Raw genomic sequence first — 57671 nt, forward strand, 5'->3', positions numbered from 1 at the left:
GGTTCGATGCTCAGCGTCACCCGGCTGGAGGCAGAAGCGATGAGCGCCCGGGTCGAGCTGCACGAGAATCTCCGACGTCCCGTCAGGAAAATGGATCCAGGGCTGGCCCTCGGGGATCACGGTGCCCGGAGGGAGGCAGCCGGTGTCAACACCGAGTTGGTAATGTCCGGCTCCCTCGTGGCCTGGACTGGTATCCAGGACGGTCTAGATAATAACGGCCAGCCGATTCTCGATTCGTTTCGACGTCTGCTCAACAAAGCGTGCCGAGTTTGAATCCCCGTTCTCGTAGGGCTGGAACGAAGAGCGCTGTGGCTTCCACAGCATAGCGGCGGTCGGCACGCGGATTCTTGTGATGGCCGTCATGTATCACAATGATGTCACCCGCAGAGGCACGTTGGGCTAACCGGTGAGCGAGTCCTTCAGCCTGGCGTGGCCGATACCAGTTCCAGTCCCATAGTCCCCAGCCCCAGCCGACCAGCACGAAATCGATACTTGCCAGCCCTTCATACATTTGACCGCTTCGCCAGCCGGCGTGCGGCCGAAACACACGGCAGGGCCGCGTACCGGCCAGTGTTTCAATCCGGTCTGCGGCGGCTGCCACAGTATCGGCTAGCGCCTGTGGCGACTGCCACATGAGTCGGCGGGTGTGTGAATGCACGCCCACGGCATGTCCCTCCGCGAACATCCGCCTGACGACCGGTGCGGTCTGCTCGGTTAGATGCTGGTCGATTAAGAAAAATGTCGCAGGTGCGTTTACGTCCGCGAGGACATCGAGGAGGTCTGGTGTGGCATCGAGATTAGGACCGTCGTCGAACGTCAGATAAACCGTGGGCGGGCCCGCGGTGTGGGGAATGTGCCAGACGGCCTCTCCTGGAGCCACCGAGTCCAGAATAAAAGGAAACGGCGCCGTGTGAGCCAAGAACACCAACGCCGTCCCGACTGCTGCAAATAGAAACACCATCCGCGCTGAATCTCCTCCCGAAGGGAGTGCCGAAACGCCGTCGTGGCGGCTCGCTCAATCCTGTGGAGGGCGGTTCGTGGGAACCGAACCCCAAGGATGTTGTGCACTCATGATAAACCCCAAAGCTGAGGTCGCGTCGCCTTGAACCCCTTTCCTGCCAGCAGTAGAATTTTGGTATGTACAAGCTTCGTCGTGGTTGTTGAAAGAACACTATGGTTGGTTCCCGCAAATATCTTGTCGCTGTGTCAGGCATTATTTTCGTGGTGCTGGTAACAGCTTCCTGTGCACGTCAAGACGAGATTTCCGAAGCCTTACCGGTGCAACACACTTCACCGTTGCGGCAGGACTCGGAGGCAGCAGAACTCGTTGAGACCGGTCAAGGCACTGCTGACTTACGTGCACTTGCCGAGCAAGGCGATGCCGAAGCACAGCTTAGGCTTGGGGGGATGTATTTTGCGGGTCAGGCGGTTGCGGAAGATGCGGCCGAGGGGGTCCGGTGGTGGCGCCTTGCGGCCGAGCAAGGGCTTCTGCCGGCGCAGACTGGACTTGGCGGCAGGTACTTTAATGGGCGGGGTGTAGAGCGGGATGAGGCCGAGGCGTTCCGGTGGTATCGGATGGCGGCGGAGCAAGGCGATGAAGAGGTGCTGGCATTTATGCGCCTCAACGCGGAGCAGGGCTCAATGACGGCGCAAGTGAGTCTTGCGGAGATGTATGCCGAAGGTCGAGATGTTATACGAAATGAGATGGAAGCCATCCGATGGTGGTGGCAAGCGGTGCCGCAAAGTCCTGTGGAAGTGGTGGTGTTGATCCGACGAGCGGCTGAGAAGGGTTCGGTCGCAGCGAAGATTGCTCTCGGGCGTATCTATGCTACTGGCCGGGGGGTTTCCCGGGATGAGGCCGAAGCGTTCCGGTGGTATCGGCTGGCGGCGGAACAAGGCTCGGCTGAGGCACAGGTTACCCTAGGGGACATATATGTGGATGGGCGTGGAGTTACACAGGATACGAATGAAGCGATGCGCTGGTATCGGCGGGCAGCGGAGCAAGGCTGGACTGAGGCACAGGTCATTCTTGGGAGTATGTATGGCGAAGGTCGAGGAGTAGTACAAGACGAAGAACAAGCGATGCGTTGGTATCGGCGGGCGGCTGAGCAAGGCTGGTCAGATGCGCAGTTTACTCTCGGCGGTTTGTATTTCGCCGGCCGTGACATTCCTCGGAACGAAATCGAGGCGGTGAAATGGTACCACCGGGCAGCCGCACAAGGTCATACGGGGGCGTTGGCGTGGGTCCGCCGGGCTGCCGAGGAAGGCGATGTTCTCGCTGAAGTCACTTTGGGGGATATGTATTGGAACGGGCGTGGTGTTGCGACGGACGCGGGCGAGGCCGCACGCTGGTATCGCATGGCCGTGGAACGGGGTGATGTGGAAGCGCTGAGGTGGATGCGCCTGACGGCGGAAGAAGGTTCACTAGCTGCACAAGCACATCTTGCGGACATGTACACCACGGGCCGTGGTGTGGCACAAGATGAGGCTGAAGCGGCACGGTGGTCTCAGCAGGCGGCTGAGCGGAGAGAAGCCGAGACTGAGAAGGTGCCATGGTTTTACCAAACAGCCGAGGAAGGCAATGCCGAAGCACAGCATGTTTTAGGCGTCCTGTATTCCTCAGGTCGGATTGTTGCCCGTGACGGCGTGGCTGCGGTGGAGTGGTATCGCCACGCGGCGGAACAAGGCCACGTTGTTGCACAGTTCACCCTTGGACTCAGGTATGACGCGGGTGAAGGTGTGATCCGGGACGAGGCGGAGGCAGTACGTTGGTACCGGATGGCGGCGGACCAGGGACATGCCGTGGCGCAACTCGCTCTTGGAGTCATGCACTCTGACGGCCGTGGCGTCACGGCGGATACGACGGAAGCGGCACGGTGGTTTCATCGAGCAGCGGTGCAAGATGTTGCTCGAACGCAGCACGATTCCAGGGTTGTTTACGCTAACAGTCGTGAGGTTGCGCAGGACGATGTAACCATTTATCTATGGTTTGATCTCGCGGTCGCACGATCGACTGATGACACACGGGATTCGGTAGTGCAGTCGCGCGAAACCGTAGCACAACGAATGACTCGCAATCAGGTCGCTGAAGCTCGGCGCCGCGCGCGTGCGTGGGACGTAGTACATCTGCGCGTGCCGTAAATCTGCACGTTGAACTGCCTTCTTCCCAATAGTAGGATCGGCTTCTACACTGCGAACTCTAGGAAGAACTTCATGCCATACCTTGCCCGCATCGTTGTCACCACAACTGTTCTCGCCCTGCTTCCGTTGGCGTTTCCCTTCTCGGCTCCTAGCCGAACCAATCGGCGCGCCACACGATCCAATGCAGGAGTAAAGCGAGAGGCGCCATTTCAAATAAGAACCCCACAAAGACTGTGGCAAAGTCGTTAACATCGGGTGTAGTCGTGGTTCCAGTCGCGCCTTGCTCCGCAGGGGGTGGACTCACCGGCGTAGCGGTGGCTTTGAACTACTTATCGAGAGTCTATTTTCATGACCCGTCTGACGAGTTGCCACTCGACGTAAAATAAGGCTCACGCGAGATGCCACGATTCTTATATGTAGAGCCAGGGGTGACTATGTTCATGAAGACGAGGCCGACGACGATGACACACGAGTGGCTGATCCGATTTTCGTTTGTTTGTCTTGTGGTGGTGGGGACAGCCTGCGGTGGTGGCGAACCGGTGACACCTGCTGACACTGCGTTAGTTACGGAAACGCCGATCGCGATTCCTTCTTTTCGCATCCTGTTTCAGAGCGACCGGGATGGAGGCTTCGAGGTCTACATGATGGATGCGAACGGTGCCAACCAGACGAACCTGACCAACAACGCCGTCAACCGTTACAACGACCGACACCCAACTGGTTCACCCGACGGGTCTGCAATTGCTTTTCGTTCTGACCGGGACGGGAGTCCGGATGTGTGGGTGATGCAGGTTGACGGGATGAATCAGCGGAACTTGACGAATCATCCAGCGACCGATTTGGATGCTGCGTGGTCTCCTGATGGGTCGCAGATTGTCTTTGACAGCGATCGGGACGGAAACATGGAACTTTACGTTATGAATGCGGATGGGTCTGAGCCGAGGCGGCTGACGATGAATGACGCGTTGGACAGTCACCCATACTGGTCGCCCGATGGGAACCGGATCGCTTTCCATTCTGACCGTAGTGGACAGATGGACATTTACGTCGTCGATGCTGATGGAGATGGGTCTGACGCGACTCGCCTTACTGACAACCCGGGTAACGACCAGTTTCCCTCCTGGTCGCCCGATGGGACAAAAATTGCTTTCGACTCAGACCGTGATGGTTTGAGTAGTGTTTACGTGATGAGTGCGGACGGCACCAATCAGGTTGCCTTGACCGACCCTGGACAGGTGGATGGCGTCCCCTCTTGGTCCCCTGATGGTTCTCAGCTTGTATTCCGTTCACAACGGGATGGTAACGAAGAGATTTATGTCATGAACGCTGACGGCTCTGGCGAAATCCGGTTGACTGACAATGAGGCTGCTGATGGGAATCCCCGGTGGTCACCGAGTATCGCCCGCTAAACGACCAAGACCGGTCTGAAGCACACACTTGCGAAGGAGAGGAGGAGACACACCCATGTTGACTTCGGTAGTCGCGATACAACCACGTTCTTTAACTTGTCTCAGCGTACTCACATTCGCTGTTGGTATAGCCCTTTCAACTCCGACAGCAGTATCGGCCGAGCAATCGACGACCGCCGCCGTTCGTGCTGGGATGCTGATTGATCCCGAGGCGGGCACAGCGACCCCGAACCAGGTCATCTTGGTCGAAGGTGGTCAGATTACCGCAGTCGGTGACGACATTACCGTGCCAGCTGGCGCGGAGGTGATCGACTTGTCCGACCTGACAGTTCTACCTGGCCTAGTGGATGCACACAACCACTTAGGACTGACTTACAAGGTTGACCCTGAACGGAACATTTACTACCTCACTTATATCCTCGATTCGACCCCGATCCGCGCCATCCAGGCGGTGTCAAATGGCATCCAAATGCTTTCGTCCGGTTTTACGATCGTCCGCGATATGGGTAACAACGGCAATTATGTTGATACCGCCTTACGTGTTGCGATCGAGCAGGGTTGGGTGCCCGGTCCCACAATTATCAACTCGGGCATCATCATTGGGGGCATGGGCGGACAGTTTTGGCCAACGCCTGAGATGGCACGCGAGCACAACATCGTCTATCCAGAATATCTTGATGCCGATACGACCGACGAGATGATTAAAGCGGTAAGGCAGAATGTACTTTTCGGGGCCAAGGTGATCAAGATTTGTGTTGATTGCAAGCCCTACGCTTACACCGCTGACGAGATGAGGTTGTTTATAGCTGAGGCCGCGAAGGCTGGCATGAAGGTGGAGGGTCACATTCAGACAAGGGAAGGTGCCCGTGCCGCCATCGAAGCCGGCTTGTGGTCACTTGCTCATGATGGTCCGCTCGATGATGAGCTTCATAAATTGATGGCTGAAAAAGGGATTTGGCGTGCAGGTACCGAGACGCCGTTTACACCATACCGTGGCAGTGAGGGCGCTTTCGAGCGCACGGTGGCTGGTTTGCGGAACGCCTACGCGAACGGGGTAAATCTAACGTTTTCGACTGATGCCGATTATTACATTCCAGGCATGACCCGCGGCGAGGTGGTGATTAACTTCTTGCTGACCTGGCAAGCGGCTGACATTCCTGACGCGGAAATTTTGAAAGTCATGACGATCAATGGCTATAAAGTCTCCGAGACCTACGATGAGCGTGGACCGATCGCGCCAGGTCTGGCAGCCGATATGATCGCGGTGGTTGGGAACCCGTTGGAGGACATTGACACACTACGGGACGTTCGGTTTGTAATGAAGGATGGTTTGGTTTTCAAACGTGACGGTGTTGTGGTGCCAGAGGTCTTCTTCAACCCCGGACCGGTGAACGGATGGCAGATCGGTTTTGATGAGCGTGTCCGGTAACCTTCAGCTGTGTTCAGTCGCGTGAGGCGACTCAGCTGCGTCCTATAGTCTGCTGCCGCTACCTAAGGCGCGGGCCACTCGAAGATGACGTCGTCGCTGTAGGCGTAACCTTCAGAGAAAAAGATGGCCACGTTAAACCTGTAGCTGGCGCCTTCGAGGAACGGGACGTCTTGGAGTACCCCCGAGGTGGCGTCCCAGTCGAACACCAGTGAGATGGGCTCGTCAGGGGGGTTCACGAGTGGCCACGCGATCACCTTGTACCACATTCCTTGCGAGGCTTCCGGAGGTGGGATCCAATTGACAACGAGGTCCTGTCCGGAACGGGTCCATTCGAGGCCAGTCGGGTAGGAGATTATTCCCGAGCTGTAGGGGAACGACTGTTCGTAGACCAGTTCACTGTCGCGCCAGTAACTGAACGTGTAATCCCCCGGTTCCGGTAGGTTTCCACTCTTCGGTCCGTAACGAACCCATCGGCGGGTCACTTCGCCGGAGTAGTTGTTGATGTTGAAGTCCTTTTCGAGTTCTATCTGCTCTCCGGCCGGAGTCGTGACCACCACGGAAGTTAGGTCGGATAGAAAACACTCCATCCCGGTTCCTGAATCTTTGTGGCAGTTGACTTTATACTCCCAGCTTTGCACGCTTGGTCCGTGCTGTGACCAGACCTCAGGCCAGATCTGATGGGTGCGGTTGCCGTGTTGACGATCCGGAAGGCTAGGCGCTGGAGGAGTGTAACTGGAGGGTGCAAAGGTAGAAGAGCCGCCGCCGCTGCCTCCACAAGTCACCCACAGAAAAGCCAGAGCGACCATATACCAGCGTGCGTGTCTGAGTGCCATATTACACTCCGCGTCACTAGTTTAGAGTAACCGCTAGTGATTTTCTTGTCGGTAAAGACAAGCCCACACTCGGCTAACCAGCAAGTCTAACTTCGCCCTCTCAAAACCTTTACATTCCACCAAGATATAACTGGAGTTATTAATGCAGTTGGGAGCACCCAGTGAGGATCACGACCCGCGCGCGTTTCATAAATTCGATTGGATCACGCTTGGCCACGAATCTTAGAATCAGCGAATAGCCCACGATGAAGAAGATCGCGATGCTGCCAACGACGGTCATTATGTATTTCAATAAATTAAAAAGAATTTCGAAGCCGAAGCGCGCGGTGCCACTTTCATTACCAAGCCGATAATGGCGATCGTGACCTGGCCGAGGCTTTCAAGAAGATTCAGTAGCGGCAGCCATTTATCTTAGATATTCCAACATTTTTTCAGGTGATGATTGACCATATGGATCATCATCATTGCTCTCATCATTTTTTCCAGGTTCAATAAACATTTTAGTTACTTCGCCGTTATCTACGACTGCAGAATACCTCCACGATCTCATACCAAATCCTTGCCCGGGTTTGTTTACAAGCATGCCCATGCCTTCCGTGAATTTGCCTTCACCGTCAGCAATAGGTTTTACCTTGGTTATATTTTGATCTCTAAACCATGCATTCATTACAAATGAATCATTTACAGATATGCAATAAACTTCGTCAATGCCCTGTGCTTTGAATACGTCATATCTTTCTTCATAACCAGGGACTTGCTGCGACGAACAGGTTGGTGTGTACGCTCCAGGCAATGAAAATATGACTACTTTCTTGCCCTCAAATAAATCGTCAGTAGAAACATCTTTCCAGTCACCACCAATCGCACAACCTCCACCTAATGATTCGTTGTCACCTACTCTGGTTCTAAATATTACTTTTGGTATTTTCATATCTCTGTGAGCTCCTCTACCTGTTCCAAGTGGAATTTCCACCCCTCAGACTCTTGAAGCGTCGTTCCGACGAACGTCCCGAACGCTTCCCTGTCGTCTAGAGGCAGGGTTTCGAACACACGCTCCGTGATTGCCTGTAGGAATTCTTCTCGCAACCGACCAATCTCACTAAGCGGTAGCTGGCCTGAAAAGACCGCGTCAACACACACGGTAGCAAACGCCAGAACAACACTCTGAATGTACTCAGCACCCACTTGTGTGGGGTCTTCCTTAGGGACACCAGAGCAAGTAGCGCAACCCAGAGTCTCTTTCAGCGTCTCTTCGGCTTCGTACACCGCAACTTCGACAAGGGATCGACGCTCTACAGGGAAACCCTTCGGATACGGGATTCGTCTGCCCTTCATCGGCCTATTTTATGCCAACCCGAACGTTCAGGCCCCATGGAAGGCTCGACCTATGAAGGATCGGCTCTAAGCATCTAGGAGAGAGTGGTTTATGGGAAATGTTCAGGTAGAACGCAGCTTCTGGACAGCCTGCAATCTCGGTAGTGATTGATAAAAAAGACGTTGGTCGCGTTCGAGATGCGTTTGCAGGTGTTCTCGCAATGCAAGGCAAAGCGACTTAATATCGTCCGATTCAGGGTTGGTGTCCAAAAGCGTTTCTAAGAATTCTAGATCGTCAGCCAGTTGACTATGTTCTTCAGCCAATTTTGACAGAACGCTACCGTCCAGAATGGATTCATTTACCATCCCCCAGTATGTTTCCAGTGCGCCGTGAAATATTACTGCCGCTCCAATATCTAGGACTGCTGCCGGCGATAAATCCTTACCGTCTTGGATGCGACGAAGCAGCGCCCTATGGGTGAGGCCGAGTCGGTTGTGAATATGCGTAGGTTTTCCGGCCACTTCCATGCGATGAGCATAGGAGTTATAGGGGGGGGAAACGTATGACCTTCATCATGTAGCTGCGATCACTGAGCAAGACGGTATTAATCGAGCGAGACCTGCTCCAATGTCTTCCGATCAAGCAGGACAAAACCGTCTTTTTCCGTGCGAACAATGCCTTCCTTCGACCATCGACTCATGAGGCGGATGCAGGTCTCGATGGTGGTACCGGTCATATCCGCAAGCTCCTGGCGCGATAGCGCCAACGGCACCACCTGTCCCTCTGGCCCTGATTTTCCGACCTCATCAGCCAACTTTAGAAACAAACGAGCGAATCTTGGCTCAAGGCGCCCACCGGTTAAACTGGCGATTCGGTTCGTTAATTGAACTAATCGTTGTGTCAGACTGAGCAGTAAGCCACGCACGAGGCTTGGATGTTGTTCCAGCAGCATAAAGAATTTCTTCTGTGGCACTTGAAGTAAGGTTGCATCCTCAAGCGCTGCCGCTGACGCCGGATACGGTATCCCTCGATATGCTGCTATGGCGCCGAAGAGGTCTCCGGCCGAAAAGAGTTCCAAAATAATATCCCGTCCGGCCGGTGTGATTTTGAAGATCTTCACTCGACCAGTCACAATCAAGTAAGAGAACTCCGGGGGCGAGCCCTCTCTGAAAATCTCCTCGCCGCGTGAGAATTGTTTAACACTGGTAATCTCTCCTAAACGCTGCCGATCGACGTCTTCCAACTCTCTAAATAACGGCGCGTCGAAGATAAGGTCTTTAGCGGTTGTTGACATCTCAGCATTATAGTTCGACGCGTGAAAACGCCCAGTCGGTGAGGGTCGTGTGCAACCGTGCTCCGCTCGAAACTACATCAAAATAAGGGGTTTTTTGTCCGGAGCCAGTTCCTCATGACCATGGTCATATCGTCAGGTTGAATCTTAAGATACCTTCGGCTGTACGAAATGGCTGGAGCAGCCCACATGAGTCGCAGGCATTCGCACGCTTCATGGTGCCCTCCTGGGAACTTGCCTCAAGGGATTGAAGGACGGGCCATCCCCCTTAAGGGACCATCCTACTCGGAAGAGTTGTTTGCCGCACGAGGTTACTCGTCGCGGTGACTGCTACGCTCGGGAGGGCATCATAAAGCGTGCGAATGTTGTGAGTCGGGCCGCTTCGGTTGTTGAAGATTCGGGTTAGCGATTTTTTCTTTTACAAGATGAATAATTAGATCGTCCATAAGCGATTTGTGATGACACCCCTTGTGAAAATTAGCACAAGTTCTAAGATCGGATCTCAGTTAGGAATTCCACCCAGGAGTTCTTTTGAGCTCTTGTATGATAATACTCCCAATTTGAAAGGCAGGGTCGGCGTATGAAACATGAAATGCGAATCTTCCTCGTCCTCATGTTTACGAGTTCAATACTGCCCTCAGTTGCCGCGGCTCAAGACGCTGCAGCTGGAAATGCTGTCTACGATTCGCGATGCGTCATTTGCCATGGTGACCAAGGTGACGGCCTAGGTCTCATCGGCATCGTGCATCGAGCACAGCAATCCGGGGTGGTCGTGACCATCTATCCAAGAGATTTCACCGCGGGGGTTTTCAAATTTCGAAGCACGCCGACCGGCACTTTACCCACCGACGATGATCTTTTTCGAACAATCACCGAGGGTATCAGCCGCTCCGGCATGCCGTCGCACACCGACTTATCTGAAACGGACCGCCTAGACGTCATCGCTTACATCAAAACGTTTTCTCCGCGATGGGAACAAGATGAACCTGGCGAGCCATTCACGATCGACGCCGCGCCGTCGTACGTCGGGTCAGCGGACTCCACCGAACAAGGTGTGACGGTTTACCAGACCATGCGTTGTGCAACCTGTCACGGTGAAACGGGGCTCGGCGACGGCCCCTCGTCTGCGGAATTGGAAGACAGTTGGGGTGACCGCATTCTCCCGTTTGATTTCACCTCGGGCCCCCTCAAGGGTGGCTCTACACCGGAAATGATCTACCGCACTTTCATGACGGGTCTGGACGGGACGCCAATGCCATCGTATGAGCCAGCCATGCCCATCGAAGAAGAACGATGGCATCTCGTTTCCTACATCCTTCGTTTGATGACAGGCGAGACAGACGCACAAGATAATTAACCCGAGACCTGTATTGGAATTTAGTAGGTTTATCCCTAAAGCAAGGAGTCAGCTCATGATTTCATCCCATCCACTGACCACATGGATTGCCTTCGTCGCAGCGGGCCTCTCACTGAATTGTGGTGCGCCGCCGCCAATGAACACTTCTGAGGGTGAATCACCTTACGCTGCTCATGAAGTCGCGCCGGGTGAACTTGACGAATATTACGGTTTCCAAAGCGGAGGCCAATCAGGTGAAGTGCGTGTCATTGGTATTCCCTCAATGCGCATTTTCAAGCGCATTCCAGTGTGGAATCTTGATTCCGCCAGTGGCTGGGGCATCACGAACGAGAGCAAATCAATGATGGGAGGCAAGGTGGTCGGCGATACTCACCATGTCCATGGTTCGTATGTCGACGGCACCTATGACGGTAAGTGGCTTTTCGTCAACGACAAGGCAAATAACCGCCTTGCGCGAATTCGAATTGACCAGATGAAAGTTGATGCCACATTGGAGATTCCCCATACGCAAGGCACGCATGGGACTTTCCCTCAACGGGCACCGAAGACCGAATGGGTGATTCTAAATAGTGAATTCCGGACACCGCTCGTCAATGACGGACGCGGGGCTCTTCTTGACGAATCGACATATGGCGGCGTCCACACGATTGTCAACGCCGAGACCATGAAAGTCGTGGCTCAAGTTCAGACCAGGGTAAACCTTGACCTCGCCGCGACCGATTACAACGGCAAATTCTCCTTCGCTACCTCATACAACAGTGAGGGTGGAGCGACAATTTCCGAGATGCTCGCCAGCGACCTGGACTACCTCGTCGTTTTCAACTGGGATCGTATCAAAGAAGCCCTGGCGGGCAACGCTTACCAGACGGTTGACGGCATCCCGATTCTCGACGGAAGTGAGGGTTCGAGTCTTACCGCCTACATCCCGGTCCCGAAGAATCCGCACGGCGTCAACGTGTCTCCGGACGGAAATTACGCGGTAGTGTCCGGAAAGGTCTCGCCGACCGCTTCAGTGATCGACATCTCAAAACTTGACGATGTCTTTGCCGGAAATCTCGAACCGCGCGAGGCGGTCGTGGCGGAACCAGAAATAGGACTCGGCCCACTCCATACTACGTACGATGGCCGTGGCAACGCCTACACCTCACTTTTCATCGATAGCCAAGAGGTGAAATGGAATCTTCAGAGAGCAATTGAACTCCAGGCCAATCCCCAAGAGGGTCAAACCGCAGTGGTCGACCGTCTCGATGTTCACTACCAAGTTGGCCACACCATGGCGTCGATGGCCGAAACGAATGAAGCTGACGGGCGGTATCTGATCTCGCTCAATAAGATCTCGAAAGACCGCTTTCTCAACGTCGGCCCCCTCAAGCCGGAAAACGACCAGCTGATTGACATCTCAGGGGACAGCATGGTTCTGCTCAAGGACGAGTCGGCCTACGTCGAACCACACGACATCATTATTGTTCGACGCGACATCATCGAAGATAAAGTGCTCCATCGTGTCCGGCTCGAAGACCATCCAGAGGCGGTTACGGAGAGTTCTGTCGTGCGTGACGGAAACAAGGTAACGGTGCGTGTAACAGCGACAGCCCCGATGTACGGCTTGCAAGAGGTTGTCGTCAATGAGGGTGACGAAGTCACTTATATTGTAACAAACACCGATGAAATTCCGGATCTCTCTCACGGGTTCGCAATCTCGAACTACAACATTCAATTGATTGTTAGCCCGTTCGAGACGAAGTCGGTAACCTTCATTGCGGACAAACCAGGCGTCTATTGGATCTACTGCACGACCTTCTGTCACGCTTTACACCTTGAAATGCGCATGCGATTCGTCGTGCGTGCTCAAGGGACGTGAAATGAGTCGATTCGGGAGAGAACTACGTGAAAATTGGACGATCTGGCTCGTTATGGCTTTCGGCCTACTGGGCCAGCATCAACCTTTAGAAGCGCAGATTTCTTTCGGTCAGCAGCGGTACGAGTATGAACTCTCGAACGTGCTGCCCGGCGCATCGGTGTTCGAGCGTGTTGACCACCACTGGAAAGGTTACGCATCCGAAAGCCGGAGCCAGCTGCTTGGTTACGTCTTTCTCACCGACGACTTGGTTGACATTCCTGGGTATTCCGGCGAGACGATAAATACCCTCGTCGGAATGGACTCCCAAGGAACGATCACCGGTATCCAGATCGTTGGTCATTCTGAACCGATCGTTCTCATTGGTGTTAGTGAAGCGTCTGTGCACGAATTCACGGCCCAGTATCCAGGGATGCAGATTGCCGATCGCATTCTCATTAATAACCAACCAAAACCTGACTACGTCAGTATTGACGGTATCAGTGGAGCCACAGTAACCGCTGTTGCGGCAAATCTAACTATTCTCGAAGCGAGTCGTCTCGTCGGTCGGGCCGAGGGTGTTCTATCGGCGGCGGCCGTGCGAAAGGAACGACCCTCCTCAGAATTCGAGACGCTCAGCTGGAAGCAGCTCGTCTCTCTGGATGCCATCGGCGCTCTCACGGTAGGGCCTGACGAGTTCGTCGATAACGACCGAATCCAATCTGTGGACGTGAGGTTCGCAGTTCTGGACCCGCCGACCGTCGGCCAGAATCTTTTAGGAAAACGCTTCTTCGAGCTCGTCCAGCAGAGACAGGAACAAAACGGCGGAAGTGCGGTTTACATTGGCGGTGTGGGTGACTTGTCATTCAAAGGGGCTGGTTTCGCACGTGGAGGAATCTTCGATCGTTTCGTACTTGAACAAGCCGGCAATCTTTTCGTTTTTAGAGACCTCGACTATATCGCCTTTCCGGTGCTGACAGCCTTAGGTGCTCCAAGATTTCGCGAAGGCGGCATCTTCTTTACGGACGAAACCTTCGACCCGACTCAACCGTTCTCGTTTCGCCTAACGGTCCCCTATCGCGTGCAAGACGAGAGGCACTACGAAACATTCGTCGCTGAGCACCAGCTTCCCAGTCGATTCGTTGAATCCAATGTTCCATTCTGGGTCACTCGATGGCAAGTCTCTTGGATAGCGGTGCTCTTCACCCTGCTAATGCTTGGATTCTTGATTTTTATTTTCGCGGCACGGGGACGTCTGATTTTGCACCGTAGCATTCTGCATCGATCGGCCGCAATATTGGTCGCCGTTATATTTGGCTTGATGCTCAAAGCCCAACTGAGCACGACTCAAATCCTAACGTTGGTTAACTCGGTTCGGCGATTTGAATTTCCGACCACCACATTTCTCTCTGAGCCGCTCATCTTCATGATGTGGATCGTGACTGTGGTCACGCTCCTGATTTGGGGGCGAGGGTTTTTCTGCGGTTGGGTGTGTCCCTATGGAGCCTTGCTCGAATCGTTGCGAATCGCCTGGGAAAAGGTGGCACCAAACGAACTACGAATGAAAATCGATGGTTGGCGACCACCAGAATATTTTTCCCGTGTAAAAATTGCAATTTTTGCCATCATCTTGCTGGTGTCACTGGTGAATCTCCCAGTCGCGGAGGCACTCAACGAAATCGAACCCTTCAAGACATTCCTTCTTGGACTCACGCGACCCTGGGCGTTCGTTCTATACTTCGCGATTATCACGCTCGCGTCCGTGGTGAGCTATCGTTTTTTCTGCCGATTCCTTTGCCCGTTAGGTGGTGCACTTGCGATTACCTCAACGAGGGCGCCATTATTACCGCTGGTCCGTTACGAAACGTGTACGAGTTGCCAAATTTGCGCGAAAACGTGTGAGCCCAACGCCATTTCCTTCGAGACGGGCCGAATCAATTATCAAGAATGTCTGCAGTGCTGGAAGTGTCAGGAAACCGGCCTCAATGAGAATGTCTGTCCGGAACTCATTAAGAGAAAGATAGAGAATCGGCCGTTGCGTTTAATGGTCGCCAGCGGCCTCTTGGCCCTATTTGTTTGGCCGACTGTCATTCATGCGGAGACGCGACGAGTAAGTCCGGGAACACTCTCTGAAGCGCTGAACTCGGCTGACGCCGGTGACCTTCTCCTTCTGGAATCCGGTATTCATGAAGGGCCGCTCCACATTACTAAATCGATCACACTCCGCGGTGAGGCTGGTTCAATCATCGATGGCCTTGGGATCGGGCACATCGTTATTGTTGACGCACCCGGTGCAGCGATCGAAAACTTGACGTTGCGTAATTGCCGAGTCAGCGAAACGGTTGCCGACGCGGGAGTCTGGGTTGAAAAAACAGCCACCAAGGCGCGTGTCGCCGGCAACACCATTACAGGCTGCCGTTTTGGTGTTTGGCTTCACGGCGCCAGCCAAACCGAAGTCGCAGATAACCGTGTAATCGGACTTGAGAAACTTAGTCAGACTGAGCGCGGCGACTGTATCCATTTATGGGATGCCGACGGTGCAAGCGTGACCAATAATGAGCTTTCATATTGTCGCGATGGTGTCTACATGGAGCTCACGAGTGACGGAGACGTTGCAGGCAATCACATCACCCAGTCGAGATATGGCGTCCATTCGATGTGGTGTGATAACAGTCGATACTCCGGAAACTACACCCACGGCAATCTCGTGGGTCTTGCCCTTATGTTTGCTACACGCATCGAGGCGAAAGGCAACATCCTGCACAACAATCGCGCCCATGGCCTGCTCTGGGTGCAGGTAACACGGGGAAGCGCCGACAGCAACATCATCATCGGAAATACCAAGGGGATGTTCGTTTATAATTCCTTATACAACACCATCCGCGGGAATCTGGTAGCACGCAACAACCTTGGCAGCCATTACTGGGGTGGCTCTGAGGAAAATGTCATGCGAGATAACGCTTTCATCGAGAATGAAATTCAGGTGAAATTCGTCGCCGCTAAGGACCAAGTGTGGGACAGCAATTTCTGGAGCGACTACGGAGGTTGGGATATGGACGATGACGGCCGAGGTGAAGTTCCGTATCGTTCTAACACTTTAGTGGATGCGCTGCTCTGGAACTACCCTCTCTCAAAGCTGTTACTGGCAAGCCCAGCGTTTCAGGTTTTGGCAGTTGCCGAGCGTGAGTTCCCCGTCATCACTGTGCCAAAAGTTACAGATCTGTCACCACAAATGTCTCCGTCGATGACGAATTGGAAAGCTCTACTGGATCACTATCCAGCTCAGCCGTCGCAATACTACTTGGAGATGGAAAAACTTCCCCATGTCCCTGGGAGCCACCACTGATGTATTGCCTAGAAGGAATTTCAAAGCGATTCGACGAGATTGAAGCTCTCACGGCCCTCGATCTCGAAATCAATGATGGAGAGTGGCTCGGCATCGTTGGGCGAAACGGCTCCGGCAAGACGACTCTGCTACGCATGCTCGTTGGCCTCTCTTGGCCGACCACTGGAAGAGTGCTCTTCAATGGAACAGAGCCGTCTGCTGAAGACTGGCGCGCAATACGCCATTCGCTCGGTTTCATGCCAGAACGCATTGCGTTCTTCGAGAACCTGACAGGAGATCGGATGCTTCGCTATTTCGCTCGCCTCAAGGGTGTAGCCGAAGCCGAAGTTGGCCCCCTGCTGGAACGAGTAGGGCTTGGCAATGCAGCGAAACGAAAGCTTGGCGGTTATTCCAAGGGAATGCTTCAGCGCCTCAATTTTGCTCAAGCGCTTCTAGGGAACCCGCGATTACTTATTGTGGATGAGCCAATTGAAGGTCTGGATGTCCAGGGTGTTCGAGAGTTTTTCGAAATATTGAAGAGCGATCAAGACCGTACCGTTGTCATCTCCTCACATCGCCTGTCATTGTTCTCACGATATATGGACCGCGTCTGTGTTTTAAGTAATGGAAGCGTCAAGGCGATCGGCACCGAAGACGACCTCCACAAGAAACTTCAGCTTCCAGTACGCGTTGTACTCCATCCTGCAGTCGCTTCCAACGGAGAGGTGGTCAAGGCGCTACAAGCACTCGGTTCCGCATCGATCGTCAGTCAGAATGGAAGAGTGATCGTGAAAGTGTCTCAACAGCAAAAAGTCCAGTTTCTCGCCGATTTGGCGAGCCTTGATGCCATAGTCCAAGACGTTCGCATCGAGGAACCTTCACTTGAGGAGGTGCTGCTTGAAACGAGTTGACGCTGTTTGGACAATCGCTCGAGAAGAACTCGCAGGTCGTGTCCGCAATCGCTGGATCTGGACGGTGAGTGTCCTCGTGCTGATTACGTCCCTTACTGTTGCTTTTCTGGGTTCGGTATCGGTCGGGGTCATTGGTGCACGCGGGTCAGAAGTCGTCATGGCGAGCCTTCTAAATCTAGCTGTCTACTTGGTCCCACTCCTTGCTCTCGTCATGGGTGCTGGCGTTATCATTGACGAGAAACAGCGCGGGATCTTAGATGTGTTTCTCGTCTGTCCCGTGTCATCAGCCGAGTACTTTCTCGGAAAGTTTGTCGGGTATGTGTGGGCCTTGTCGATTGCCCTCTTGGCAAGTTTCGTGCCCACAGGCATTCTTCTAGTAGTGACGACTGCAATTAATCCCACAGAATATCTGCTGTTGCTCCTACTTGTCCTTTCGTTAGGAGTCGTCTTTCTCGCGATCTCTTTTTTCATCTCGATTCTTTCCCGCGATCACGCTCGAGGTGTCGGCTTGTCCATCCTCGTGTGGGTTCTGTCTGTCTTTGTGTACGACTTGGCACTCGTTGGAGGCCTAGTGCTCTACCAAGGCGAGATCTCCCCTACAGTCTTTGGGGCGATCTTATTGCTGAATCCAATAGACATCTTTCGCTTGCTTGCACTCTCTTGGGTAGGTAGCGCTGCCTCGCCTCTTGGCTTAGGCACGGTGGCGCAGCCTTTTCCAGTTGAGATACTCGCAGGCTTCTTAGTCCTATGGGGCATCGTGCCGCTGTGGCTGAGCCACCGTCTATTTCAGACCCGTCTAGTTAAGGATAGATTGTTATGACTCCAAACATGCTCAAAGCTCTTCGCACGTTGTTCTTCTTTCTCATTTTTCTCGCCACAGGTCTGGGAACAAGCCTTGGCGGAGACCTTAAAGGCCGCATCTCACTCCCTCGCGGTTCAGGACCTACTATCGTATTCGTACAGGGTGTCAGAAGTGAGGCGCTTCCCAAACAAGACACCGTCATTACCCACCTCGTTGGCGGAGAATTCACCCCATCTGTCGCGATCGCCTATGTTGGAAATCAGTTCATTTTCAAAAATGAGGATGACGCATTACATACGACGCATCTTTATCTCCATTTGGCCTACCAAAAAGAAGTGTCGGGGCGACCCATCAAGAACGGTGCAACGCTCTACAACATCGCTCTACCGAAACCTGGAATGGAAGTGAGCCGGCCAGTTAAGCCTTATTTTCGATTCAGTGCTGACACTGGAGTCATCGATGTCCGCTGTAATTCTCATCCAACAGAATCCGCGACGGTCCTTGTGTTCGATCACCCTTTTGTAACGGTTGCTGATTCAGATGGTGCTTTTAATATTTCAGGAGTGCCGGCAGGAACGCATGAGGTCTGGATTTGGCAAGATGGAGGTGCCTCAATATGGAAATCGATCGAGGTGTCAGACTCATGATGACCCGCCTTGCAATCACCCTCGCGTTGATCGTTACGGTGCAAGCCGAGGGATTGCCACGCTTCACGTTTACGAATTATGACGGTCAAGTTGTCTCTAATCATACTCTTGTTGGCAAAGTCACAGTCGTTGTGCCTACCTACGCGAAATGCGTGTTTGCATGCCCCATGATCACTTCACGGTTGATCGAACTGGATGGAAAACTGCAGAACCCGGAAACCATTCAGTATCTTCATGTCTCCATTCAACCCGAAGAAGACACCACGGAAGAAATATTGAGTCACTTCAGCGACCATGCGATCGAAGCAAATCAAGATTCACGATGGTTGTTTGCAAATGGCCCCAAGAAACAGATCGAGAACTTTCTTGCAGAGATCGGAATTGAAATTACTCGCACCACAGTCGACCAGGGAGTCCTAATCGAACACACAACTCGAGTTTATGTGGTGGATCAAGACGGTGCGATAGCTGCCGTTTTTGGAACCTATTACTGGGATGATGAGGAGATGGAAAGTGTCCTTCAACGCCTATCTGTCAAGACCTGAGCGTCGCGAGTTTCTTCGCGTGACTGCCCTAAGCAGTGCATCACTCGTCACTTCAAGTTATTGTCCACTGCTTGAAGGCGCAAGCACTCCGAATATAGCCGGCTGCCGCCTTATGGAATTCGATGTGAGTTACACCACCGAAATCAGCAGTCTTCCCCGTGATGCCAAAGTATTCAGTGTCTGGATGCCGTTACCTTCCACTGATCATGCACAAGACATCTCCAACGTGCAGATTGAAAGCAGCTTGTCATACGACGTGACCCAAACTGAAGCTTTTTTCTCTGACACATTGCACGTTCATGCCAAAGCTTCACAAGCTCCTTGTAAGATCGAAGCGCGTTATCATATCGCTCGCTCACGAGTTGGAGTTCACGCGGAAGCCGTAAATATGCGGGACCTCGCCAATTACCTGCAAACCACTAGGACGGTTCGCATGACTCCTGATATTGAAGATTTTGCAACCCGCATCATTGGTGAGGCAAGTCATCCATTAGAGATTGGTCGCCGCGTTTTTAGAGGAATTCAATCTTTACTCACTTACGATAATACTATTCCTGGCTGTGGCACTGGAGATACTGCGTGGATCATGAAGCATCACCGAGGCAAGTGTGATGACTACCACGCACTGTTTATGGCCATCATGGTTTCTCGTGGAATACCCGTCAGATGGGAACAGGGGTTTCCACTCCCGTTCCCAGATGAAACAACAAATACTGGCGGCCAAATTGAGGGCGATTGTACCGGCTCGCACTGCTGGGTGAGTTTCTATGTTCCGGAGTACGGATGGGTGCCTGTCGATGTTTCTGAGGCAGACAAGACGCCTTTTGCTGGAGATTTCTATTTCGGCAACCTCACGCCAAATCGATTCCAAGTTTCAACTGGGCGTTCGGTCGTATTGAACCCTAAGCAAGGAGGCGATCCTTTGCCGAGTTTTGCGTTTTCGTATGCCGAAGCAGACGGAATACCACTTGTGTACCTTGTTAATTACCAAAACATTATTAGTTACAGTGTCACCAATGTGGAGTTCTCTTGATAATTGAGATTTGGGGCGGCAAGTCGATAAATCGCATAAGACGGCACGCTAGGAGAACGAAAAATGAAAAAACTTAATTGCAAGGCGACGGCTGTGACCGTTGGCCTATTCCTGGGAGGATGGATTTTTTTGGTACATATTTCAAACTTAACCTGGCCTGGCTACGGACAAGCGGCCCTCGATGTCATCGCTTCGATTTATCCTGGCTATCATCCAACTGCTAGTTTTGCTCAAGTCCTTATCGGCACCCTATACGGACTGTTGGACGGCGCAGTCGGCGGAGCCCTTTTCGCCTGGCTCTATAACTTGTGGGCCGATAAATTTGCAGGATGCATTCACTGCTCTCATGGTGCCGAGTGATTATGGTTCGATCTCTCCACCATTTACGCCTATTGCTGAGTTCAAGCCAACAATGACAATGGAAATGAAAAAAGTCTGTCTGATTGCGATCTGCGGAATGATGACTCTTGCTATCACCAGAGACGCCACGCCTCAATCAGTAGCTGAGGTTGGACAAACTCCTCCACCGTTTTCACTTTCTGATGAATTTCAGGATCTGCATAGACTAGAGGATTACCTAGGAAAACCGATTATCCTCTACTTTACCCACAACATGTGCCATTACTGCACGCAAGTGATTGCATTTCTAAAACGTGCACAAACGAGATACCAAGGCACCGATCTTGTGATTTTGACTATCAATGTTTGGGCAGACGAAGGCGAATTAATTAAACGCTATAAGGAAGCATACGACCTTCCGTTCCCTATGCTGGCTGGCAAGAATCTGAACTTGCTACGAGATTACGAAGTCAATTATGTGCCGATAATTGTCTTCATTAATCGCGAAGGATTGGTTCAACGACTTTATCATCACTACATACTGGAAACAGACTTCTTAAAAAGTGCGTCGGCCATCGTCGAGGGCAAATAATGGTGAACCCGCGCTCGACAGGTGCCCTCCCTGGCCACCCGTCTTTTTCAATCGATTGACTTGAATCCACTATTCATTTTGTAGAATCCACGCCACACCTGAACCGGTGCCGTAGGCAACAAGAGCTACCAGGCTTCCAAGGCAAAGCATGATTGTTCCGCTGATCCACCAGCGACCAGCAGTCACGACCGTTTGAGCCGCGCCGATTCCAAATTGGACAGCCAGGGCACAGACGATCGCCACTCCAAAGCGGTCTGATAAATCAGGGACGAGATAGGGTACAAGTGGAACTATGCCGGCGCCGATGAAGGCCAGCATGGTGGCGAGTCCATGACGTATTGGCTGGGATTCTACCTCGGGTTGATGTTGACGCTCTAATGCACTTTCACGGGCCCGAATACTGAGGTAATTGCCGACACCCATTGCGAGCCCATCCGCAAGAAGATTTGCGAGGCCCACAATGACCACTGCTCGAGCCGACAAAGCTCCACCGGTAATACCAGCCACGACCGCAAAGGTGGTCAGAACTCCATCAGTTCCTCCATAAACCAAGTCAGCAACGTAATGTTGCAACAACCCATAAGCGTCCTTCGGTTCTTTATGCAGACAGAGACGTTTCGGGTTCGGGTGTAGAGTTGTCACGAATATTCTTCTCTTGCTTGAAGATGCAAGACATTGTTGTCAAGTCTTAATTCAAGTTGTATGACATTCGTCATAGGAAATTCGAAGATCGCTGGACATGCTTTTCGTTAGTTGAATTTTTTTCACCAATTCAATAACCTACCGGAACTCTTCATATGACCACAGCACTACATCCCAAAGGCACAAACGCCAAAATACTTTTAACCTCGGTCTTTGGTCCGTTTGGGCAGGATGATGAATACGGAAGCCGGGCAATTAATCCAATGGAGCTGTACCACAATCAAGTGACGAGAGAGCAAGGGCCATTTTCATTACGAATGCATCATCGGTCATGGGGGCTAATGCTCATCCAGGAAAATCTTTCAGCGTCTTCGACACTTCTTGATTTTCCTGATCGCGCTCGCTTCATACAGGAGATAAGAATCAAAGACTATGACATTGTAGGGATCTCTGGAATTATCGTGAATGTGGGAAAAGTCCAGGAATTATGCCGCTTGGTGCGCTTACACTCACCAACTTCAACCATCGTGGTTGGCGGACATGTTGCTGCCATTCCAGGTGTTGAACAGTTGCTTGATGCCGATCATATTGTGAAGGGTGAAGGCGTTCGTTGGTTTCGGGGTTTCCTCGGCGAACCACTTAATCGCCCTATTAAGCATCCCGTAATTCCGTCGTCTTTTGGATTTCGCATTATGGGTATTAGAGCACCAGCTGGCGGCGGTAATCGCGCAGCGACGATTATCCCTTCAGTCGGTTGTCCCATGGGCTGTGATTTTTGCACCACTTCAGATTTTTTTGGTGGAAAAGGTAAATTTGTAAACTTCTACCAACGCGGGAAAGAAGTGTTTCAAGTAATGTGTGAAGCCGAAGACCAGTTGGGCGTTTCATCTTTCTTTATTATGGATGAAAACTTTCTTCTGTATAAGAAGCGGGCCCTTGAATTACATCAGCATATGAAGACGCATGGCAAAGCCTGGTCTCTGTATGTGTTTTCGTCAGCCAACGCTATAGCAAAATACTCAATGCGTGAGCTTATCGATCTTGGGATACGCTGGATTTGGCTGGGATTAGAGTCACCAAATAGTGACTATAAGAAATTAAAGGGCATAGATACGCAAAAACTGACGAAGGAACTGCAAGAGCATGGAATTTCGGTGCTTGGATCAACGATTGTCGGTCTCCCCCATCATACTCCCGAGAATATTTCCCAAGAACTTTCGCATGCAATAGACCACGACGTCGATTTTCACCAGTTCATGTTATATACGCCGATGCCTGGGACGCAGCTCTATATCAGAATGAAAAAAGAAGACCGCATCCTAGACAATCTCAATCTTGCCGACATTCACGGCCAAGACAAATTCAATTTTCAACACCCAGCTATTTCTCGTGAAGCCTCAAAAGAGATCCTTGATGACGCATTCCGACGTGATTACGATTGTAATGGTCCAAGTCTGTACCGTTTAATCCGCACGAAGTTCAATGGCTGGGTGCGGTATCATGATGATGCGGACCCGCGTATCCGAGCAATGGAAGCTATCCAAAAACGAGGGTTCTATGGCTTCGGCATCGCTCTGTGGGTAATGGAACACTATCTGCGGTCTTCACACCCTTCAGTTAGCCAACAGATCCGTGCACTTCGCTTGGACGTCGAGCGTGAAATGGGCGGTTTCAGGGCATTGATTAACAAGGCCCTTGGACCGATACTGTTGTGGATAGCTCAACGAGAGGGGCGACGCTTTCCGAAAGGTCGCCGCCTTGAACCACGCACCTTCCTGAATCGAGTCCAGTCAGAAAGCCAATAGCGTTCTTATTCCAAACTGCCGAAACACATTCTTCATTTGTCACAGGAGGAGACGTAAAAAGCCCTAATGCTATTAGAGGTGTCAGAGGGTTGACACTCCCTGTGGAGCCAGCAACTCCAGAGTTCCATGACCACCATCCCCACGCAGAGGCCGACCGAGAACACCAGGCCCAAGAGCAGCAGGACACTCAGCGTCATCGCCGCCCCCGCAGTCCGTCGAGGGCGAGGCCAACAACCCACACCATGCCAATGAGCAGGAGCGTAGCTATTAGAAAAAGGGCGGCAGCGAGGTGGTCAGTCATGCGTTCCTCACGCGACTAAGTTCGCTCCGCAGCCATGCGATAAACTTTGTGGCCGATGACTTGCCCCCGACGTGGAACTGGATAGGCGTCTCCAACGCCCACAGGTCACAAGGTGGACCCGGCCTCGTACAGAGTGGTCATCTTCCAGCCGTAGATGGATGCCGATAGAGAAGGGACGACCCCTTTCTCTATCGCCACGATTTATGGTGACTCAAGCCGCGACTTCTAACCTTCGCCTTGGGTCATACTCCTAGCACTTTCACCAACACTATACTTGTGGTGCCATGTTGATGAGGCTCCTCCACCCATTCGACTAACCGCGACGTCCAATACATAGGGTTTTCCGTCACGCGTAGCTGCTAAACCACGCTTAAGAGCCGCAGATATGTCAGACGGTGAGGTTACTCGTTCACCACTCACCCCTTGCGCTTCGGCTAGCTTCGCAAAATCAATATCCGGATCGCCTAAGTAGGCTCCGTGAAATTGATCAGCGTCTACCATTCGTCCTTGGTAACGATAATAGGCACTTCGAACCATTTGGTAATTCTTGTTATTCCAAACAATGGTTAAGACAGGAATCTCATAACGTCCCATGGTCCAGAAACCAGATGAGGAATACATAACGGCTCCATCGCCGATATTCAATATTACCTGTCTTCCTGGTGCGGCAATTTGTGCTCCAGCCGCAGCTCCCACACCCCAACCGAGTGAACCTGCCTTTGTCAACAGAAGCTTCTCGTTGTCTCGATAACCGTAGTTGTGAAAATTTTGTCGACCAGTGAAATTCTCTTCAACAATTATCGCATTCAGATCGGCAGCTTGAGCAATCTCGTAATCTAGGCGATCTGGATGGATCGCTGAATTATCAAAATTTCTTCGCGCTGCCTGTTTAACAGCATTTGTACGGCGAAGAACAGCCGGCTCGATTACGCCAAGACGCTCTTGACGAATCCGAGAAAGTCGTTCACCTGTCGCCATTGATTTCACAGAATCAATTAACGAGCGGATTGTTTCACCACAGTCCGCAACAATTGCAAGGTCCAATGGCTGCGTGCGACCCATATCATTGGTGTCCATGCCGATCGCAACGTATTGGCCGCCAGCCGCAGTGATCGGTTCATCAGGAATACTCGACCCTCCTGGATCACGTGCACCACACTGAATCATTAAATCCGAGCGACCATTTTCATATGCCTGATTTCGACCGAAGCTTCCCGCGACATACTGGGAATGACTGGTGGGAAAATTTTGAAACGCGCGTTTACTCGAGGAGACTGCCATGCCCAGAAGTTCGGCTAACTCGACGGCGTCAGCCTGTGCGCCACTCTTCCACACTTCATCTCCGAATCGAATTATTGGTCGTTTCGCTTCAATCAACAAGCGACTCAAGGCCTCAACCTTGTCGGCTGCTGGGCGAGGTTTCGGGTCGTACATGAACTTTTCGCCAGGCCAAATCCGCCCAGACACCCGTTCCCTTAAGCCGTTGCTCGAGTAGGCCACGTAGACCGGGCCGCCCGGCGCCGTTGAAGCCACCTTGTAGGCGCGGCGAATCGCGGCTGCTCCGGACGCGCCCTCACGCACTTCCCAGGAAATCTTTGTGAATTGTTTTGGGATATCCGCTTGAGTGAATCCAGGGCGGGGCGCCAAGCCCATGTTGTCACTGAAGATCGTGGTGTCGCTCATCCCAGCAGTCACCACCAACGCTGAGCCGTGGAAGTGCGAGTTGTACAACTGCCCGCCGGCTTGGGCCGTGCCCACCGCTGCGTGGATGTTCACGAATGCCGGCTTCTGCGTGACCTTGTGGTATCCATCGGCCATGGCGATGACGATGCCCTCGTGGAGGCCCATGATGAGTTGGAGGTCTGGCCGGTCGGTTAGGGCATCGAAAAAGGCTGTTTCCATCGAGCCAGGGTTGCTAAAGATGAACTTGGTGCCAGCTGCGCGGACTTGCTCCATCAGCAAATCACCGCCACTTCCCGTTTGATTGTAAAACGTCGGATCGTCGGGAGCTTCTTGGTTGTCCACGTTGGCTGCTTCAATCATCGACTGCGCGGCGCTAGCCGTCAGACCTGTGGCAATAAGTCGTTGGAAAAAATTTCGGCGCGACAGATGCCCGTCAAAGTATTCTTTTAATAGATTTTGCATAATTATTGCCCAGATCTTCTAACCATTCCGTCAGAGTTATTTGAATGAGAAACCACCACTTTTCCACCTCAAGAACCCTAACGGATAAGCCTAGGCGATTCGTATGACGACGATCATACGAAAGCGATAAGAACAGTAGGGTTTCTACGCGAGTAAAGCGTGCCGCTGTCTTTTTGGGGGGAGGGGAGGGGGGGGGGATCAACAACTGAGCCACATCATTGCACTTCTAAATGCTTTATGATTTCTAATTAGAATAGATTGTGTTTGGCGAGAGGCAATGTGGACTGTCACTACAGCCGATGTTGCATAACTAAGGATTCGACGTTTATGTCGCTCTTCGATCGATTCATTTCCTCAACCCTCCCATTTATTCCAAAGCAAGTTGTTCGTGCTATTGCAAACCCGTACATTGCCGGTGAGACGATCGACCATCTTTTGACGGTTATCGAGCAATTAAATGCAGATGGATACATTGCTGCAGCCGGCATGCTCGGCGAGTTTATCGAGGATCGCACTGCGGCGACTGAGGTTGTGGGCGAATACGAAAAGATACTCGCTGCGATTCAGCAACAACGGTTAGATAGCAATATCCATGTCAAGCCGACTCACCTCGGCTTGAAGCTCGACAAAGAATTCTGCTATCAGAACATACGAGTACTGGTGCAAGCCGCCCGTGCGCGCAAGATGTTCTTGCGAATCGACACGGAAGATTCGAGTTGTGTCGACGACACGTTAGATATTCATGCGAGGCTGCGTGAGGAGTTCGATAATGTCGGCGCTGTGGTGCAGGCTAATTTGCGGCGCAGTCCATCCATTGTTCGAGGGTTGTCGAAGATCAAGGCCAATGTCCGTTTGTGTAAGGGTGCGTATATCGAGCCAGCCGCAATTGCGTACCAAGAGCGTAAGGCCATTCAAGACAACTACACGTCGTTGTTGGAGGAACTACTTAGCACCGGCTGCTATGTCGGCATCGCTACCCACGATGAAACACTTGTTCGGGAAGCCTTCCGGATCATCGATCGCTTAGGCTTAGACCCCTCTCAATATGAGTTTCAGATGCTTTTGGGCGTGGGAACATCACTGCGCCGGAGCATTCTTGAGGCAGGACATCGATTACGTGTTGCTGTGCCATTTGGCCCTGAGTGGTACCCGTATTCGATACGTCGCCTTCGAAGCAATCCCATGATCGCGAGGCACGTGCTGAAAGCAATGCTGAGTCGAGAGCGGTGGGCGTGAGTAACTTTTTCTGTCAGTTGTGCGTCCCTGTGACTAGCTCTGAAACTTTTTGTCAATAAAGACAAGCCCTGACCAAGGGACGGTGCGCGGTCACGCACCGTCTTCTTTTTGCAGTTTACTTAGATGGAAACTGTGGGAGTGGAAATAACTTAAGTGAGCGCACTTTGAAGACACGCTGGTAGCGTGAATGTGGTTTCGGTAACGGAGAAGGCAGTCAGTCAGGCCGCCTTACTTCGAACGCGATGTCGGATGCGTTGGGCTGTGAAGGCTCCAAGCTGCTCAATGGTATGAAGCCTCACCACGGCATTGTGCGAGTCGTGTACTGTCTACCCACCTCAGCCGCCTTCTCATTGGCCGCGCCAATCATCACACCCTCATCGATCATCGCTTCGACATCATCGGGCCGCACAACATTCAGAAACGAGATGCCGGCGGCCTTTGTTGCGGCAAGCACCCGAGTCCGAGCATCGGCGAGCACCTTCGGCCAAGTGCCATCGGCGTTACGCGATAAACCGAACGACATGCTCATGTCACCGGGTCCCCACTCCGCAAACCCCAGTCCAGGTACCTTGGTGGTCACCTCGGCGTACTCAAGCGCATGACGATCCTCGATCTTGACCCCAAGCAGAATTTCACCCTCCGGATTGAGTGGCCAAGGATCGGCGACGCGCAGGTACTCGGCCGGCGAAATACCCCAGACCCGCGCCGGGTGACCCGCTGCACCGCTTCCCCGTAACCCTTCTTCAAGGCCATTACCCACCGCCTGAGCGTGCATTGGAAACCGTGCGGCCTGGACGAAGGCACGCACCGCCTCTGGTGAGCGTGCATGAACGAGAAGGACGCCGTGTACACCGGCCGAGAGTACCTGCTCAACCATCCAGGCGTTTGCCCGAACCGTTGACGCATCAACACCGGCCACGGGCAGTACACAGATGACGGCTGGCGTCCGATGACCACTCTTCGTCGGTCCACCATCTGCTAGACCGCGCATGAACTCGGTCAACTCGGACACGTTGAATGCACTGTGCTCAAGGTTATAGGTGATGTAGTCGGCCCAGGTCTTGGCCAATTCCATGCCTTCATCGTACCCGCCACCACTAATCTGCGTGTAATAGATCGGCTGCCCTCGCTCAAGCAGCTCGATTGCCTTGTTGATCCGTGTCGGCGCCGCTGGCGCTACCGCCAACTGCGAACCGGACAGCCAGACGTACACGCCAGTAATGAGGAGTAGCGAAAAGGTCCCGACCCTTGTCACGTGCAGCATGGAGAATCTCCTTGGGTAGCACCATGAATTCTACCGCTGGCTGGGGGCGGGTTCAACACCGAGAGTCCGCAGCTAGCACCAGCGACCCAAAAGCGATAAGGTCGCCTATTTTCTACGGTATAAATTGCTTTCGAAAGTCTAAGACTCCGCCTTGAATGTTCCCGGTTTGTGTCGAGCAGTGCTTTACCAAGCACGTGGGCGGAGGTCATCAACGTCCCTCTTCCCAAATCCCCCTCTGAGCCATGAGGGCCTCTATCTCGTCAGGCTCAATTGGGGAGTGTTCGGTGAGCCACTCGTGCCCATCCTCTGTCACAAGGATTACGTCCTCGAATCGAATCGAAAAGTCCTCTTGAGTTACTCTCCACTCGATGACGAAACACATACCTGGCTCCCAAGGAATGTCGTAGAAACCCACATCGTGAATCTCCATCCCAACGAAATGTGAGATACCGTAGGTTCCTGTCACATCACCCAATCCCGCCTCGGTCATGAGCCTATCCTTCAGCGCTTGGCTTTCGGTGAATGTCCCACCTGGCTTCACCGCAGCGATGGTCTGTTTTTGGATGCGCGTCACAATTTCGGCGACGCGTCGTTGCTCTGGGGTATACCTACCGCTCACCGGAATGGTACGGCCGAAGTCCGAAGTGTAGTGAGCATACTCAGCTCCGATGTCGTAGCTGATCATCTGGCCATTACTCACGGGCCAGGGCCCGAGCCGAGGACGGATCCCGATTGGCCAGTCCCGGCCTCCGCTCCGCACTGGCACACCCGGACCAGAGGGAGTAACGTTGGTCCGAAACGAGGGCACTGCGTGTTCGTACTCGAAGGTGAAGTTCACGATAGCGGCGATCTGCTGTGTGGTCATCTCCTCTCGGACTGCCTTGGCCGACTCCATAAACGCTTGAACCGTGATGTCCGAGGCTTTCCTGAGAAGTTCAATCCCAGCTTCGTCGTGGATCATCCGCAGGCGGTTCAAGATGTCCGATGCGTCTTTCACCTGCACCTCCGGCGAGAAGTATCGGAGCCGGTTCGCAATATCGAGCCGCTCTGGAGGCGTCGCTGCTAGGTTCAGGAAACGCTGGTAATTGAAGTAGATATTCTTCTCTTCGCCTAGGGCCCGCGATAGGTCAGTCGCAACTGGCTTGACACCACGTTGATGGGTCCGAAGGAGGGAATAATCAGTGATTCCGTCGGACAGGTGCTCCATAAAAAGCGCGTAAGGATACACATGGGCCATACCTGTCTTCTCCTGAATTCCGTCCAGGTCCTGGGAGGTGTAAAGAATCTCTCGGTAGGTCTCGGCGTCAGGAGCTAACACCAGAGCTGACTCCCAAGCATCGGTCCCTTCCAACCCCGTCAGATAGATGAAGTCGTGGAGGTCCGAATGGTCCACGAAGAACTCGTAGATCCGTTCCTGGTCCTTATGAGCAGCTACGATGACGGCAATACCACCATCCATGGCTTCAAGGAATTTTTCCCGGCGTTGTCGGTGAGTTTCTTTATCCGGGGGTTCATAAGCCCGTTGGGCCTCCAGCGAAGTCGCCACCACCAAGGTCAGGGCTAGAATCAAAAGTAGGGGCCTTCTTCTCATGGTCAGTTCCTTATCCTTCAGCGGATCACGTACCACTCAGTCTGGTACGGCCGAAAATAAATGTAGCCACTCGTAGTTAGATAAGCGTCGTCTTCCATGGGTATCGTCACCGTACCACCGTCATATTCCGGTACAGCAGTGGTCGCACTGAATTCAATGGAACGGTAGGCACCGTCGCGGAGGTAAGAATCTCCTTCGGGTGACGTTGAGCCACTATAGCCATAGGTCGGAGAGGACAGGTCCATGTCACGGGCATTGATAGACGGTCCTAGGGCATGACCGTGATAGCCGATGGCGTGAGAGTAAAGGCTCGGCAGGAAATCCACTCCTTCGAGCTTTCTCGTTATAGCCAACGTAGCCTCCCAACCAGTCATTCCAGGCCGAGATTCCGACGCGAACGCTTCATGTACGAGGTTTGCGTTGCTGAGTGCAATCCGGAGGCCCTGCGGCACAGTCTGTTCGCCTTCGCGCAAGATGTAGGCCACTTTCTGCCAATCACTGGCGAAGCCTAGATAATCAAAGCCGCAGTCCAAATGTATGATGTCTCCCCGCTGAAAAATGAGATCGTCCGGGGCGGGATGCGAGTACGGAATCATGGTGCCGGTTTCCGGATCGAAACGCTGGACCGCTACGTGGATCTCGAACCAGGGCTTGCCACCCACACCTAACTTGGCCACCGACTCTTCAAAGAACCATTTAATGTCCACTGCCCGCGTCACACCAAGGGTAATGACCTCGTTCGACAGAGCCGTCTGCGCAATCACGTCGGTGGCCAGCACCAAAGACCGGTAAGGTTCAAGCTCACTTGCGAGTCGAGTATCAAACACATCCTCAATCAAACCGGCGGCCGAAACGAATCTTGATTCGGCCTCACGACCCATCGTCTCCACCAAGAATTTGTAGCTGTCGTGAGTAATGGTGCTGTCATGACCGCGGGCCCCACCCATATTCAACCCGATGGTTGCAGGCTCGTAGCGCTCCCACAGTGTCAGTAGGCCAGCACGAGTGTCCTGGATGTTTCGAGCATTTCGCGAGACTGGCAGGGGCTCAAAAAATCGACGGTAATCCGCAGTCGGCCTCCAGTAGTCCGAGTAGCTCGCGAGCCCATCTTCTCCGGCATCTACAAACACCATCACGTCTCGACGGCGCGTGTAGTGAAGTGGCGGCGCGACATACTGGGTCACGGGGTCAGGGTGGAATTCCTCGCTCACCACGATCCACATCTCGATTTCGTGCTCCCGCATCATGTCAAGGAGCATCGCGCGCTTCTGCTCGAGCCAGTCAAGGCGTAGCTCATACTGATCGCGTATCCCGAGCAACTCAGGCATCGCCGGAATCACGCGCCCATCAAACAGTTCAACCGGGTCGCTACCAGTGTCCGTGTGTGTGCGTTGGTGGGGTTCCTGCGGCGTGCACGAGGCTATGCTCAGCACAACAATAGCGCTCGCGGCAAGGCCGATGTGACGTCTATTCCAACCAGTCATGCGATTCCTCCGACGCCTATTTATCTAGAGTCGTGCATTCTACCGCCGGCCGGTAGGCGGGTTCAACGATCGGGTTCACGCTTCAGGCGGATGGCCCGATGCCCCACACAGCGGGGGTGACTGGACGTAAAACGAGGTGTGCAGCATAATCACGCTACGATGTCGATGCAACACGTCGGGATTACGGTCCGGTCCCAAGCCGATGGAGAAGACTGATGAAAGCGAAACCATTCCTCGCGGTGACCCTGTTGGCGCTTATCCTAGCTCTGGCCGCTAGTGAAGCTCTCGTACGTGAGAAGGCAGAGACTATGCAAGGCAGCATGGTCGAGGTGCCCTTGTTCGAAGTTGACCCCTTTTGGCCCAAGCCACTACCGAACCACTGGCTCCTGGGTAACGCCATCGGCGTCGGAATCGATTCGCGGGATCACGTTTTCATCGTGCACCGACGGCAGAGTCTGAATCCCGGCAACGAGGGGAATGTTGGAGAGGGCCAACCGGACGCTGAGTGCTGTGAGGCGGCTCCTAATGTCCTCGAATTCGACCCTGAGGGCAACCTCGTTGGCTCCTTTGGTGGCCCGAGTAACAACGATGATTACACGTGGCCCGCCTCTAACCATGGTCTGCAGGTGGACCCGAAAGATAACATCTGGATCGGAGGGAACGGCCAAGGCGACTCCCATGTCCTGAAGTTTACTCGGGACGGCCGTTTTTTGATGCAAGTGGGCGAGCCTGGACAGGGTGTGGATTCCAACAGCAATACCCACTTCTCAAGGGTCACGAAAGTCTCTTTCGACCAGAACGGGGATGAAGCCTTCATAGGGGACGGTTACGGCAATAAGCGGGTTGTGGTGGTGGACTCCGATAGCGGTGAGTTCCTTCGCTACTGGGGCGCTTATGGAAACCGGCCGGACGATGCGGACCTGGGCGCGTTCGATCCTGATGCACCGCCGGCGCAGCAGTTCCGTGGGCCCGTCCATTGCGCCGAACCCTCCAATGACGGTCTGGTCTACGTCTGCGACCGAACGTCGAACCGGGTGCAAGTCTTCGAACAGGATGGAACCTACGTCAACGAAATTTTTGTCGAGCCCCGGACCCGTAGTGCTGGCTCTACGTGGGAGATTGCCTTTTCACCTGATGAGGAGCAGCGCTTTATGTATCTGGCCGACGGTTTGAACCGGAAGATCCATGTGCTGGATCGGAAAGCCCTTGAGGTGCTGTACTCCTTCGGGGACGGCGGCCGGCAACCCGGGCAGTTCTACGGCGTGCACAGTATTGAGACTGATTCCAAGGGAAACATTTACACCACCGAGACTTGGGAAGGAAAGCGTCTCCAGAAGTTCGTTTACCGTGGGATGGGTAGGGTCGAAAAGGGGTCGAATCTCGCTGAACTCTGGCCCACTCAGGACTGAGTGACGCCTACTGCAAGGCTAATGCTACTAAGTCCTAACGCCGATAACGTTTGGCGTGGATGTTCTGAGGCTTGCTGACCTTATCAGTGAGGCGTTTGCCTACATCGCTACTCTCTGGCGAAAACAGGGCAGCTATCTTGCGAGCCGTCCGTTTATAGGGGAACGCGTGAGTGATGCGTGGCTGGCACGTCATCGTGACGAGTGAACCAGAGGTTCATGGCGTAAGGGTTTTCCGAGCCTTTAGCCAGTAAAGGCACCTTTGAGTCTCGCGAACCAGCCCTCGCTCCCACCTGACACCTTATACACCTCAGTCCCCTCTCGGACACGCTGCCCGACACGAATTCCTACCTCGGTTCTAGCGGATGCGGTTTCGACAGCAGCATGGTCAACCTGCATCGACTTGACCTCCTGCTGAAAGTCAGCTCCGTGACCAAGGAATCGTAACCTATCCCCTATCGTGACGCGCCCAGTAAGCGCAACGATACCGACTCGAGGCTTACCAAAGTAATGCGTAATCGTTCCAATCTGACGCTCAGCCATAACATCACTCCTTTGTTGCAGTCGCCCACCGGGCAGGCGTGACTGCGCGGTCAGCAAACACTGCAGTAGGGACGGTCATTTCCGACTTGTTATTACGGTTACTGCGGGGAAGTCCCCTACCCTCCCCTAGCGAAACAGTACGGCGGCCGGTCATGGTGTTCCTCAGATACCGACGACGATTTTGATGAATGGCCAGAGTCTATCGCTGACCGGGGGACTGATTCAATAAAGGATTTTCAGCTCATGTTGATACATGCACTTCCAATTCTCGGGCAAGACGGACTGGCTTCAGCGCGTTGGTTTGACCGTGCCCGGAGCTGGGATCACGCGGTCGCACATGGACACAAATGTTACGACACCCATGGCCAGATACCCAATGACGATATGGCGTGGGTAATACACCCAAACCTGATAGAACACGTGGACACCGAGAAAGAGCAGAGGGACAAGTAACAAAAGGCGAGGAATATTTCGTGGGGAGGCGTCCCGAAAAAAGACCGTCACAATCGCAAGTAGCCACAATACTTGGAGTCCCCGCGTGACGGGCACAAGGTCGCCCCCTTGCATCATCTCCTGACTGCGGATGTCACCAGTCTGCAAGATCCCATCTAACTGTCGCCTGACAAGCGTGGATGTGTCCACATCCCAGCCCGACTCGATGATCGTGACGGGCGATACGAGGAGATTCTGCGGCATTGACGCACTTGTGGTCGTTAAGACAGGCTGGCCACCGTAGTATAAGTTGTGCGCAAGCGGCAGTAGGGATACCACTAAGGCCGCTGACATTCCCCAGCACAGGTGACGCCACCCTCGCGTGCGTGCCCAGAGAAAGTAGCATCCAAGCATCCACATTAACGCTGGCGCTTGGTTGGTCCGAACAATGAAGGCGAGCCCGACCAATGCACATCCGAGCATCCGCTGTCGAGAGAGCGGTGACGTATAGAGCATCGACACTGTGACGGGAAAAAGGACCCAGGTCGGATACTCAGAGGCACCTGACTGAAAAAACGACGTAACGCTACTGAAATTCACCAACAAGATCGACAGCACAGCTGCGCCGCCCGCAACCGCGCCGCGCCAAGTACGCGGAAGCCCGTGTGGCGTGAACAGCCAACACATCCACAAAATGGCAAAGTTCAGAGCAGTTCTCGAAAGAATGACAGAACCCGCATCACCATCCCCCAGCAGCAGGTGCTCAACGAACACGAGGTAGCGGAACATCGGCTGAAAATAGAACACGTCGGTGCCGCCCTGGAGTGACCATGTATCCAAAATGAACCGTGCCTGTGATTGGTACATCAACCAATCTTCCCCGCCTCCCCTCAGGTAGACCGTGGCTAGGTTGGGCCACTCGCGCCACGTGTCGCTGGCCATTAGTAACGTGACTCCGAAGTAGGAGGTAAGCAGCAGGCGGCGACGGTGGCGTCGGGAAAGAAGCACCAGGCTCACAAGTGCAGCTGCGGCGCCGAGAACGTAAACGCTCGAGCCACGTACGAACAGCTGGGGTACGGGAAGCCATGAGGTGAGCGGTGCTAGGAAGCACACAACCAACCCAAGGAAACTCCATCGGCCAAGCAGGCTCACGTAGACGAACACGAAACTGATCGCAAAAGCGATTACGACCAGATCAACAACACCGCTCAAAATTCTCCAGACTAACGGCGGGCCGACAGCGGACACCAGATGACCACTTGATAGCGACCCGCTAGGAGGTCCAGACCAGACCCGTAATGTCGCGTAGGGTCCGTGCTCTGCGCCATCACCGATCCGTGAACCGTCGTCGAATCGATAGGAGAGCACGATCGGATGTGACCCAGGCGACGACACAGGCACGGATACGGTCACTGGTACGCCATACTGGGGCGGAAGGGGTATGGACCGACCTTCCAGTTGCAGCTCTCCCTCACCGACATACCTGACTTGCAGGCTGTCTTCTGCCATATCGAGCGTGCCGAGCCACGTCGCGCCGAAGGGTACGCGGAGGCGTGGCACATCACCCTGCTGGTAATAGTTGAACCGCGTCGAGTTCAGAAACGACAGATTCCAATTCTGAGCGGTTGGCGGCTCAGTCGGGTCCCACCACGCAGCAAAGTCAATGTTTGCGTCCACGCGCGTAGCAGTAAATCGATAGAAAGGATTCGCAAATGCTTTCTCACACGACCCGGTGACAGGGGTCTTATCGAGAGCGTGATAGCAAGCCGCGAATCCCGCATAACTACCGAAACTGAACAGTAAGACTTTCAGGACAACGGCAATCAGTCCGAGACCCATGAGCACCAACGGCGCTACAGGTGTTACTTGTCTCAGTACACGGCCCCAGAGCCGGCGGGCACCACGCGAGACTAGAAACGGTCCGAGCACAAACAAGAGACCGAACTCGACCGAACTGCTCAACGGGATACCGTCGAAAAAATGGTAGCCAGCAGACGGAATGACAAGAAGCGCGACGGCAATCGATGCCAACAGGCCCATTCCAGGCGAGAGCGGCGTCGCAACTACCCGCCTGAGTCTGAGGAAATAGGCGTTGAACTGTAGGAGACGTGCTGACGTCATCGCGTTAGCATCCTCTGGTCCCTGTCAGGGCTGGAAGAAGCATGGGAAGACAGGCACCTCCACTCAGCCATAAATATAGGAAGCCTAGGAGGGCGCGGCTCAACGTCGACCATAGGGTTCCAATGATGCCGGCGGTACGAAAGAAGAGTCAGATTCTACCGCTAGCTAATGACCGATTCAACGCGTGCGCAGCATCTACAGAATTCTTATCAAAAAAAAGGGCCGATCATTCGATCGGCCCTTCGGTGGTGCGAACACATCCTAGCGCTGACATAGAGGAGGCTTCTGTCAGCACGACGATGAGTCGCTCGTCGAACCCACACAAGACAGCTACCTCATAATTCCTCAGCTCCGGTGACCTCACCCTCTGCCGGTTCAGCTACATCATCTTCCGATTCTGGCGGCGGGCCTGCATGTCTACCCCGACCCGGTCGCGGACCACCCATCTCGGCTCGCTTGGCCGCCTTCTCAGCCTCCGACAACGCATCCCATTCAGCTTTTCGCCGCTCCATCTCAGCTTTCCTTGCGGCCTTCTCAGTCTCGGTCAGCGCATCCCATTCGGCCTTCCGCTGCTTCATCCCCGGTCGTGGGCCGCCCTGTCTGCCCGATGGGACACCCGGTGTCGCGGTAACGGTTGTGTCGGCGCTATGAAGCTGCACCTGGCCACCACCTGCACCTCCGATAACCGAGGTTGGCGCAAAGGCCGACCTCGTCGTCTTTTCGCTGCACCCAGCGATAACGGCAGCTATCACAAAACTAGTAGCAGCCAGAAACAGCAGTCGTACCACCCTCGACTTCTGTCTATTTGGTAGGTCTCGCAATAGGCTCAACATCAAACCTCCTGTGAAGACTCTTCGATAAACAGCAAGAGCCAACTTCATTCCACATCACTCGGTGCTATATATAAAGACGCCGGGAGGGACAAGTTGGTTTGCGGTTCTTCGATTAGTTCGTTTTTCAACTGACAACGGACAAGGTTCTCAGTGAGCCGGATACTCACTAAAGGCTGTCGAGCACGAAGGGCTAAAGTCCTGTCGGTGGGCGTGGGCGGGTTCGACGTGGGGGTTAGTGTGTGCCCTTTTGTCCTCTTTTTTTCATCAACCGCCCTTACGTATAGCAGCTTCTTAACTTTTTCATCAGCAAAGACGGGCTATGACCATTCCTGACTAGCGGTGGCACACGCCGGCCCTATACCTACAGACGATAGAGGGCGCAATCTTATTTGTGGTTCTTTAACGAATCCGTTTTTCAACTGACAACACACGAAGCCTTCAGTAAACCAGATGCCCACCAGAGACTGTCAAGAAAGTACTCGAGCCAACCCACATTAGTCCCTAGTAAACATTCACCCTGTTAGGAGCGGATGGTAATACGTCGTATTCCATTTTGCTCCACCGCTATATTTAGATTGGCTATCTCGTTTGCAATCAACTGATCAAGTTCCTCTACCAACCTCTCCAACTCCTGGGCATACAAATGGATCCGTTCGAGCTGGAAGGCGCTCGGCCCCTCGGTGTAGCTGTTGAGGTTACCGTAGAGTCTCGTCATACGAGCATAGAGCGGACGCGGTCTGACGCTGCCGAAGCCGCCACGCGCGAGCTTCCCTTCCAAATCGTCAACCTGTTCACTTACTGATTCGACCAGGCTCAAGACCGATTCGGGAACCTCGACGTCCTCCAGTGATTCGGCGAGCGACCCCAGCTGTGCCTGAAAGCTCACTGCTGTCTGATGCGCCTCGTCGAGGCGCGCGACCAAGCCGCCAAGCTCGAGCAGCGCGTCCTGCTGCGCCTGGCGATCGGCCGCCGGCACGTTGATCCGCGGGTCGTCAGTAACACGCACCGTCTTGGTCCCCTGGCTATCACCCGCCGCGACCCGAATAGTATAGGTGCCTGGCAGCGCCCGCGGCCCCGGCGGCGAGCCGCCAGACGCCAACGGCGGCTCGTGTCGCAGGTCCCAGTTGATACGGTTGAGACCCGCCAAGCCTGAACTGGTCAGTGTGCGGATTGTCTCGCCTGCCTCACTCTGGATCGTGATCTCGACGGCATCCTCTCCGTTGAACTCATCATTCAGATAGTAATGAATTAGCGCACCCTCGGGCGGATTTGGGGCGATGAACATCTTGTGACCGGTGTTGCCCTTATGGTTGAAAATGCGATAGGCAACCGCATCGCGGATGTCAAACAAATGCAGTTCCGACGCGAGTACTCTCTCGCTTAGCTGCTCGAGTGGTGTCATGTCATCAAGCACCCAGATGCTCCGGCCGTGTGTGCCAAGAATGAGGTCGTTCTCCCGCGGATGGATCGCAATGTCGTCCACGGGTACCGTCGGCACCGGCCCCTTGATCTGATGCCACTCTTCACCCCGATTGATTGTGATGTAGGCACCGAGCTCACCGCCAAGCACCAGCAGGTTCTCGTTTCGGGGGTGCTCACGAATGACGTTCATCGTGTGGCCGTCGGCCAGGTTCGACGCGATCGAGCGCCAGCTGTCCCCATAATCCTCGCTGACATACACGTAGACGCTGTAGTCATCACTGCGATGACCGTCCATCGTGGCGTAGACCCTGGCATCAGCGTGATAGGACGCCTGCACCCGGCTGACGTAGGTTCCCTCGGGCAAGCCTGGAATCATCCTGGCGACTTCCTGCCAGGTTGCGGCTCCATCCTGCGACACCTGCAGATTCCCATCGTCCGTCCCGACGTAGAGCACGCCTTCATGCCGGGGCGATTCACTGATGGAGATAATCTGGCCAAAGGTGGAAATCCCGTCATGGCGTGACGGCGTATCGTCTGTCACTTCGACGCCCATGATAGGCATCTCGTCCCGGTCCTGATTCTTGGTGAGGTCGTCGGTCCTGTTCCATGTATCGCCGCGATCGGTCGACTTGAACAGCCGGTTGCCACCGTAGTAAATCGTCTGTGGGCTATGCGGCGAGATCAAAATCGGGCTGTTCCAGTCGAAGCGATAGCGTTCGCTCTCGTCCTCCGGCTCGGGCCGAATCGGTTTCCGTTCGGTCGTCTCCAGGTCAAGACGCGACACGTTCCCGTTCTGTGACTCCACGTAGATCGTCGTCGGGTCATTCGGGTCTACCTGCGTGTAGAAGCCGTCACCGCCGCCGACCCGGACCCAGTCTTCGTTGGTGATGCCGCGCCGGTAAAGTGTCCGTACCGGCCCGCCCCAGCTGCCGTTGTCCTGTAACCCGCCGTAGACGTTGTAGGGCGTTTCCATGTCGTAGCCAACCTCATAGAACTGGCCGAGCGCCATGGTGTCTACGAAGTCCCAAGTTCGCCCACGGTCGTAGGAGTAATGCACGCCACCGTCAGAGCCGGCAATCATGTGATCGGAATCGACTGGATTGATCCAGAGCGCGTGAAAGTCGCCGTGTATTGTCTGGACCCAGTCACTGACGAACGTCTTCCCGCCATCCTGTGAGTAGAACATCCGTGCACCGGCTGCCCAGATGCGCTGATCGTTCGAAGGATCGACCCGAATCTGGCTGTAGTACATCGGCCGTGGATTCGTATCGCTCATTCGTGTCCACGACTTCCCACGGTCCTCGGACCGAAACACACCACCGTCAGCATTCTGCACAAGAGCGTAGACGATGCGCGGGTCAGAGCGGTAGATGGCGAGACCGATCCTCCCGGTGATGCCGTCCGGCAGGCCATTGGTCAGGCGCACCCAGGTCGCCCCGCCGTTGGTTGTCTTGTGAATGCCGCTCCCCGGTCCTCCGCCGTTAAAGCCGAAAGCGGTTCGGCGCCGCTGGTAGGCCGCCGCATAAAGCGTCCCCGGGCTAACCGGGTCCATCACCACGTCGATGAAGCCCGTGTCCTCGTCGATGAACAGCGTGTTCACCCAGGTTTGCCCGCCGTCGGTGGTCTTATACAGTCCACGGGCCTCATTCGGACCCCAGAGATGACCCGTGGCCGCGACGTAGGCGACCTCGGGGTCATTGGGATGAATAACAATGCGCCCGATGTGCAGCGTGTCCTCGAGCCCAACGTGTGCCCAGCTGTCGCCCCCATCGGTCGACTTGTACACCCCGTTCCCCCAAGACGAGCTCTGACGATTGTTCGACTCCCCTGAGCCGACCCACACGATAGACGGGTCGGAGGGCGCGACCGCAATGTCCCCGATGCTGCTGACTGGCTGATCGTCGAACACAGCTTCCCACGTCACACCGTTGTTAGTGGTTCGCCAGACCCCAGCCGAGGCCGTAGCAAGGAAGACAATGTTAGGGTCCGACTCGACCACGGCAAAATCATCGATCCGGCCGCTCATGTTCGCGGGACCGATATTCCGCCACTCGAGCTGTTCGATGAAGCCCTCCACGGACTGGGCGCTTGTCGACTGTGCCATAAATGGGCACGCGAATAGGAATGCGAGGCAGCCGATGATCTTGCTAAGACGAGCGACGCTCTGTTGACACATGATGCATCCCCTCTCTTGCTACGTAACTGAATCCCTGAATGGCACATTCTTCCATATCTAGAAAGACGGCGATACCGGTAGACGTTCTTCACCGAAAAATCCGCCCTCAAGGCTAACCGCCACGACGAACGTCAGCGTCTCTCGAACGCCTGCCAACGGGCGAGCGTATCCCTCAACGCTCGCTCGGCACCACCCGCGGCCTCTACGACCTGCGAGGTCGGGCCAACGTCAGCTCCTTCGACGATGCCATAAAGCGTACCGAGGTTCCCATTTAGGAGTCGAAGGCTGGACTCCAGTCCTGCTGCCTCCGCATCGAGTTCCGCATTTCTGGTGTCAGCACGGAACGCTCGAACTTCCTCCAGCGCATCGAAGTCCTGCCGAAGCAGTCCGTGGAGTCTGGTCGACAGAGCAAACTGACGTTCGAGCTCGGCCGTGGACGTCTGGACACGTGGGTCCATCTTGACGATGAGCGGTTGGGACTGCGAGCGGCCGTTGACAGTGAGCCTAACCATGTAGCGGCCTGGCAACACCGATGGCCCCACCGGAGATACCGGGGTGTTGTATGCAACGGCCGATATTGGATAGCGCAGTCGCAGCACGGCGGGTCGCGGATAATGCATATCCCAGACGAACCGATGCAGGCCCGCGTCAGCGGATAGCACCTGCAGTGGACGTGGCCAATACTCGGGCACGTTCTGACCCTCAAGCGGCGGCTCGGGTTGATCGTCGCTCGAGTAACGACGCACAAGGACGCCCTGGGCGTTCAGAATCTCAAGGGTGACCGGGTCGTGAGCCTCGCCGGCCAGGTAGTAGTGAAGGATGGCACCGTCGGGCGGGTTCTCGCCGGCGGGCTCTTCGGGCGGGGGGGGCGTATCCGTGTATTTGTTCCAGCGAAATCGCCAGGCCTGCTGGGGCTCAAACAGATGCACGCCCCTCGCGACAATCTCGGGCGTGATCTGCCGTAGTGGGGTAATGTCGTCGAGAATCCAGAATCCACGTCCATGCGTTCCAATCACAAGGTCGTTATCCTTGATGATGAGGTCACGAATCGAGGTTGCCGGCAAGTTGAGACGCAGCGACTGCCAGCGTTCACCATCGTCGAAACTCACGTAGACCGTCTGCTCGGTCCCGGCAAAGAGCAATCCCGGTCGCTGGGGGTCCTCGCGAACGACGTTGACGGGGCCACCGACAGGAATGCCGCTCGTGATGTGCGCCCAGGTACTGCCCCCGTCGTGGGTGCGATAGATGTGCGGCCGGAGGTCGTCGAGCCGCAACGTGTTAATGGCGGCGTAGGCGGTGTCGACATCTGTGTGTGACGCATCCATTACCGAAACCTTGGCCCAAGGGCCGAGACCCGGTGGGGTCACCTCCGTCCATGCGGCGCCGCCGTCACGCGTGACGTGTATCAACCCGTCGTCTGTGCCGACCCATATGGTGTTGATGTCAACGTACGACGGCGCAATCGTGTAAATGACGCCGCGTCGCGATGGTTCAGCCGACGGCGTTCCCCGGTACTTGCCCACCACCTCCGGAACGTTCCAGGTCTCGCGCGACAGATCAGGGCTGATTCGATCCCAACTCTGCCCGCCGTTCCGCGTCTTCCAGAGGGTGTTAGAAGCGAAGTACAACGTGTGGGGGTCGACTGGAGAAAAGAGAATCGGCATGGTGCGCACGACCCGGTAACTCTGACCACGGAGCGGCTTGGGAGTGATGTCTTGCCGCTGCCAGGTGCGCCGGTCGAATCGAGTCACCCGACCGCCGTATACAATGTCAGGGTCGAGTGGATCGGGCGCGACATAGCCGTACTCCGTTACGCCCACTGGGGTCCAATCACGGTAGGTGATCGCGCCGAAGTCGCTACGGCTCTTGACGCAAGCCGAACCGCTCTCCTGCTGGCCGCTACAGACCCGGTACGGAAACGCGTTGTCGGCAGTCACGTGATACATCTGGGCCGTTGGCTGGTTGTACCAGGAACTCCATGTCTCGCCGTCGTTGACCGTGACGATCGCACCCTGGTCCGTAGCAATTAACATAATTTCTGGGTGGTCGGGGTTGATCCAGATGCGCTGGTAGTCGTCGCCCCCAGGTGCACCACGCGGCGTCATGAAAGTTCGACCGCCATCGGTCGACTTCCACACCACGATGCTACCGGTGAACACAATGTCGGGGTTCTTCGGATGGACTTTGACTTCGGCGAAGTCGGAGCTGCGTTGGATAACCCGCGGGTCATCATTAATCACGTACCAGCTCTCGCCCGCATCGTCGGACCGGTAGAGACCGCCATTCTGACGCGCCTCCACCGTGGCGAACATCCGCATGCGGTCGCTTGGCGCTACTGTAATGCCGATCCGCCCGAGGCCGTCATCCTCAAACGTTGGGAGCCCCTCGGTGAGCGGACGCCAAGTGTCCCCGCCATCGGTCGACTTGAAGATGCCGCTACCCGGCCCGTTGAACACCCCGTTCTCCCAGGGGGCCTGTCGGGCTTCCCACAGCACGGCGTAGACCGTTTGCGCGTCGGTCGGGTCGAAGATGAGATCGATGCCGCCGGTGTCCTGGTCTGTGTATAGAACCTTCTGAAAGTTCTGGCCCCCATCCATTGAGCGGAAAATGCCGCGTTCCTCGTTCGGCCCATACGGATGACCGAGGACAGCGACGAATAGTCGGTCGGAGTCGACCGGGTCAACGATGATCTGGGGGATCTGCTGACCATCTCGTAAACCGAGATGGGTCCACGTGCGACCGGCATCTGTGGACTTATAAATTCCATCGCCTGTCGACAGGTCGGGTCGCTGCAGTCCCTCGCCGCTCCCCACGTAGATAATATTTGGGTCCGACGGCGCCACCGCAATCGCGCCGATCGACCCGGTGGGCTGGTCGTCGAAGATTGGATCCCACGTGTGCCCGAAATCGGTCGTTCGCCAGACACCGCCGTTAACGACGCCGATGTAAAAGACGTTAGGCTGGCTCGGGATCCCTGCGGCCGCCTTGGTGCGGCCGCCCCTAAACGGGCCGATCATTCGCCAGCGCATCTTGTCGAAGGCGTCTGACGCGTACGTTTCAGTGGTCGCCTGGCTTGCCGCGATTGGCGATGTCCCACCCGAAAGTGCGATGAGGGTAACCAGCAGCAATAATCCAATTCCCAAGAGTTTTGTCGCGCTTCTCGGGCGTTTGGGAGACTCTAGAAATTCTGGCGGGGCTTGATCCCAACTACGCCAAATCCAATAATCCTTCAATCCCATTGGTGCGCTCCTAAATACAGTCAGCGGTAGAAGGCGATCCTACACCCATATCATGGTGACATACGCCCGACGCCCAGCCCCCGCATTGAACGTGCCACCAACCAGCGATAGACTCTAGCCCTCCGCCCACATCGGCGGTGGCAGACCGCATGTAAGCTGCGCCCACCTCGGAGCTCATCCGAGTGGACGAGCCCGTGCTCTATGGCAGTTCAAGTGAACTCCGCGATTGACGTCGCTCCCGTCGAGGAGGCACATAGGTGAGTTTGGCTCGCAGCGCGCTTGGCTGTTTGAAACGACTAGCGTTCCGGCGTTAATTTATGAATTGTGATTTTCACAGTCGGTTATTTTATGGAGGCGTGCCGATGTCTTTTTCTCTCATTCGTTGCCAGATTTACTCATTCTTCGTCGTCCTGGCACTTGCCGGTGTCACAAACGGTACCGGCGCGTCCGCTCAAGAGCAGTCAGCTGAAGCGAAGGCGACCGCCAACCTCGAGTGGCGGCCGATCGGCCCAGCCAATATGGGCGGGCGCGTGAGCGCCATCGCTGGCATCCCAGGTGACCCGAAGATCTTCTACGTGGGTGGCGCCGACGGCGGCATTTTCCGCACGCGCAACGCGGGCGTCACATTCGACGAGTTGTTTGTCGAAGAAGACGTCTACTCGGCCGGTGCAATCGCCATCGCAGCCTCCGACCACAATGTGATCTGGTTCGGCACCGGCGAGGGCGACCCGCGTAACAGCACTTCCTATGGCACAGGAGTGTTCCGTTCGGTGGATGAAGGCGACTCCTGGACCCACCTCGGCCTCGAACGGACAGAACGAATAAAGAGAATAGTAGTCCACCCGAACGACCCTGAGACCGCTTACGTCTGCGCCATGGGCCGCGCCTGGGGCCCAAACCCCGAACGCGGCGTCTTTAAGACATCCGACGCCGGCGAGTCGTGGGAGAAAGTTCTCTACAAGAATGAAGACACAGGTTGCTCCGACATTGCGATGAACTGGTCGAACCCGAGCCTCCTCTACGCCGGCATGTGGACATTCCGGCGGCGGCCATGGCGGTTCGACGACGGCGGAGGAGAAACGGCGCTGTACCGAAGCAGAGACGCCGGGCAGACGTGGGAAAAGTTGACCGAAGGTATGCCCGAAGGTCCGATGGCGCGCATCGGCGTCGCCGTTGCCCAAAGCAATCCCGACATCGTCTACATGATAACGGAAGCGAAAGACGAAGGGACGTTATGGCGGTCAGACGATGCCGGGGATAGTTGGCGGGTAGTGAACGACGAGCCGAACATCAACTTTAGACCATTTTACTACTCCGATATCCACGTCGATCCGAACAACCCCGAGGTGGCGTACTCGCTGTCGGGCAGCTTGTTCAAGACGACCGACAGCGGACAGACGTTCCAACGGATCGGACAGGGAGTCCACGGCGACCACCAATCCTTCTGGATCGATCCGGAAGACAGTAGCCATATCCTGAGCGGAAGCGACGGCGGCTACCAAGTGTCGAACGACGCAGGCGAGAATTTCGACATCATCAACAATATGACGCTGTCGCAGTTCTATCAAATCGACGTTGACGATCAAGATCCATATTGGGTCTGCGGCGGCTTACAGGATAACGGCAACTGGTGCGGTCCAAGCAATTCGCTTCACTCGGCCGGCATCCTGAAAGACGACTGGTTCACCCTGAGCGGCGGCGACGGTTTCTATGCCGTGCCGGTGCCAGGCCGACCAAACCTCGTCTACTCGAACTCCCAGGGCGGCAACATCATGCTGACCGATACAACCACGGGCGGCGTGCGCCGTATTCACCCGTACCCGAAAATCGTCGGCTCCGCCGGCGACGCCATCGTCGACCACCGGTACCGCTTTAACTGGGATTCGCCAATTCAGATTTCGCCTCACGATCCAGCAACAGTTTACTTTGCCGGCAACGTCCTCTTCAGAAGCCGCGATTACGGTTATTCGTGGGAAGAAATTAGCCCAGACCTGACGACCGACGATCCACAAAAACAGGCATCTTCGGGCGGCCAAATCTATGTCGATAACACGGCGGCCGAATTTCACACCACGATTATCACGATCGCCGAGTCGCCGGTGCAGGCGGGTGTGATCTGGGTCGGAACGGACGACGGAAACATTCAGGTGACGCGCGATGGTGGGTCGACGTGGAGCAAGGTAAACGGAAACGTCAGCGACCTGCCCGAATTCGCCTGGATCGCCAAGATCGACGCGTCACCGCACGACGCAGGCACAGCGTTCGTGGCGGTCGATAACCATCGGTATGACGACTTCAAGCCTTACGTCTTCAAGACGGCCGACTACGGCCAGACCTGGATGAACCTAGCCGGCGGACTGCGGCAGGACGACTATGTGAAGGTGGTCCGCCAGGACCCGACAGAGGCTAACCTGCTCTACGTCGGCATGGAGCGGGGAATCTACGCGTCGTGGGATGGCGGTAATTCATGGAGCTCGATTCGAAATGGGCTACCAGCGGTGTCGGTGCGCGATATCAAGATTCACCGCCGCGACAACGATCTGGTCATCGGCACACACGGCCGTGGCGCGTTTATCCTGGACGACATCACGCCACTCCAGGAGGTTGGAACCGCGATGCGGCAGGACTCGTATCTGTTTCCGATCCGACTCGCCACACGTTGGCAAACCGCGCGGAAAGACGCATCGCAAGGCCAGCGTTCCTACTCGGCGCCGAACCCACCCACGGGTGCGGTCATTCACTACTTCCTCAACGAAGCGCCAGGGGAAAACGCTCAGCTGAAGCTCGTCGTCTCTGACGCATCTGGGGAGATAATCCGAACGGTTGACCTCCTGGCTGAAGGCGACGAGGAGAACGAGCCGCAGGCGGGCGTAAACCGAACGGTCTGGAATCTGACCCACGACGGGCCGATGCCGGTCCAGAGCGAGGAGCCGCAAACCGGTTTTTTCGGTCCACCGACCGGGCCTCGCGTGGTGCCAGGCACCTACACCGTGGCACTGAAGAGCAACGGCATCGACCACTCGCAGACGGTCGCGGTGCGCGGGGACCCGCGCGTGTCGATGACCGAAGAGGACTACCTGTCGCAGTTCGACTCACTGATGACGCTACGCAACATAGCGTCGGAGGTAAACGGCGCCATCTCACTGACCGAGAGCCTGGTCGCGCAGCTTACCGACATCCGCGAGGAAGTGACCAGCTCATCGGGGGCCGTCGACGAATCCGACTTGGTTAGGGCGATCGACGACGTAATCGAGGAAGTCAAGCAGGTCAGCAGCGAATACCTGCGGCGCCCACCGCCACGGATGGGCTACCGCCAGCGGCCGCGTGTAAGCGAAGAGGTCCGGTCACTCACGCGGTCAATCGGCACCGTCGAAGCGCGACCGACCACACCTCAACTCACCCGCGTACAGGAAATCGCCGGCGAGGCCGACGAGGCTCTCGGCGCAGTCGACCTCCTCCTCAACACGGTCATTCAGCGGCTCAACGACAGGCTGAGTGGTTACTCTAAGATTCTCATCGATCGGACGGGGGCAGGATAGTGACTCATTTTTTCGCTCTGCTTGGGTAAGGACTATTGAGAGAGAGGGATGCATCTAGAAAACATCTCGGAGCTATTTAATGTGGATTTCGTGATGAAGGCAGGGAAGGTGTACAAGAACGCTCGTTGACCGGAAGCGTGGTTAATCAACCGCGAGACTAATCTTCGTCCATCGACCGGATCGCGCCGTACATGAGGCCACCGTGCGCACCGTGATCCCAAGTGCCAGCGTACCGGTCGTCGTAAAAAATGACCCGTGCGCCGAACCCTTCCCCCAAGCCAAGAATCGAGAAATCCGTGATGCTGACCATCGGGGTATCGCCAGCCCAGATGATCGGGACCACCACCGGTAATGTGGTATCAACGCTGCCATAGACCAAGTGCACGTCAAATCGCCATCGGTCGCCGTCAAGTTTCGTGACCTTGGCAATTTCATAGAGTTCTGGGTTTCCGTCGCTCCGGTCACGTCCCTTGAGCGTGAAGTGACCTTCGAGGGCCACGTTCTGCATCCGTTCAGTGAACCTACGCTCGAGGTCGGTCAGGGAGACCGGGTCTGCCGCCTGACCGGTCCCGGTCGCTGCCAGGAACCAACCGAGGGCGAACGTGACTAGCAGGGCAACGAACACGCTCGCGAACTTCAGTAAATTCTTCATGACATCAGGCTCCTTGGCTCCAATTGGGGTCTTAATTTTTTCTTTGAAATCAAAAACGGTGCGGTCGGCGGTTCATAGGTAACGAGTTCCGTGACCCACGCGAGGCAAGCTTTGTAGATGACGAACGCGGCTAAACACGAAACGGTCGCAGCTCGAAGTTGGCTTCAGTGAAAAAAAACCGGCGGCTCGATCATCCAACCTGCTACCTGGTTACGTTCCAGCGTGATGTTTCCACTTACGAACCCACTACCTTCGACTTGACCTTCATAAGACAGCTGTAGGTAACTCAGAAACTGTTCCTCGCGTTTCGTTGGCAGCCCCAAAATGGCCACTACCTGTTCTTCGGACATGCCCTCTTCAATTCGATCCCAATTGGCTGGGCTTCTCCATCCAAGTGGTAACAAACCTGGTAGAGCGAAGGTCAATAGTGCGTTTCCTGCAGCGATCGCAATAAATTGTTTTCCCTCGCTCATATACGTGATCGGGTTTGCGTAGACTCGGCCTCCCGTTTGAAATCGCCACAGAACGTCGCCTGTTCGAGCATCTGCCGCAAAAAAGTCACCCTCCATGGTTCCCGAAAACACCAACCCGCCTGCGGTGGACATGAGACCCGCCCAAGGTGGAGAGTGGACAGCAATCTCCCAAACAAGATCACCTGTTAGGGGGTGGAGCGCACGCAAGAACCCTTTTGGATCTTCTCCTGGAACGACGCGGCGACTAGCACCCATGTAAATCTTTCCTGGCTCGTAAGTCGCATCAGCGAGGTAATAAATGCCGCCCTTTTCTCGAACGTTTTGATAAATGAGATTGGTCTGGGGACTGTAGGTTGGGCTGTACCAATTGGCTGCTCCATCATCGTCTGGATAGACAAGAGCGCCCCCCTTACTTGGTATCGTCGCAGGGTCTTCAATAGGCCGTCCGTTTTCATCCAGACCGAGAGCCCAGGTCTGCTTAGCAAACTCCTTTCCCACCAGAAACTCTCCCGTGACTCGGTCGATTACGTAATAAAAACCGTTGCGATTCGGCCATACAACAAGCTTTCTTGGTTCACTTCTAAATTCGGCGTCGAGAAGCACAGGAACCTGGGTTGCATCGTAATCATGAATATCGTGAGGGATAAACTGGAAATGCCATTTCAGTTCCCCGTCATCAGGGTCAAGTGCGATCACGGATTCGGAGTAGAGGTTATCTCCAAGGCGTACTTCGCCGATAAAATCCGGACCGGGGTTTCCCGTTCCCCAGTAGAGAAGATCAAGGTCTGGGTCATAGGCACCAGTCACCCACGTCGGTGCTCCACCCCGTAGCCAGCTGTCACCTGACCACGTGTCATGACCGGCCTCGCCGGGCCCCGGAACGGTCCAGAAACGCCACAGGCGTTCACCCGTCCTTGGGTCGTAAGCGTCAAGAAATCCTCGAATACCATACTCCCCGCCAGCGATACCAACGATGATTTTGTCCTTGAGCGCGAGCGGTGCCACCGTCACCGAATGCCCCATGGTGTAATCAGCAACCTCAACGTCCCAGCGCACCCGGCCGGTTCGAGCATCAAGGGCAACCAGGTGCGCATCGACTGTCCCGAGAAAAACCTGATCATCCAGAAGTGCCACTCCACGGTTTACCTGTCCACAACAGGTCACGATCCCCTGAGGGAGAGAACGCCGGTAAGTCCAGATGGGGCGTCCTGTGCGAAGGTCAAGCGCGGCCGCATCACTCGGTGGCTCAGAAATGTACATGACGCCGTCGACAACGAGCGGTGAGACCTCAAATTTCTGGAGCGATCCAGTCTGATAAATCCACGCTGGCTGAAGTTGATCGACGTTGTCGCGATTAATCTGGTCAAGTGTCGAGTAGCGTTGTGCGTCATAGGTTCCGGAATAGGTCATCCAGTTTTCAGGTTCGGACGCAGCATCCAGAATTCGCTCATAAGGAACTTGAGCAGCCACAGGTGCAGCAGTGAAGAGAATAAGCAAGAGCGTTTTCATTGAGCTCCCTTAAGTGAAACCAAATATGCAACAAGATCATCCGTTTGATCGGAGGTCAGTCGCGCTTCGTAACTCACCATTGGTGAACGCTGCCACTGCTGCTCGATCGTGTCGAGTTCGTTCTTCCAGAACGAGTAGAAACGACCTGAAAGATCTCTGAACTGAATCGAGAACCCATCTTCGTTGAGCCTGATTCCGGTTAGAGTGCGACCATCCTTTGTAACAATCCGAAGTTGAAGAAAACCATTAGGCAAGGACGCCTCGGGCTCGATGAGTGCTTCTCGGAGGTGGGCTGCGCTCCGACGCGCGCCGATATCATCGAGATCAGGGCCGACACTACCACCACGGCCACTGACGGCATGACATCGTGCGCAGTTGAGCCTGGCATAGACCGTCTCACCTCGGATTCCATCACCAGGAACATCCTCCGGTTCGATACGTCCAAGCGTCTTTACGTAGGCTGCAATACTCGAAACCTGACTGGGAGTGAGTGGCGACCCTGGCATCTCAGTACCACGGATCCCACGACGAATGATGTTGAAGAGGGCCGGGTCATCAGTTGCACGACGCAACCGCGGTTGTGCCAGATTAGCGCCTTTACCACCATTTCCCAAAGGCCCGTGGCAGCTTCCGCACTGGCTTTCGTACAACCGCTTACCCTGACCCTCATCGGAAACCTGCACCGCAAACAGGGGTTGGGCCCAGAGCACCACAAAAGACAAAAGGCCAACACCAACGGCGCCAATGCCAGGAACACCACGCCTCATCGTCCTCGGTCGCATGCGCAGTTCCGCACTGGGGCATCTGGTAACAAAAAGCCGCTTTTCGTTCAAGAAGACTGAGCCAGCAAATCCCTTAGTTCTTGCAATCATTTCCGCGTATTTTACATCGCCGTATTAAACCAGAAAAACTAAACTTCTATACTGAGATAGGCAAACTAGGACAGAAGCTTCGCATTTCAGGCTCCGTTGGGGAGGTTCATCAGCTTGAGACAAACAAAAATTATCGCCACAATTGGTCCCGCAAGCGATACAGACCAAGAAATCGATGCTCTCATTGCCGCCGGTGTAGATGTCTTTCGCATCAATTTTTCCCACGGCACACGGGAGAGTCAAAATCGCATGCACGATCGCATTCGCGCCTCGGCGGCTCGCGCCGATCGGCTGATTGCCGTTATGCAGGACCTCGCTGGTCCCAAGATTCGTACCGGGCGGTTGGCCGGCCCTAAGCCGATCCTCTTGGAGCAAGGAACTGCGTTTCGGATATCAATTGGGGATTTCGCTGGTACTGTCGAACGCGTATCAACAACCTTCGCCGGTTTGGTCGCCGTTAAAGTTGGCGCGAAACTAATGCTCGATGACGGCCGTATCGAACTCCGAGTGGAAGAGGTTGACGGAACCGACATCGTCACAAAAGTGGTTCAAGGTGGTCCGTTGGGGGAGCATAAGGGGATAAATGCTCCTGGTGTGCTTTTCCCGGAATCAGCACTAACCGAAAAAGAAGTTGACGATCTCAAATTTGGGATGAATCTTGGGGTCGATTTCGCGGCCGTGAGTTTTGTGCAGACATCAGAGGATCTCCGTCGGGCGCGAAAGGTTGTGGGGCATTCGGTGGCCCTCGTCGCGAAGATTGAACGACCGCAAGCGGTAGAAGTATTTCCAGACATTCTTGACGAGGCAGATGCAATTATGGTGGCGCGGGGCGATCTCGGATTGGAGATTCCTCTTGAACACGTACCGCGTGTCCAAAAAGAACTCACGCGACAAGCACGAGCCGTTGGGATCCCTGTAATCATCGCGACACAGGTCCTAGACACAATGCGATTCGAACGGCGACCAACACGGGCTGAGGTAAACGACGCGGCGAATTCCGTCTACGATGGAGTCGATGCAATCATGCTTGCTGGCGAAACGGCGGTGGGGTCATTCCCAGCACTGGCCGTCGAAACACTCGACTCGGTTATTAGAGACGCCGAAAGCGTACCCCTAGCCACCCAGCCACCACCCAGCACGATGGGACGGCATCACGGCCGTGCCCTCTGTGAAGCAGCCGTCAGTCTTGCTTCAGCATTTAAAGCTTCGGTGATTGTTGCTGTAACCCGTCATGGTGCTACTGCACTGCAGTTGGCTGCGCTCCGACCGGGTGTGTGCCGATTTACGCAGTGACAGACGACGACGCCGTGGCCCGGCGCCTGGCGCTGTCTTGGGGTGTTTCTTCAACTACAGTGGACACTTCTGGGTTGGAAACGGCTTCAATTCAGCAGACATTGTTACAACGAAAAACATTGGCTCAAGGTGATTTCGTTATTTTCGTGAGAGTCCATTCCGATCCGACTTTGGCGGATGGAAATTTCCTTCAGCTTCGCCAACTTCCAGCCACCCCCATAAACAAATAATTCCCCCTCTGCGACTACCTCGACAGATAGTGGGTCGGGAGAACGGTGGGACCGGTGATGCAAAGACAGGTGTCCACCGATTTGGCTTTATACTAGGCCCCGGTGTAGGTTTCTGCCGGAATACTTGGCACCACTAAGGCTTGACTAGTCTCAATTGGCCTACGCAACACACTCGCAGCTAGGAGGAAGGATGCCTCAGAAGAAATGGCCTGTCACATTCGCTTTCGTGGTGATGATACTGGTCTCGGGGTCCGGTGCAGTAAGTGCGCAACTCAGTGAGACCACCTCGTTCCTGGCCAATGTGTCCAATCAATATCGCGTCGTGCCTAACGTGGTGTATCACGTCGCAAACAACTATGAAAATAAGCTTGACCTCTATCTGCCAGCAGACCCAAGTGGCCCCACACCCGTATTGATGATGATCCACGGTGGGGGCTGGGTGCAGGGCACTAAGGAGTCGCAGGTCCTTCGGTTGCTACCCTACCTCGAAAAGGGGTGGGCGGTTGTGAATGTCACCTATCGGCTCGTTCAAGTCTCTAGAGCTCCGGCCGCGGTTGAAGATTGCTTGTGTGCACTCCAGTGGATCGCGCGCAACGCGGAACGTTACAACTTTGACATTGCGCGGATCGTTACTTCTGGGAACTCAGCTGGTGGCCACCTGGCGTTGACCAGCGGAATGCTACCGCCCTCGACTGGCCTCGGACGTGAGTGCACGGCAGGAAGCTTTTCAGGACCGCCAACGATCCCGTCGGTCGAGGTAGCCGCAATCATCAACTGGTACGGTATTACCGACGTTAACGATGTGCTCGAGGGACCAAATACGAAAGGCTACGTCGTCCAATGGCTAGGCAGCCTCACTAACCGCGAAGAAATTGCCGAACTCGTTTCACCGCTGAATTACGTACGAAACGAGTTGCCGCCAACTCTTACGATTCACGGGGATGCAGACCCGGTTGTGCCGTATGAGCACGCCGTCCGGTTACATGCTGCGCTGGAAGACGCTGGCGTCCCAAATGAACTCCACACCGTGCCCGGGGGTGGGCACGGCGGCTTCAACCGCACGGAGACATTAGAGATTTACGAGACGATCCAACAGTTCCTAGACCGGCACGACCTCGGTGAGGATGGTTCGACACCTTGACGACGAAAGAGGCAACGATAGACCAAGTCTGCTCCATGCACGATCGGAGCGCCTCCTGCTGAAACATCAAGTCTTTTGATGAGGCTTAACCATGCTGAAACCGATAACTCTAGCTTTATTGATCGTGTCATCGTTTCCGTCCGTGGGACTTGCTACCTGGTCAGTTGTTGCGGTTGACCAACGCACTGGTGAAGTCGTGATCGCATCTGCCACCTGCGTGGCCCAAAGTCGGTTCGCTGTAGGCTTTTCGGCCAAGGGGCTAATGGATATTCAGGCGGTCGTGGTCCCTGGAAAGGGTGTAGCTGCCGCCCAGGCTAGCGTGGACCGGACTCGGACCAACCAAGAGCTAATCCATAACCAGATCGAAAATGGCACTGATCCGACTGAAATTATTAGGATGCTCCAAGAGGACCCCGAGATCGCTCGCCGTCAATTCGGGATTGTTGACCTCCGTGGCCGGCATGCTGGCTACTCCGGTGCTGGTAATGGTGCCGTGTCACTCCACTCCACGGGCCAAGTCGCCGGGGAGCCAATCTTCTACGCTATCCAGGGCAATATTCTGGCAGCTGAGACCGTGGTCGACGAGGCCGTCTTTGCCCTTCAGGTTGCTTCAGGTAGCCTGACAGACCGCGTGATGGCCGCCATGGAAGCAGCCGACACAAACGGCGGCGATCGTCGGTGCGATTGCAACACTGAACCGCGGCCTGAGGCGCCATGTAATGAGAAGACCGCGCATGTTGCCTACATCCTCCAAGCCCACGCAGACGACGCATCGGGAGACACCTTCAATAACGGTGACTACAAGATGTATCTCAGTGCCACCGACGAAGACATCCGGCCCAGTGAGAACGCGAATCCGGTCAAAACACTACGGATGCGCTACGACGCTTGGATGGCAAACCAAGGTCGCTGAGCCCTGAACCTGGGGCGACGAAATCCTACTGTGGAGATCCGCATATTCCGATTTGAGGTATCTAGCTATGACACGTACAGTCTTCGTTGTCTTAGTAACACTTGTTGCTCTGCCGTTCTCGGTCCCCTCCGTCGCCGCACAGCCTGTCCTGGCGAGCAGTGGTGGCATGCGTGGTCTGACGGGCATCGAAATCGTTGTTGAAGACCTAATCCCTGAGGCGTCGCTCGATGGTCTGACCAAGAACGATCTGGTCAAAGCCGTGGAGAATCGCCTCCGACAAGCTGGGGTTACGCTTACTCCTGACGCCATCGGTGGCGCCTACTTGTACGTCAACGTTAATATGACGACCGGAAGTGGTATTTACATTTATTGTGCGGATGTAGAACTTCGACAGGCTGCTCGGTTGGTGCGCGTGCCTGATCAGGTAATACGCGAGACCGTTACCTGGCAAACCGGCGTGGTCGGCGCAGTACAAGCCACGGAACTCCGCGTCGGAATTACCAGCGTCGTCCTCGGCGAGATTGATACCTTCATCCAAAACTATGGGGAAGAAAACCCAGGATCGGTGACCATTCCACCAGACTCCAGTTCTCGTCCACCTGCCTAACCTACGCTCTTACGAAAGGCTTGAATCACTTCCCGCTTATCGGAGTACGCGGCACGGGCCTTCGTAAATTCAACGCGGTCGATACCAAGTTCGCTTGCGGTCTGACGAATCCGGTTCTCCTCGGCCGACGAGATTGAGTCGTCAGCGACTGACACAGCGAACAAGCAATCGAGCAGTTCCCTGCGCTGTGCCTCTGTGGACATCTCTTTAAACTGACGGGTTACTAGAAAGTCCTCAGTGCTACCGAACAACTCGTTCTGACTTCGCGCGATCTTAACAACAAGTACCGCTTGGGCTTCAGGAATATGACCTAGTTCAAGAACGAACCTGGTCATTACCGCGACCTCCTCGTCGCTAAAGCACTGGTCGGCATGTGCCACACGACCGAGGACGTAAGCAAACGCGGCCAGATAACGTGCCTTGTCTGGATCGAGTTGTTCGAGTTCATTCACGATCCGATGAACAGTTTCGGTGTCTCGTTCAACATCGCTAGGCTCAGCTTCGCCAAAACCCAGAAATTTTAACAATGACATGGTCGCTCCAAGATCGCATTCTAACGTCGAAAGAAACGCGCTGTCGACCGGCGCGGGTGAGCGTCAAGCATCACAGCCACCCAACGGAAGTCCTCAGTATTCTCCAGTGCAATCTTTACGATGACCGTTAGCGGCACCGACAACAGCATCCCAACAGGACCCCAGATCCAACCCCAAAAAACCAAGGACATGAAAACAACCAGCGTCGATAATCCGAGGCGTCGACCCATTAAATAAGGTTCTAGGAAGTTCGCTAGCCCAATGTTGATTACTAGGTATCCGAGCGCCAAGACTGACGCACTAGCAGGCCCGAACTGAACCAGCACCAGCAGTACGGGCGGAATGGCTGCGAGGATTGAACCGAGGTTGGGAATGTAGTTAAAAATGAATGCGACCAATCCCCATAAAAGCGGAAATCCGAATCCAAGTAAAGAGACCCACAGACCCACAAGAATCCCAGTCACTAGACTGATGAGCGTCTTGATCGCCAAGTAGCGTTGGACCTGACGGGTTATTTGGCCAAATCGCTCAACGTGGTCCGACCGATCGCCAAACGCTGCCTTGAGTTTTCCAGAAAAGCCCGCCGCCTCAGCGAGTATAAATACCATTGTCAGGATAACGAGAAACGTATTTTGGGCGATTGCCGCCACAGCACGGAGTGTGCCGCCCACTAGGTCCATGAGAGCGGCAGGGTTGAGCATGTCAGGCGCACCCCAACTCGCGGTGTCAACGCCTCGCGCTTCAAGCCATTCCAATACCCACCCTATGAGTTCCTGGAAACGTGCTTGGTAGCCAGGAGCCGCAGCGGTGAACTCGTTAAGGGATTGTCCAATAACAATCACAACGCCGGCCAGGACAGCGACAGCCGTCAAAACCGTCGCCAAAACAGCTAGTACAGGTGGTAATCCCCAACGCCGCAAACCTGCCATGAACGGCAGGCTGATGATAGCGAGAAACACGGAAACGAGAAATGGGAGTAACAACTGCCCTGATGCCCGCAAGCCGGCGAGAACAATAACGAGGCTGGCGGCAATAATTAGGAAGCGAGCGCCTCTATCGTGAACCGGGCGGTCATTAGCAATCATTCAGTTCGCCTCATCGGGCAGGTGTGCACACCTTGAACACCGTAGTTCCCCACACAGGCCGCAACACCAAACGCACACCGCTCCATGGTACCAGATGAAGCTTAAGACCGAGCCACGTACATCGCTTAAACATCAATAAGGATTCTTCTAGCCCCTCGCCTGAGGGTTAGGCACCGATCTATACTAGCGTTGTACGCGCAGCGGCGGTGTTCTGCTCGTCATCAATTTACCGTGTGCGAAAGTGGCGGAACTGGCAGACGCGCCGGATTTAGGATCCGGTGGCCGCGAGGCTGTGGGGGTTCAAATCCCCCCTTTCGCACCAATTCTCAGCATCGAAGCGTGAAAACATGAAGACCGAGTTCACCGACATTAGTGATACGCAGAAAAAGATTGCCATAGAAATCCCGGGCGAGGTCGTTGATGCCAAGATCGACCGTGTCACACGCGATTTCTCGCGCAGTGCGAAAATACCCGGCTTCCGGCCGGGCAAGGTGCCCACTAAATTAATTCAGCAGCGGTTCCGAGAACAAATCTTCCATGAAGTAACGCAGGGTCTGATCCCAAATGCGGTTGAGGAAACACTCCGCGAGCGCGGCCTCGAACCAGTGGACACACCGAACATCCGGGACGTTGTAGTCAACAAAGGCAGCCCACTCACGTTCACGGCCACTTTCGAAACCGTGCCACCGATCGACCCAGGTGACTATGCGGTCTTCACGCTCAGAAGACCGCCCATTTTGGTCGAAGAGGAGGCAATCGATAAAGCCCTAAGCGAACTGCGGGAACGGTCTGCACGCTTTGACCCCGTAAGCGGACGTCTAACTGAACAGGGTGATTCGGTCGTGCTTGACCTTACACGCGAGGTTGTCAACGGACCAAATTCTACCGAGGTGCCACCAGAGCAGTTAAAACCCGACACGCACAAAGGTGTCACAATCGAGATCGGCGCATCGGCAAACCCACCGGGATTTGATGATGAGATAATCGGCCTCGATATAGATGACGTAAAGGAATTTACTCTGTCGTATCCGACTGATCACGCAACGTCGGAACTGGCTGGCACAACGGTCCGCTACGATGTGAGGGTAAAAGCGATTAAGCGTCGCAATCTACCAGAACTCGATGACGAGTTCGCGAAAGACATTGGTGATTTCGAGAACCTCGGTGCGTTGCGTACCCGTGTATCTGAGGACCTCAAGAAAGAGGCTGAGCAGGACGCTGACCGGCAAGTTCGGGCCGAGTTGGTAAAGCAGCTCGCGGAGCGCATTACGTTCAACCTGCCGGAGGCTCTTGTCAACCGTGAATTGGATCGACGGGTCGAGGAATTTGTACGGCGCTTACTTGAACAACGGGTTGATCCAAAAAAGGCCAACATTAA

45 protein-coding genes, 1 tRNA gene and 1 pseudogene (1 of these 47 running past the window's edge) are annotated in these 57671 nt (G+C 54.7%); 25 read left to right on the forward strand and 22 right to left on the reverse strand.

All coding sequences use genetic code 11. From position 1 onward, the window contains the following. Positions 1–273 (forward strand): hypothetical protein (locus tag QGH09_02910; GenBank protein HJO17137.1); only part of this gene is annotated, 273 nt, incomplete at its 5' end. On the opposite strand, the gene QGH09_02915 is transcribed toward QGH09_02910, so the two are convergent. Further along, positions 251–961 carry a polysaccharide deacetylase family protein gene (locus QGH09_02915; GenBank protein ID HJO17138.1) on the reverse strand — a complete coding sequence of 237 codons (711 nt, stop codon included), beginning with the start codon at positions 959–961 and terminating at the stop codon, positions 251–253. The two genes, QGH09_02910 and QGH09_02915, sit on opposite strands and share 23 nt — an antisense overlap. 212 nt (positions 962–1173) lie before the next feature. Here QGH09_02915 and QGH09_02920 point away from each other — a divergent pair, with 212 nt between their 5' ends. From QGH09_02920 to QGH09_02930, 3 genes are all read left to right on the forward strand, one after another. After that, positions 1174–3141, forward strand: a complete 1968-nt coding sequence (locus QGH09_02920) for a tetratricopeptide repeat protein (GenBank protein HJO17139.1) — start codon at positions 1174–1176, stop codon at positions 3139–3141. 398 nt (positions 3142–3539) lie between these two features. Continuing rightward, a complete protein-coding gene (locus QGH09_02925; protein ID HJO17140.1) occupies positions 3540–4550 on the forward strand; it encodes a hypothetical protein in 1011 nt (336 codons plus the stop codon). A gap of 55 nt (positions 4551–4605) precedes the next feature. Further along, on the forward strand, positions 4606–5979 hold the full coding sequence (locus QGH09_02930; protein ID HJO17141.1) for an amidohydrolase family protein: 1374 nt from the start codon (positions 4606–4608) through the stop codon (positions 5977–5979). Positions 5980–6041: 62 nt separating this feature from the next. Here the strand turns inward: QGH09_02930 and QGH09_02935 are convergent, their stop codons facing one another. The 6 genes and pseudogenes from QGH09_02935 to QGH09_02960 all read right to left on the reverse strand — a co-directional run bounded on the left by QGH09_02935 (position 6042) and on the right by QGH09_02960 (position 9421). Beyond that, the gene (locus QGH09_02935; protein ID HJO17142.1) at positions 6042–6812 is read right to left on the reverse strand and encodes a hypothetical protein; all 771 of its coding nucleotides are present in this window, start codon (positions 6810–6812) and stop codon (positions 6042–6044) included. Positions 6813–6951: 139 nt separating this feature from the next. Further along, positions 6952–7128 (reverse strand): annotated as a pseudogene (locus tag QGH09_02940) (cation:dicarboxylase symporter family transporter). 90 nt (positions 7129–7218) lie between these two features. Further along, positions 7219–7785, reverse strand: a complete 567-nt coding sequence (locus tag QGH09_02945; GenBank protein ID HJO17143.1) for a peroxiredoxin — start codon at positions 7783–7785, stop codon at positions 7219–7221. Next, on the reverse strand, positions 7740–8147 hold the full coding sequence (locus QGH09_02950) for a hypothetical protein (GenBank protein ID HJO17144.1): 408 nt from the start codon (positions 8145–8147) through the stop codon (positions 7740–7742). Before QGH09_02950 ends, QGH09_02945 begins: the two co-directional genes overlap by 46 nt. A gap of 102 nt (positions 8148–8249) precedes the next feature. Then, positions 8250–8654, reverse strand: coding sequence for a hypothetical protein (locus QGH09_02955; protein ID HJO17145.1), 405 nt, complete (start codon positions 8652–8654; stop codon positions 8250–8252). Positions 8655–8731: 77 nt separating this feature from the next. Continuing rightward, entirely contained in the window at positions 8732–9421 is a 690-nt protein-coding gene (locus tag QGH09_02960) for a Crp/Fnr family transcriptional regulator (GenBank protein HJO17146.1), read from the reverse strand. 577 nt (positions 9422–9998) lie between these two features. On the opposite strand from QGH09_02960, the gene QGH09_02965 reads away from it, so the two are divergent. From QGH09_02965 to QGH09_03010, 10 genes are all read left to right on the forward strand, one after another. Next, a complete protein-coding gene (locus QGH09_02965) occupies positions 9999–10775 on the forward strand; it encodes a c-type cytochrome (GenBank protein ID HJO17147.1) in 777 nt (258 codons plus the stop codon). A 55-nt stretch (positions 10776–10830) separates the two neighbouring features. Next, a complete protein-coding gene (gene nosZ / locus QGH09_02970) occupies positions 10831–12636 on the forward strand; it encodes a TAT-dependent nitrous-oxide reductase (GenBank protein ID HJO17148.1) in 1806 nt (601 codons plus the stop codon). A 1-nt stretch (position 12637) separates the two neighbouring features. Next, a complete protein-coding gene (gene nosD / locus QGH09_02975; protein ID HJO17149.1) occupies positions 12638–15958 on the forward strand; it encodes a nitrous oxide reductase family maturation protein NosD in 3321 nt (1106 codons plus the stop codon). Continuing rightward, the gene (locus QGH09_02980; GenBank protein ID HJO17150.1) at positions 15958–16848 is read left to right on the forward strand and encodes an ABC transporter ATP-binding protein; all 891 of its coding nucleotides are present in this window, start codon (positions 15958–15960) and stop codon (positions 16846–16848) included. Before nosD ends, QGH09_02980 begins: the two co-directional genes overlap by 1 nt. After that, the gene (locus QGH09_02985) at positions 16835–17668 is read left to right on the forward strand and encodes an ABC transporter permease subunit (protein ID HJO17151.1); all 834 of its coding nucleotides are present in this window, start codon (positions 16835–16837) and stop codon (positions 17666–17668) included. The genes QGH09_02980 and QGH09_02985 overlap by 14 nt, the downstream gene beginning before the upstream one ends. Continuing rightward, complete coding sequence (locus QGH09_02990) at positions 17665–18297, forward strand: hypothetical protein (GenBank protein ID HJO17152.1); 633 nt, start codon at positions 17665–17667, stop codon at positions 18295–18297. The genes QGH09_02985 and QGH09_02990 overlap by 4 nt, the downstream gene beginning before the upstream one ends. Then, a complete protein-coding gene (locus tag QGH09_02995) occupies positions 18267–18842 on the forward strand; it encodes an SCO family protein (GenBank protein HJO17153.1) in 576 nt (191 codons plus the stop codon). Before QGH09_02990 ends, QGH09_02995 begins: the two co-directional genes overlap by 31 nt. After that, positions 18811–19875 carry a transglutaminase-like domain-containing protein gene (locus QGH09_03000; protein HJO17154.1) on the forward strand — a complete coding sequence of 355 codons (1065 nt, stop codon included), beginning with the start codon at positions 18811–18813 and terminating at the stop codon, positions 19873–19875. Before QGH09_02995 ends, QGH09_03000 begins: the two co-directional genes overlap by 32 nt. Before the next feature lie 63 nt (positions 19876–19938). Next, positions 19939–20235: a hypothetical protein gene (locus tag QGH09_03005; protein HJO17155.1), complete on the forward strand. Its 297-nt coding sequence runs from the start codon at positions 19939–19941 to the stop codon at positions 20233–20235. Continuing rightward, positions 20222–20806 carry a TlpA disulfide reductase family protein gene (locus tag QGH09_03010; GenBank protein HJO17156.1) on the forward strand — a complete coding sequence of 195 codons (585 nt, stop codon included), beginning with the start codon at positions 20222–20224 and terminating at the stop codon, positions 20804–20806. Before QGH09_03005 ends, QGH09_03010 begins: the two co-directional genes overlap by 14 nt. 69 nt (positions 20807–20875) lie before the next feature. Here QGH09_03010 and QGH09_03015 read toward each other — a convergent pair whose 3' ends face one another. Then, positions 20876–21448 (reverse strand): VIT1/CCC1 transporter family protein, encoded by a 573-nt coding sequence (locus tag QGH09_03015; protein ID HJO17157.1) that lies wholly within the window; start codon positions 21446–21448, stop codon positions 20876–20878. Between the two features lie 155 nt (positions 21449–21603). On the opposite strand from QGH09_03015, the gene QGH09_03020 reads away from it, so the two are divergent. Then, on the forward strand, positions 21604–23253 hold the full coding sequence (locus QGH09_03020; GenBank protein HJO17158.1) for a radical SAM protein: 1650 nt from the start codon (positions 21604–21606) through the stop codon (positions 23251–23253). A gap of 526 nt (positions 23254–23779) precedes the next feature. Here QGH09_03020 and QGH09_03025 read toward each other — a convergent pair. Next, complete coding sequence (locus tag QGH09_03025; GenBank protein ID HJO17159.1) at positions 23780–25699, reverse strand: thiamine pyrophosphate-binding protein; 1920 nt, start codon at positions 25697–25699, stop codon at positions 23780–23782. Positions 25700–26026: 327 nt separating this feature from the next. On the opposite strand from QGH09_03025, the gene QGH09_03030 reads away from it, so the two are divergent. Further along, complete coding sequence (locus QGH09_03030) at positions 26027–26935, forward strand: proline dehydrogenase family protein (protein ID HJO17160.1); 909 nt, start codon at positions 26027–26029, stop codon at positions 26933–26935. A 295-nt stretch (positions 26936–27230) separates the two neighbouring features. Here QGH09_03030 and QGH09_03035 read toward each other — a convergent pair whose 3' ends face one another. The 3 genes from QGH09_03035 to QGH09_03045 all read right to left on the reverse strand — a co-directional run bounded on the left by QGH09_03035 (position 27231) and on the right by QGH09_03045 (position 31274). Next, positions 27231–28199, reverse strand: a complete 969-nt coding sequence (locus QGH09_03035; protein HJO17161.1) for an aldolase/citrate lyase family protein — start codon at positions 28197–28199, stop codon at positions 27231–27233. 208 nt (positions 28200–28407) lie between these two features. Then, a complete protein-coding gene (locus QGH09_03040) occupies positions 28408–29790 on the reverse strand; it encodes an aminopeptidase P N-terminal domain-containing protein (GenBank protein HJO17162.1) in 1383 nt (460 codons plus the stop codon). Between the two features lie 17 nt (positions 29791–29807). Next, entirely contained in the window at positions 29808–31274 is a 1467-nt protein-coding gene (locus QGH09_03045; GenBank protein HJO17163.1) for a M24 family metallopeptidase, read from the reverse strand. A 215-nt stretch (positions 31275–31489) separates the two neighbouring features. On the opposite strand from QGH09_03045, the gene QGH09_03050 reads away from it, so the two are divergent. Continuing rightward, positions 31490–32683 (forward strand): hypothetical protein, encoded by a 1194-nt coding sequence (locus QGH09_03050; GenBank protein HJO17164.1) that lies wholly within the window; start codon positions 31490–31492, stop codon positions 32681–32683. 55 nt (positions 32684–32738) lie between these two features. Then, the gene (locus tag QGH09_03055; GenBank protein HJO17165.1) at positions 32739–32888 is read left to right on the forward strand and encodes a hypothetical protein; all 150 of its coding nucleotides are present in this window, start codon (positions 32739–32741) and stop codon (positions 32886–32888) included. 35 nt (positions 32889–32923) lie between these two features. Here the strand turns inward: QGH09_03055 and QGH09_03060 are convergent, their stop codons facing one another. The 5 genes from QGH09_03060 to QGH09_03080 all read right to left on the reverse strand — a co-directional run bounded on the left by QGH09_03060 (position 32924) and on the right by QGH09_03080 (position 43446). After that, positions 32924–33223, reverse strand: a complete 300-nt coding sequence (locus tag QGH09_03060; GenBank protein HJO17166.1) for a hypothetical protein — start codon at positions 33221–33223, stop codon at positions 32924–32926. Between the two features lie 288 nt (positions 33224–33511). Beyond that, positions 33512–35776, reverse strand: coding sequence for a hypothetical protein (locus QGH09_03065; GenBank protein HJO17167.1), 2265 nt, complete (start codon positions 35774–35776; stop codon positions 33512–33514). Between the two features lie 335 nt (positions 35777–36111). After that, on the reverse strand, positions 36112–36609 hold the full coding sequence (locus tag QGH09_03070) for a hypothetical protein (GenBank protein HJO17168.1): 498 nt from the start codon (positions 36607–36609) through the stop codon (positions 36112–36114). 520 nt (positions 36610–37129) lie between these two features. Then, positions 37130–40207 (reverse strand): hypothetical protein, encoded by a 3078-nt coding sequence (locus tag QGH09_03075; protein ID HJO17169.1) that lies wholly within the window; start codon positions 40205–40207, stop codon positions 37130–37132. A 131-nt stretch (positions 40208–40338) separates the two neighbouring features. Then, positions 40339–43446: a hypothetical protein gene (locus QGH09_03080; protein ID HJO17170.1), complete on the reverse strand. Its 3108-nt coding sequence runs from the start codon at positions 43444–43446 to the stop codon at positions 40339–40341. Positions 43447–43808: 362 nt separating this feature from the next. Between QGH09_03080 and QGH09_03085 the strand changes: the two genes are divergently transcribed. Continuing rightward, positions 43809–46985, forward strand: a complete 3177-nt coding sequence (locus QGH09_03085) for a hypothetical protein (protein HJO17171.1) — start codon at positions 43809–43811, stop codon at positions 46983–46985. Positions 46986–47142: 157 nt separating this feature from the next. Here QGH09_03085 and QGH09_03090 read toward each other — a convergent pair whose 3' ends face one another. The 3 genes from QGH09_03090 to QGH09_03100 all read right to left on the reverse strand — a co-directional run bounded on the left by QGH09_03090 (position 47143) and on the right by QGH09_03100 (position 50401). Continuing rightward, positions 47143–47637 (reverse strand): hypothetical protein, encoded by a 495-nt coding sequence (locus tag QGH09_03090; GenBank protein ID HJO17172.1) that lies wholly within the window; start codon positions 47635–47637, stop codon positions 47143–47145. 164 nt (positions 47638–47801) lie between these two features. Further along, positions 47802–49619, reverse strand: a complete 1818-nt coding sequence (locus QGH09_03095; protein ID HJO17173.1) for a PQQ-dependent dehydrogenase, methanol/ethanol family — start codon at positions 49617–49619, stop codon at positions 47802–47804. After that, a complete protein-coding gene (locus QGH09_03100; GenBank protein ID HJO17174.1) occupies positions 49616–50401 on the reverse strand; it encodes a c-type cytochrome in 786 nt (261 codons plus the stop codon). Before QGH09_03100 ends, QGH09_03095 begins: the two co-directional genes overlap by 4 nt. 204 nt (positions 50402–50605) lie before the next feature. On the opposite strand from QGH09_03100, the gene pyk reads away from it, so the two are divergent. The 4 genes from pyk to QGH09_03120 all read left to right on the forward strand — a co-directional run bounded on the left by pyk (position 50606) and on the right by QGH09_03120 (position 54675). Continuing rightward, positions 50606–51784 (forward strand): pyruvate kinase, encoded by a 1179-nt coding sequence (pyk, locus tag QGH09_03105; GenBank protein ID HJO17175.1) that lies wholly within the window; start codon positions 50606–50608, stop codon positions 51782–51784. 420 nt (positions 51785–52204) lie between these two features. Further along, positions 52205–53155 (forward strand): alpha/beta hydrolase, encoded by a 951-nt coding sequence (locus QGH09_03110; GenBank protein HJO17176.1) that lies wholly within the window; start codon positions 52205–52207, stop codon positions 53153–53155. Between the two features lie 91 nt (positions 53156–53246). Beyond that, a complete protein-coding gene (locus tag QGH09_03115; protein HJO17177.1) occupies positions 53247–54068 on the forward strand; it encodes a DUF1028 domain-containing protein in 822 nt (273 codons plus the stop codon). Between the two features lie 67 nt (positions 54069–54135). Next, complete coding sequence (locus QGH09_03120) at positions 54136–54675, forward strand: hypothetical protein (protein HJO17178.1); 540 nt, start codon at positions 54136–54138, stop codon at positions 54673–54675. Here QGH09_03120 and QGH09_03125 read toward each other — a convergent pair. Both QGH09_03125 and QGH09_03130 read right to left on the reverse strand, forming a co-directional pair. After that, positions 54672–55208, reverse strand: a complete 537-nt coding sequence (locus QGH09_03125) for a TerB family tellurite resistance protein (GenBank protein ID HJO17179.1) — start codon at positions 55206–55208, stop codon at positions 54672–54674. The genes QGH09_03120 and QGH09_03125 overlap by 4 nt on opposite strands. A 20-nt stretch (positions 55209–55228) precedes the next feature. Continuing rightward, on the reverse strand, positions 55229–56293 hold the full coding sequence (locus tag QGH09_03130) for an AI-2E family transporter (GenBank protein HJO17180.1): 1065 nt from the start codon (positions 56291–56293) through the stop codon (positions 55229–55231). 235 nt (positions 56294–56528) lie between these two features. Between QGH09_03130 and QGH09_03135 the strand changes: the two genes are divergently transcribed. Together QGH09_03135 and tig are read left to right on the forward strand one after the other, a co-directional pair. Next, positions 56529–56615: transfer RNA gene (locus QGH09_03135), tRNA-Leu, on the forward strand. A gap of 25 nt (positions 56616–56640) precedes the next feature. Beyond that, a protein-coding gene (gene tig, locus QGH09_03140) for a trigger factor (GenBank protein ID HJO17181.1) crosses the window boundary here: on the forward strand, positions 56641–57671 show its 5' portion. It continues 277 nt past the right edge of the window; only the first 1031 of its 1308 coding nucleotides appear in the window; its start codon is at positions 56641–56643; the stop codon falls past the right edge of the window.

The sequence above is a fragment of the Vicinamibacterales bacterium genome, from assembly GCA_036012125.1.
In the GTDB taxonomy this organism is placed as follows: Bacteria; Acidobacteriota; Vicinamibacteria; order Vicinamibacterales; family UBA823; genus UBA11600.

Excerpts from the sequence above, each read along its gene's own strand:
- QGH09_03125 (HJO17179.1), bottom strand. The coding sequence starts at position 55,208 with ATGTCATTGTTAAAATTTCTGGGTTTTGGCGAAGCTGAGCCTAGCGAT.
- nosD (HJO17149.1), top strand. The coding sequence starts at position 12,638 with ATGAGTCGATTCGGGAGAGAACTACGTGAAAATTGGACGATCTGGCTC.
- QGH09_02930 (HJO17141.1), top strand. The coding sequence starts at position 4,606 with ATGTTGACTTCGGTAGTCGCGATACAACCACGTTCTTTAACTTGTCTC.
- QGH09_03070 (HJO17168.1), bottom strand. The coding sequence starts at position 36,609 with ATGTTGAGCCTATTGCGAGACCTACCAAATAGACAGAAGTCGAGGGTG.
- QGH09_03130 (HJO17180.1), bottom strand. The coding sequence starts at position 56,293 with ATGATTGCTAATGACCGCCCGGTTCACGATAGAGGCGCTCGCTTCCTA.
- QGH09_02980 (HJO17150.1), top strand. The coding sequence starts at position 15,958 with ATGTATTGCCTAGAAGGAATTTCAAAGCGATTCGACGAGATTGAAGCT.
- QGH09_02915 (HJO17138.1), bottom strand. The coding sequence starts at position 961 with ATGGTGTTTCTATTTGCAGCAGTCGGGACGGCGTTGGTGTTCTTGGCT.
- QGH09_03035 (HJO17161.1), bottom strand. The coding sequence starts at position 28,199 with ATGCTGCACGTGACAAGGGTCGGGACCTTTTCGCTACTCCTCATTACT.
- QGH09_02950 (HJO17144.1), bottom strand. The coding sequence starts at position 8,147 with ATGAAGGGCAGACGAATCCCGTATCCGAAGGGTTTCCCTGTAGAGCGT.
- QGH09_02995 (HJO17153.1), top strand. The coding sequence starts at position 18,267 with ATGGAAATCGATCGAGGTGTCAGACTCATGATGACCCGCCTTGCAATC.
- QGH09_03095 (HJO17173.1), bottom strand. The coding sequence starts at position 49,619 with ATGAAAACGCTCTTGCTTATTCTCTTCACTGCTGCACCTGTGGCTGCT.
- QGH09_02955 (HJO17145.1), bottom strand. The coding sequence starts at position 8,654 with ATGGAAGTGGCCGGAAAACCTACGCATATTCACAACCGACTCGGCCTC.
- QGH09_03025 (HJO17159.1), bottom strand. The coding sequence starts at position 25,699 with ATGCAAAATCTATTAAAAGAATACTTTGACGGGCATCTGTCGCGCCGA.
- QGH09_03080 (HJO17170.1), bottom strand. The coding sequence starts at position 43,446 with ATGGGATTGAAGGATTATTGGATTTGGCGTAGTTGGGATCAAGCCCCG.
- QGH09_03040 (HJO17162.1), bottom strand. The coding sequence starts at position 29,790 with ATGAGAAGAAGGCCCCTACTTTTGATTCTAGCCCTGACCTTGGTGGTG.
- QGH09_03020 (HJO17158.1), top strand. The coding sequence starts at position 21,604 with ATGACCACAGCACTACATCCCAAAGGCACAAACGCCAAAATACTTTTA.
- QGH09_03090 (HJO17172.1), bottom strand. The coding sequence starts at position 47,637 with ATGAAGAATTTACTGAAGTTCGCGAGCGTGTTCGTTGCCCTGCTAGTC.
- QGH09_02920 (HJO17139.1), top strand. The coding sequence starts at position 1,174 with ATGGTTGGTTCCCGCAAATATCTTGTCGCTGTGTCAGGCATTATTTTC.
- QGH09_03045 (HJO17163.1), bottom strand. The coding sequence starts at position 31,274 with ATGACTGGTTGGAATAGACGTCACATCGGCCTTGCCGCGAGCGCTATT.
- QGH09_03030 (HJO17160.1), top strand. The coding sequence starts at position 26,027 with ATGTCGCTCTTCGATCGATTCATTTCCTCAACCCTCCCATTTATTCCA.
- QGH09_02965 (HJO17147.1), top strand. The coding sequence starts at position 9,999 with ATGAAACATGAAATGCGAATCTTCCTCGTCCTCATGTTTACGAGTTCA.
- QGH09_03010 (HJO17156.1), top strand. The coding sequence starts at position 20,222 with ATGGTGCCGAGTGATTATGGTTCGATCTCTCCACCATTTACGCCTATT.
- nosZ (HJO17148.1), top strand. The coding sequence starts at position 10,831 with ATGATTTCATCCCATCCACTGACCACATGGATTGCCTTCGTCGCAGCG.
- QGH09_02925 (HJO17140.1), top strand. The coding sequence starts at position 3,540 with ATGCCACGATTCTTATATGTAGAGCCAGGGGTGACTATGTTCATGAAG.
- QGH09_03065 (HJO17167.1), bottom strand. The coding sequence starts at position 35,776 with ATGACGTCAGCACGTCTCCTACAGTTCAACGCCTATTTCCTCAGACTC.
- QGH09_03060 (HJO17166.1), bottom strand. The coding sequence starts at position 33,223 with ATGGCTGAGCGTCAGATTGGAACGATTACGCATTACTTTGGTAAGCCT.
- QGH09_03085 (HJO17171.1), top strand. The coding sequence starts at position 43,809 with ATGTCTTTTTCTCTCATTCGTTGCCAGATTTACTCATTCTTCGTCGTC.
- QGH09_03110 (HJO17176.1), top strand. The coding sequence starts at position 52,205 with ATGCCTCAGAAGAAATGGCCTGTCACATTCGCTTTCGTGGTGATGATA.
- QGH09_02935 (HJO17142.1), bottom strand. The coding sequence starts at position 6,812 with ATGGCACTCAGACACGCACGCTGGTATATGGTCGCTCTGGCTTTTCTG.
- QGH09_03075 (HJO17169.1), bottom strand. The coding sequence starts at position 40,207 with ATGTGTCAACAGAGCGTCGCTCGTCTTAGCAAGATCATCGGCTGCCTC.
- QGH09_02990 (HJO17152.1), top strand. The coding sequence starts at position 17,665 with ATGACTCCAAACATGCTCAAAGCTCTTCGCACGTTGTTCTTCTTTCTC.
- QGH09_03005 (HJO17155.1), top strand. The coding sequence starts at position 19,939 with ATGAAAAAACTTAATTGCAAGGCGACGGCTGTGACCGTTGGCCTATTC.
- QGH09_03050 (HJO17164.1), top strand. The coding sequence starts at position 31,490 with ATGAAAGCGAAACCATTCCTCGCGGTGACCCTGTTGGCGCTTATCCTA.
- QGH09_02960 (HJO17146.1), bottom strand. The coding sequence starts at position 9,421 with ATGTCAACAACCGCTAAAGACCTTATCTTCGACGCGCCGTTATTTAGA.
- QGH09_03115 (HJO17177.1), top strand. The coding sequence starts at position 53,247 with ATGCTGAAACCGATAACTCTAGCTTTATTGATCGTGTCATCGTTTCCG.
- QGH09_03120 (HJO17178.1), top strand. The coding sequence starts at position 54,136 with ATGACACGTACAGTCTTCGTTGTCTTAGTAACACTTGTTGCTCTGCCG.
- QGH09_03100 (HJO17174.1), bottom strand. The coding sequence starts at position 50,401 with ATGCGACCGAGGACGATGAGGCGTGGTGTTCCTGGCATTGGCGCCGTT.